Source organism: Streptomyces sp. NPDC096132 (genome assembly GCF_044763345.1).
Lineage (GTDB): Bacteria > Actinomycetota > Actinomycetes > Streptomycetales > Streptomycetaceae > Streptomyces.
Window position 1 is genome coordinate 1 of record NZ_JBIWGA010000013.1, and the last position, 57,452, is coordinate 57,452.

Genomic DNA, 57,452 nt, shown 5'->3' on the forward strand with positions numbered 1-57,452 from the left:
CAGGAACAAGATCAGCACGCACCCCGCCCACCCTGCCGACCAAGATCGTCGAGCACAAGACCGGCAGCTCAACTCATTCTGAAACGATCAGTAAGCCGACGACTCCAGGGGGAGTGGTGGGGAGAGACGGGGGAAGAGGGCGGATCATGTCGCGAGTGCCAGGGTGGCTCGGCCGGCTGGGTGCCGGTCTGACCGAGATGGGTGAGCGGCTCGACGAGCGCCGCGCCGAAGTGGACCGGGAGAGCGACACCGACACCGACGAGCCGGGGCCGGGGGCGCCCGAGGCCGCCGTAGCGCCCCCCGTGGACCCGTCACCCCCCGTCCCGCGCCCCGATCCCGCACAGGTCGTTCCGTGGGGTGTCCGGGTCGCCGCCGAGGCGGGCTGGCGGCTGCTGGTGCTCGCCGGGACCGTCTGGGTGCTGATGAAGGTCATCAGCGCCGTCCAACTCGTCGTCCTCGCCTTCGTGGTCGCCCTGTTGCTGACCGCTCTCCTCGAACCCACCGTGGCCCGGCTCAAGCGCATGGGGGTGCCCCGGGGGCCCGCGACCGCCCTCACGGCGATCCTCGGGTTCGTCGTCATCGGCCTGATGGGCTGGTTCGTGACCTGGCAGGTCATGGAGAACATCGACAACCTCTCCGACCAGGTCCAGGACGGCATCGAGGACCTGCGCCGCTGGCTGCTCAACAGCCCCTTCCACGTCACCGACAAGCAGATCAACGGCATCGCCAAGAACCTGCGCGAGGCGGTCGGCGCCAACACCGACTCCATCACCTCGGCCGGTCTGGAGGGCGTGACGGTCGTCGTCGAGGCGCTCACCGGGATCCTGCTGGCGTTCTTCTCGACGCTCTTCCTGCTCTACGACGGCAAGCGGATCTGGGAGTGGACGCTGAAGCTGGTTCCCGCCGCCGCCCGGCCGGGTGTGGCCGGCGCGGGACCGCGGGCCTGGGCGACGCTCACCGCGTATGTGCGCGGCACCGTGGTCGTGGCGCTGATCGACGCCATCTTCATCGGCCTGGGCATCTACTTCCTCGACGTGCCGATGGCCGTGCCGCTCGCCGTGTTCATCTTCCTGTTCTCGTTCATCCCGCTGGTCGGCGCGGTGGCCTCCGGCGCGCTGGCGGTGGTGGTGGCGCTGGTGACGCAGGGCGTGTTCACCGCGGTGATGACGCTGGCGGTCGTGCTGGCGGTGCAGCAGATCGAGGGACACATCCTGCAGCCGTTCATCCTCGGCCGCGCGGTCCGCGTCCACCCGCTCGCCGTGGTCCTGGCCGTCGCCTCCGGCGGCATGGTCGCGGGCATCGGCGGCGCGGTGGTCGCCGTACCGCTGGTGGCGGTGACGAACACGGTGGTGGGCTATCTGAAGGCCTACTCCCAGGAACCGGCCCTACGGACGTCACCGAGGCCGCGGGGGGCGACGGCGGTGGACGTGGCACCGGTGAGCGCCGGGGGCGATTCCAGCCCGTCCGCCGGTGGGGGTACCCCCTCTGGGGGAGTCTGAGGCTACTCGGCGAGGATCGCCTCCGCGTCCAGCGTCACACCGACCGCGTGGATCACCGAGGCGATCCTGAACGCCTCCTGGATCACCTCACGGCCGACGCCCGCCTTGCGCAGCGCCTGCTCGTGCGAGTCCAGGCACAGCCCGCACGCGTTGATCGCGGACACCGCGAACGACCACAGCTCGTAGTCGACCCTGTCGACCCCGGGGTCGCCGAGGAGGTTCATCCGCAGACCGGCCCGCAGACGCCCGTACTCGGGGTCGGACAGCAGATGCCGGGTGCGGTGGAAGACGTTGCTCATCGCCATCGTCGCGGCGGCGGACTTCGCCGCCGTGTACGCCTCCGGCGAGAGGTGCGCCTTCGCCTCCGGTGCCAGCTCGCGCAGCACGATCGGGGAGCGGGAGGCGATCGCGGTCGCCAGGACCGTGCCCCACAGCTGCTGCGCCGGCAGGTCGGAGTCGCCGACGACCGAGCCCAGGTTGTGTCTCAGGTCCTTGGCGTACTCCGGTACCGCGGACTTCAGCGCATCCAGTGACAACCTCAACCTCCAGGTTCACGAGGAGCAGACCACATGCGTTTCCATTCGGTCAAATGAACACCGAACACAGATATTTGAATTCCACGAGGGAACAAGTTCCGTCAGGTCGGGGCAGGTAGTAAATCCCCGACTGGAATATGCGCCGAGGCTGATAGACATTCCCCCCTGAGCGCTACGCGTCAGGCGTATGTGCGAAAGGGCAAGGGGAGTGATGTCGGGCTACGAGCTGCTGGCACGCGACCTTGCCGCGTGCGTGCGCGAGGGGTTCACGGGCGAGCTGCGGGTGGCGGGCGCACCCGGCGGCACCTTCCATCTGAGCGGCGGCCTGATCGCCGCGGTCGAGTCGCCGGGCGCACCCGGGGCGGAGGCGCTGCTGCTGCGCTCCGGGCGCATCGCCGGCGAGGAGTGGGCCGCGCTGGTGCGCGAGTCCGGGGGCGCGCGCTGGCCGGTCGCCGGGCTGATCGCCCACGGCTACGCGGGGGCCGCCCAGCTCCGGGTGGTCTGTGCGATGGCCCTTCAGGACGCCGCGTTCGCGGTCGTCGCGGGCAGCGTCGACGGCTGCGAACGCGGTCCGGCGACCGGGCCACCGCCCGCCCCGGTCACCATCGGCGAGACGCCCACCCGGCTGCTGCAGGAGGCGTCCCGCAAACTGTCCGCGCTGCTGGCCATGCCGTACCCGGTCCGCCCGGAGCGGGAGCGCCCCGTGCCCGGCTCCCTCTCCTGCGTCGCCGACCGCCTCGGCCCGCTCCAGCGGGAGGTGCTCACCCACGCCGACGGTCGGCGCACCGCCCGCGACCTGGCCTTCCGCACCGGGCGCGGGGTCTACACGGTCACCGTGGCGGTGGCCAGGATGCTGGGCGAGGGACTGCTGGAGTGCGCCGACGCGCCCGCGCCGATCCCGGTGCGGCTGCTGCCCGACGGCCATGGCGTACACCCCCGCGAGCCGGCCCCGCCCCCACCGCCCGTCCCGGTGCCGCCGGCCGAACCACCCCCCGAGCCCGCCACCCTGCCCCGCCGCCGCCCCGGTGCCAGCGGCATCAACGAGGCACTCGCGCCGGAACACCCCGAGGACAACGGCGGCGCCACCGGCTGGAAGGACTTCTTCCGCCTCCGCAATCCGACGGCGAAATAGGCGGACAGCTGGATTGTCGGCCCCGCCCGGAAAACCCCCACAGAAAAAAGACGGTCATATGCGATCAGGATCAGGGGAGTTGCACTCATGGACCACAAAGCCCTCGCACAGGAGATGCGGGGCCTGCGCGAGCAGGTGACCGGTATCACCGACACCGCGGTCGCCGCGGCCGACGGGCTGCTCATCGCCGCCGACACGGCCGACACGATCGACCCGGAGGGCCTCGCCGCCCTCGCCGCGGCCGGTCTCGGCCTCGCCCGCCGTACCTCCGAGGCGACCGCCCGGGGCGCCCTGCACCGCACGGTGACCTACGGCAGCCACGGCTGCGCCGCGTTCTACGCCGTCGGCGACACCGCGCTGATGGTCGTACTCGGAGACGAGGGGATGGATGTGGAGCGCCTGCACCGGGCGACCCAGCCGGCGCTGCGCCGCATCGATCTGATCCTCACCGAGAAAACCACCGAAGGAGTCTGAAGGGATGGCGACGAAGCGTATGACCCCCGGTTTCTCCGATCAGGTGATGGGCCTGGTCAAGTCACTGCGTACGGATGCCCCGGACTGCGTCGCCTCCGGCGTCGTCGACATGTCCACCGGCATGCTGCTGTCCTACGAGACGGTCGACAACCACCCGCCCGAGGTCCTCGACCTCCTGGCGGGCGCGACACTCGACCTCTTCCAGGGCCGCACGGTCGTGATGATCGAGGACGTCTTCAAGGAGCGGCGCGGCATCCAGACCGACAACCACTTCTTCCAGGAGATCCTCGTCAACAGCGACAACCTCACCCACCTGTTCGTGAGGATGAACGAGCAGCAGGACGTCGTCGCGGTGGTCGTCTGCCGCAAGTCCGTCAACGTGGGCATGCTGTTCGCGCAGGTGCGGAGGGTGGTGCGGGAGTACCAGCTGTGAACGGGCGAAGGGCCCCTCGAGAGCTGCCTCGAGGGGCCCTTCCACGGGGGCCGGGCTACTCCGTGCGCAGCCCCTCCGGCCGCATCAGCCGCACCAGCGGCGGCAGGCTCAGCAGCGTCACCACCAGGACGACGGCCGCGCCGATGCCGGTCATCGACAGCACGACCCCCCAGTTCACACCCACCGGCTGGTCGGTCATCCGCAGCAGCACCGCGCCCAGCGTCAGCCCCACCACCGAGGCCAGCACCAGGCCGAGCCCGATCGGGATCGCCGTCTGCCACAGCACCGACATGCTCAGCGTGCGGCGCCGGGTGCCGAAGGCGACCAGGGACGACAGCAGCTTCCTGCGCTCGCGCAGCTGCTCCAGCTGCGACACCAGCAGGCTCGCCCCGATCAGCGCCAGTACACAGATCGCGCCGACGAACAGCCCGGTGCGGATCGACTCGTACCTCCGGGACGTCTCGGTCCCCGACCAGATCATCGGACTCGCCAGCGGGTCCACGGCGGCGGCGGTGTTGAGGACGTACTCGTCGGCGTCGGGCACCGACCGGTCGACCGAGAGGTAGAGCTGCCCGGAGACCACGCCCGCGAAGTCCCGGGGCATCGCGCCCGGGGTCATCAGGAAGCCGCCGCGCAGACCGCCGGACGGGTCCTCCACCGCCGTCACCTGCCGGATACCGGCCGGCACCGTCCAGGTGACCACGCTGTCGCCGTCCTCGATGTACAGCTTCTTGCCGGGCTTGTTCAGCAGCGGTCCGTCGGTGGAGTAGTCGTCGCCGTCGCCCAGGAAGATGTCGCCGTCCTTGCAGGAGGGCAGCTTCGCCACCTCGCGCAGCGCCGCGCAGTCGCCGACGGCCAGCTCGGTGCCGTGGGTGGGGCCGTCGCCGGTCGTCGAGGGGGCGTCACCGAGATAACCCTCCGACAGCGCGATGACCCGCCGTACGCCCTTGGTGTCCTCGAACCGCCGGGCGGCGCCCGCCAGCGGCGTGCCCTTGGGCACGGTCACCTGCATCTGGGCCCGTGAGAGGTCCTCCTTGCTGGGCTTGGTGTACTGGTCGTCGACCCCGGCGAACAGCATCTGGAGCGCGATCGCCCCGGCCACCGCCACCGCGATGCCGTTGACCATGCGGGCCGCCGTGCCGCTGCTCAACTGCAGCCGACGTACGGCCAGTTGCCAGGCGACCCCGCCCGCGCCGAGCCGGGCCACGACGCGCTCCACCAGCCACGGCAGCAGCGCGGTCACACCGACCAGCAGCAGCAGGACACCACCGACCACCAGGTACTGGTTGAAGTCCCCTTCGGTCCTGCCCTGGCCCATCATCGGATAGAGCATCGCGAGACCGGCCAGCGGCAGCAGCAGCCGCCACCACAGCCGGCGCCGGGCGGGCTTCGCCGCGCGCACCACACCGAGCGGCTCGATCACCACGCCGCGCAGCGCGAGGAGGGTGACGAGTACGGCGGCGGCCGGCACCGCGACCGCGACCAGCGCGGCGAGGGCGGGCGAGGGGTTGAGGTAGCTGGGCCAGACGCTGATGCCCAGCACCTCGACGGACCCCACCACCTGCCGTCCGAGCAGGAAGAACGCCGTGCCGAGGACCAGCCCGAGCAGGGCGCCGGCCATCGCCTCGCCCGCCGCGACCCGCCGGGTCATCCCGCCGTCGGAGCCCACCAGCCGCAGCGCCGCGAGCCGCCGGTCGCGCCGCTCGCCGCCGAACCGCACGGCCGCCGCGATGAACACAGCGACCGGCATCAGCAGGACCGTGATCATCACGACGCTCAGCAGCACCAGCACGGGGTCGGCCTTCTCGCGGTCCGGGTTGATCATCCCGAACCTCGTCAGCCGGGCCACTCCGGGGTCATCGGTGTCGAGCCCGGTGGCGCCGGCGAAGTAGGCGAGTTCCTGCGAGCCGACCAGACCGGGCTCCGCGATGGTCCCGACGATCCGGTACGGCAGGCGCTCCCGCAGCAGCTTCGCGCCGTCCGAGGCGAGCAGCCGCTTCAGCGCGGGGGAGACGACCATCTCGCCCTTCGCCGGGAACGCGTCGACGCCGGGCGGCAGCGGGGCGCGCGGCCCCTCCGCCTCCAGCAGCCGGCCGCGCACGTCCTTCGAACGGAACGTCGTGTCGGTCTGCGCGATCAACAGGGAGTTGTCCGCGGGGCGCGGCTCCTCGGCCGTGAACGTGTAGTCGGCACGGGCCTGTTCACGCGCGTGCCGCTCGACGATCACCCCGGGCAGCGCGGCGGCCAGCAGCAGCAGCGCCACACCGAGCCCGACGCCGACCGCCGTCAGCGTGGCCCGGATCCACCCCTCCCGGCCGCCCGCGAAGGCGAACCGGACCCCCAGGGCGAGATCCCTGGTCCACTGGCGCGCGTTCATACGACCCGCTCCATGTCCCGCGACTTCCCGTCCCGTACGACGATCTCGCGGTCGGAGTAGGCGGCCACCCGCGCCTCGTGCGTCACCAGCACCACGGCCGCGTTGGCCGACCGGGCCGCCTCGGTGAGCAGCTCCATCACGCGCTCGCCGTTGAGCGAGTCCAGCGCGCCGGTCGGTTCGTCGGCGAAGACGACCCGCGGGCTGGTGACCAGCGAGCGCGCCACCGCGACCCGCTGCCCCTGCCCGCCGGAGACCTCCCCCGGCCGCTTCTTCGCGAGGTCGTCGACCTCGAGGCGTTCCATCCAGCCCAGCGCGGTGCGCTCGGCCTGCTTGCGCGCGGTGCCGTTCAGCCGCATCGGCAGGGCCACGTTCTCCACGCAGGTCAGCTCCGGCACGAGCTGCCCGAACTGGAACACGAACCCGAACTCCGAGCGCCGCAGCCGGCTGCGGCCCGCGTCGCTCATCGTCGCCAGGTCCTGCCCGTCGTACAGGATCGAACCCGAGTCGGGCGTCACGATGCCGGCGAGGCAGTGCAGCAGCGTCGACTTGCCGGACCCGGACGGGCCCATCACCGCGACGACCTCGCCGGGGTGGATGGAGAACTCGGCGCCGTCCAGCGCCATCGTCGGCCCGTACGCCTTCTTCAGGTTCTCGGCGGCGAGCAGGGATCCCCCCGGAGCGTTCATGCGGTCACCGTGGCCTTCAGCTTGTCGAGGCGCGCGGCGGCGAGCTCCAGCCAGCGCAGGTCGGCCTCGAGATGGAACAGGGCGTGGTCGCAGATCAGCTGGTCCGCCAGATCACCCTTGCGCTTGCGGTCGGTCAGGATGCGCATGCTGCGCAGGTGCTCCGCCCGCTGGGTGTCGAGGATGTCGGCCGCGTCGCGCTCGGTGAGCAGCGCCAGGACGACCTTCGTGTACAGCGTCGACTGCAGGTACGGCTCGGGCTTCTCGGGCGTGGCGAGCCAGCGCTCCACGTCGGTGATCCCGGCGTCGGTGATGGCGTACCGCTTGCGCTCGGGGCCACCGCCGGCCTCGATGCCGTCGACCTCGACGAGGCCGTTCTTCAGCAGCCGCGACATCGTCGAGTAGACCTGGCCGTAGTGCAGCGGCCGGTCGTGACCGAACTTCTCGTCAAAGGCCCGCTTCAGGTCGTAACCGTGTCGGGGCCCGGACTCCAGGAGTCCCAGGAGGGTGTGACCGATGGACATGGGGAGGACTGTACATGCGGTGTATACCCGGGGTGTATACGCGGAGTGTGTAGGTGATGGCGGGGAGTGGGAGTGTGCAGGTGGGCGCCCGTTGTCACCGTTCTGCAACAGCCGGCCGGCCCGTCTGGGGGCACCCGCTCTGGGGGAGCTTGAGGACGAGGCCGTTCAGGCCGACGGGGGTCTGGGGGCGGAGCCGCCGGGGGGTCGCCCACGGCGGGGGATGGGCCCGGCCTCGCCGGGCAGCCGCCCCGCCTCCTTCAAGGCTTTCCGCAGCAGGAACTCGATCTGCGCGTTCGCCGACCGCAGCTCGTCCGAGGCCCAGCGGGCCAGCGCGTCGTGCACCAGCGGGTCCAGCCGCAGCAGCACCTGCTTGCGCTGCTGCGGCCGGCGCCGAGGGGCCGAACCCTCTTCGGGTGAGGTCACTGGTAGAGCGTCCCCGTGTTCAGTACCGGCTGCGGCGCCCGGTCCCCGCAGAGCACCACCATCAGGTTGGACACCATCGCCGCCTTCCGCTCCTCGTCCAGCTCCACGATCTCCTGCTCGGCGATCCGGCTCAGCGCCGCCTCGACCATCCCGACCGCCCCGTCCACGATCTCCCGCCGCGCCGCGACCACCGCGCCCGCCTGCTGCCGCTGGAGCATCGCCGAGGCGATCTCCGGAGCGTAGGCGAGATGCGTGAACCGGGACTCGATGATCCGCACACCGGCCGCCTCCACGCGCGCGTGGAGCTCGGCGGCGAGCTTCTCGGTGATCTCCTCGGCGTTGCCGCGCAGCGAGAGGCCGTCCTCGTCGTGGGAGTCGTAGGGGTACTCGATGGCGATGTGCCGCACGGCCGCCTCGGTCTGGGTGGAGACGAACTCCAGGAAGTCGTCCACCTCGAAGGTGGCCTGCGCGGTGTCCTGCACCTTCCACACCACGACCGCGGCGAGCTCGATGGGGTTGCCGTAGGCGTCGTTGACCTTCAGGACGGCCGTCTCGTGGTTGCGGACGCGGGTGGAGATCTTCTCGCGGGAGGTGAAGGGGTTCACCCAGCGCAGCCCGTCCTCGCGGATGGTGCCCCGGTAGCGCCCGAACAGCTGCACCACGCGCGCCTCACCCGGCGCCACCGTGTTCAGCCCGCACATCGACAGGAACGCGGCGATGCCTATGACGATGCCGCCGACGATCAGCGCGGCCTTGCCGCCGGCCGCGGTCACCGTCGTGGCCAGGACGATCAGTCCGGCGCCGGCCAGCAGTCCGACGAGCCCGGAGAGCAGTGCGAGCCCGCCGCCCACGCTGTGCGCCGGGAACTCCTTCACGCGCGGCGCGGGCATCTCGGGCAGGTCGGCAGAGGAGTGGTCTGTGGAGTGGTCTGTGGACATCGAAAGGTCCCCCGTTTCGTACGGATATGAACAGCTTTGCGTGGTTCGAGCATAGCTTCGGTCTAGCTAAGTGATAACACTTTACCCGCGAATGGCAACCCTGAACCTCTATCGTTCGTCGGATCAGGTGGAGTGGTATGCCGGTGTCGCCGGACGGGGTGCTGATTCTCACCCCCTCCGAGGACCGGATCGAGAGCCCTTCGTCACAGCAGGCGGTGTTAGCTTTCTGAGCTGACCGGCCTCCGGGCACTGATGTGACTGCCGAGTAGGAAGCGGAGCGAGCGGACTCATGGGACGAGCGGACGAGAGACGAGCGCGACAGAGCGGTGGCCGTCGCGCGGCGCCCAAGAACCGCTCGGCACGCAGAGAGGCCCCCTCGTCGCGCAGCGAGACGCGATCGGCCGTCGAGGCCCCCGAGGCTCCCGAGACCCGCGAGACCGAGGGTCCGGTGCCCGGCGGCCGCGCGGCCGCACGCAGGGCCGCGGCCGGCAAGAAGGGCCGGGGAGCCAAGGGCGGCAAGGCCGGTAAGAAGGAGAAGAGCCTCATACGCCGGATCTTCACCTGGAAGAAGATCCTCGGCGCCTTCCTCCTCATGACCACGGCCGTCATCGGCGCCGTCGTCTGGCTGTACGTCAGTACGCCGATCCCCGAGGGCAACGCCGACGCCAAGCTCCAGAGCAACGTCTACGAGTACGCGGGCGGCGCGATCCTGACCCGCGACGGGACGGTCAACCGGGAGGTCGTCGATCTCGCCCAGGTCCCCAAGGAGGTCCAGCGCACCTTCGTCGCCGCCGAGAACAAGACCTTCTACAACGACGCCGGCGTCGACCTCAAGGGCACCACACGAGGCATCCTCAACACGCTCATGGGCAAGGGCGCGCAGGGTGGTTCGACGATCACCCAGCAGTACGTCAAGAACTACTACCTGAGCCAGGAACAGACCGTCACGCGCAAGCTGAGGGAACTGGTCATCTCGCTCAAGCTGGACCGGGAGAAGTCCAAGGACTACATCCTGGCCGGCTACATCAACACCAGCTACTACGGCCGCGGCTGCTACGGCATCCAGGCCGCCGCTCAGTGCTACTACCGCGTGGACGCCGACAAGCTCACCGTCGAGCAGGGCGCCTACCTCGCCGCCCTGCTCCAGGCCCCCAGCCAGTACGACTGGGCCGTCGCCACCGACACCGGCAAGCGGCTGGTCAAGGCCCGCTGGAACTACGTCCTCGACAACATGGTCGAGCAGGGCTGGCTCGACAAGAGCGAGCGCGAGGACATGACGTTCCCGGAGCCCAAGGAGCCCAAGGCCAACCCGAGCCAGGAGGGGCAGGTCGGCTACCTGGTCAACGCGGCCAACGCCGAACTGATGCGCCAGCTCGTCGCCACGGGCGTGGCCGACGACCTCAAGGCGGCCGAGGCCATGGTCACCCGCGGCGGCTGGAACATCGAGCTCAACATCGACAAGAAGAAGCAGAAGGCCCTGGAGGCCGCGGTCAAGGAACAGCTGACCAGCAAGCTGGACGCGAAGAAGCGCTCGGTCGACGGTGACGTCCAGGCCGGCGCGGTGTCGGTGAACCCCAAGACGGGCGCCGTCGTGGCGATGTACGGCGGCAAGGGCTACACCGAGCACTACGTCAACAACGCCACCCGCACCGACTACCAGCCCGCCTCCACCTTCAAGCCGGTGATCCTCGCCGCGGCCTTCGACGAGAACGCCCAGACGCAGGACGGCGACGAGATCAACGCCAACACGATCTACGACGGCACCAGCAAGCGCCCGGTCGTCGGCAGCGACATCGGCTTCGCCCCGGAGAACGAGGACGACCAGGACTACGGCGACGTCACCGTCCAGACGGCGCTGAACAAGTCCATCAACTCCGTCTTCGCGCAGATGGGTGTCGACGTCGGCATGGACAAGGTGCTGAAGGTCGCGAGCGACCTCGGCATGGACACCGAGGACCTGAAGGCCGTCCCGGCCCAGACCCTCGGCACCATGGGCGCGAGCCCCCTGCAGATGGCCGGTGTCTACGCCACCCTCGACAACCACGGCAAGAAGGTCACCCCGTCGCTCATCAAGTCGGCGAAGAACAGCGCCTACCCGTCGTTCAAGCTCACCGATCCCATCGGGGATCAGGTCATCGACCGGGAGGCCGCGGACTCGGTCACCTCCGTCCTCACCGGCGTGGTCGACGACGGTACGGCCAAGAAGTCCGTGCGGGACAACCCCCTGCGCAAGGGCCAGAAGGTGGCCGGCAAGACGGGTACATCCGACAACAACAAGTCGGCCTGGTTCACCGGCTACACCCCCGACCTGGTGACCTCGGTCGGCCTGTTCGGCGAGAAGGCCAAGACCGGAGCCCAGGTCTCGCTGACCGGCGCGACGACGGGCCTGACCACGGTCGCGGGCCGCATCAACGGTGGTGGCTTCCCGGCGCAGATCTGGGCGGCGTACACCTTCGGCGTCTCCACCAAGGTCACCAAGTTCGACCTGGAGACCGACCAGGGCGCGGCGGTCCAGACGTCCTCCCCGTCCCCGCCCTCGTCCCCGTCGTCGAGCCCCACCCCCTCCAACACGCCGACGACGGCCCCCCCGACGACGAACGCCCCGACGACGAACGCCCCGACGACGAACGCCCCCACGACGAACCCTCCGACGACGACGCCCCCGACAGGCGGCACCACGACGGAACCGTCCACGGAGGACCCGACGACGGAACCAGAGAACCCACTGGATCCACAGAGCGGCCAATAGGGAAATGAAGGAAGGGCGCCCGGTAATACCGGACGCCCTTCCTTACTTCAGGGGCGCGGGGCTGTATCGATTTGCGGCTCCGCCGCGTGGGCGCGACCAGCCACGGCGCACCCGCACCGCACCCGAATTACGACCGATTCAACTCGAACCACACAACCTTGCCGGTACTGAGCCGAGTAGCCCCCCACCGCCGGGCAAGCCGATTGACCAAATACAGCCCCCGCCCACCCTCATCGGTGGCCCGAGCCTGCCGCAGCCGAGGCAACTGGGGGACGTCGTCCCCCACCTCGCACCGCAGCACATCGGTCCGCAGCAACCGCAGAGTGACCGGCCGCGAGGCATACCGCACCGCGTTGGTCACCACTTCGCTCACCAGCAGCTCGACGGAGTCGGTCAGATCCTCCATCCCCCACCGGGACAACGCCCGCCGGGCCAGCCGCCGGGCACGGCCCGGTGCCGCGTCCTCCGGCTCCAGGAACCAGTACGCCACATCGCTCGGCGCGATCCCGTCGAAGCGGGCGGCGAGCAGCGCGATGTCGTCGTCCCGGTCGCCCGGACCGAGCATGTCGAGCACCTCGTCGCACAGCGCCTCCAGCGGCGGCGGGTGATCGGGCCCCGTGAGCTGAGCGGTCGCGGCCAGCTTCTCCCGCAGCTGCTCTATCCCGGTCGCCACGTCCCGCAGCCGGGACTCGACCAGGCCGTCGGTGTACAGCAGCAGCGTCGCCCCGGCCGGGGCGTCCAGCTCCACCGCCTCGAAGTCGACCCCGCCCACGCCGATCGGCGCCCCCGGAGGCACCCGCAGCACCTCGGCCCGGCCGCCCAGGTGCAGCAGCACCGGTGGGGGATGGCCCGCGTTGGCGATGGTGATGCGGTGCGATACGGGGTCGTAGACGGCGTAGAGGCAGGTCGCCATGCGGTCGGAGCCCAGCCGCTGGGCCTGCTCGTCGAGGTGGTGCAGCACCTCCTGCGGCGGCAGGTCGAGCCCGGCGAGGGTCTGGGCGGTCGTCCGCAACTGCCCCATGATCGCGGCCGACGTCATCGAATGCCCCATGACATCGCCCACGACGAGCGCCACCCGGCTGCCCGGCAGCGGGATCGCGTCGTACCAGTCGCCGCCCACCCGCGCGGTCTCGGCCGCCGGCAGATAGCGGGAGGCCAGCCGTACGCCCGTGGGGCGCGGCAGGTGCTCCGGGAGCATGGTGCGCTGGAGCTCGTCCGCGATGTACGCCTCACGGTCGTACAGGACCGCCTTGTCGATGCCGAGCGCGCTGTGCGTGGCGAGCTGGGCCGCCACGAGCAGGTCGTCGTTCTCGAACGGGAACCGCTCCGGGCGGCGCAGGAAGACCGCGGCGCCGATCACCCGGCGGCGGCCCCGCAGCGGGGCCAGGATGGCCCGCTGGCCGCCCGGGACGACCAAGGTGCTGTCCTCGCCCAGAAGTTCGGGCAGCGCGGCACGGGCGGCCGGGCTGTCGGCGAACACCGGACGCACCCCGCGCAGCACCTCCGCGAGGGCCCCGCCGGGCCGCACCTCGCACAGTTCCGCGATCGCGGAGGACAGCTCGGCGGTCAGCTCCGCCGGTTCCGGGGGCGGCAGGGCGAGCGCGGCGAAGCCGGTCTCGGTGTCGCGCTCCTCCGGGATGCGGTCGGTGCGCCGCAGCCGCAGCATGACGCGGTCGGCCACCGGCCGCTCGTCGCCGACGGGCAGCGGGTCGCGCAGATAGACGAGGATCGCGTCGGAGAAGGTCGGCACGGTGGCGCGGCACAGCCCCATCACGATCTCGTCGAGGTCCAGGCCGCGGGCGATCCGCCGGGTCGCGGCGCCCACGAAACGCAGCCGGTCCCCGTCGCGCCGCATCGGCGTGGGCCGCCCGGGCGTCACCCCTTGCCCCGTACGACGCTCGGAACGCACGTCACCGCCCGGCTGGGCCGGGATGGACTCGGGTGCCGGACGCGGCCGATGGCTGTCGGGTTCGGCGCCGGCCGCCGGCTGGGAGTGCTCGGCCTGTGGAACGGCCGGATCCTTTCCCTTGGCACTCTTGTTTCCCTTGCTGCCCTTCCCGCTGGTGGCCCTCGACGCGGTGGTGCCAGGGCCGTCCTCCGTGCGGCCCTGACCGGCGGCGGGAGGTAAGGCGCCCGATCCGTCCGGTGCCGGGGTATGCAGGAGCGCCCCGCGGGGGTCCGTGGGGTCGACGCCCTGGGGGCGTTCGTAGCTGGTGGGCTGCTCCGTCACGCGTGTCGAATCCGTCCGTCCGGGGCTGCGTGCCGCGCACGCAGTTGGTCCCGCAGGAAACCCGATACCCGGAATACCTGTCCCCGGAACGGAATTCCCGCGTGGTCAGAGGCTGTTCCTGTGTCACCGGAGGACCGGGCACGGCCCTGGCGGCCGACGCCGAAAGTCCTTCCGGCCTCGCCGGTGTTGCCCTCGTACCCCTCGCTCACGTCCTGCCGCCCCTCGGTGACGTTCGGTCAGACCCGGTGTCGGCCCCGGGAGTTGCTGTTCCATGGTCTTGCGGAGGACGATCCTACGTTTCCTGCCCGGGGGCACATCAAGGGTCTCATGTGGACATGTGCGCCGGGATGCGGTCCCAGTCCTCCGGAAGCAACGGTACGGCCCAGGAGGCGTCCGGGCGCCAGTGCTGCCAGCCCTCGTTGAACGGAGCCCCCCAGGCGCGGATCACCTCCACCGCCCCGCGGCCCGCCCGGCGCACCTGCTCGGCGACGGAGGCGTCCATCAGTCCGTCCTGCTGGGCCTGCGCGAACTCGTCCTCGTCCCGCCAGCCCCAACTGCGGTCGGGGTACACACAGATGTCCAGGAAGTGGTCCTCGGAGTCCACTCCGCCGTCCCAACGGGCCAGCGGCTCCTCCAGGTTGACGTACCAGTTCTTGAACTGCCAGCCCGGCTCCCAGAACAGCCACACCGACCAGGGCTCGCCGGGCCGGGCCAGCTTCAGCACGCCGGTGCCGAACCAGCGGTCGAGCTGGACGGTCCGGGGCTTGGTGTAGCGGGTCGGCAGCGGTTCCTGGTGCAGGGGGGTGCCGTCCGCGAGCACGGGCTTGACGACCTGGGTGCCGGGCGCCAGCCAGACCGCGAGCAGTTCCTCGTCGTCACGGACGACGGTGACCGGGCGGGCGATGTGGAAGCCCGCGCCGCCGTTCTCCCGGTAGCGCCACAGGATCTGGTCCCCGGGCGCCCAGAAGGCCGCCGCACCGCCCGTTCCCACGCGTCTCACCGCTCCAGCCTCTGCCATGCACAGATATTAGGTGCCATGGGCATACGACGCTGCGGCGCCCGTCACGGTTCTGCGCGCGGGCGCCAAAGGTTACGGACGCGTCATACGCAGGACATCCAGCGCCTCGTCGAGCTGCTCGACCGTCAGGTCACCGCGCTCCACATACCCGCTTTCGAGTACCACCTGACGGATGGTCCTCCGCTCCGCCAGCGCCTTCTTGGCGACCTTGGCGGCCTCCTCGTAGCCGATGTACTTGTTGAGCGGCGTGACGACCGACGGCGAGGACTCGGCGTACTCCCGGGCCCGCTCCCGGTCGGCCACGATCCCGTCCACGGTCCGGTCGGCGAGCAGCCGGGCCACGTTGGCGAGCAGCCGGATCGACTCCAGTACGTTCTTGGCGATGACCGGCAGCATCACGTTGAGCTCGAAGTTGCCGGCCGCTCCGGCGGTGGCGACGGTGGCGTCGTTCCCCACGACCTGCGCGGCGACCATCAGCACCGCCTCCGGGATCACCGGGTTGACCTTGCCGGGCATGATCGAGGAGCCGGGCTGGAGGTCGGGGAGCGAGATCTCGGCGAGACCGGTCCGCGGCCCCGAGGCCATCCACCGCAGATCATTGGCGATCTTCGTCAGCGACACGGCGACGGTCCGGAGCTGCCCGCTGGTCTCGACGATCCCGTCCCGGGCACCCTGCGCCTCGAAATGATCCCGTGCCTCCGTCAGCGGCAGCCCGGTGACCCGGGCGACCTCCTCGATGACGGCGGCGGAGAAGCCGGGCGGGGTGTTGATCCCGGTCCCCACGGCGGTCCCCCCGAGGGGCAGCTCGGCGAGCCGGGGGAGGGAGGCGCGCAGCCGCTCCACGCCGTACCGCACCTGGGCGGCGTACCCCCCGAACTCCTGTCCAAGGGTGACAGGCGTGGCGTCCATCAGATGGGTCCGCCCGGACTTCACGACGTCGGCGAACTCCTCGCTCTTGCGGCCGAGCGAGTCGGCGAGGTGCTCCAGGGCCGGGATCAGGTCCTGGGTGACGGCGGCGGTGGCGGCGATGTGGATCGACGACGGGAACACGTCGTTGGACGACTGGGAGGCGTTGACGTGGTCGTTGGGGTGGACGTCCCGCCCCAGCCGCTCACCGGCCAGCGTCGCGATGACCTCGTTGGTGTTCATGTTGGACGAGGTGCCGGAGCCGGTCTGGAACACGTCGACGGGGAAGTGCTCGTCCCACCGCCCCTCGGCCACCTCGGCGGCCGCGTCCTGGATCGCCTCGGCGATCTCCTTGTCGAGCACCCCGAGTTCGGCGTTCACCTTGGCGGCCGCGCCCTTGATCCGGGCGAGGGCCTCGATGTGCGCCCGCTCGATGCGCTGCCCCGAGACGGGGAAGTTCTCCACGGCCCGCTGCGTCTGCGCCCGCCACTTGGCATGCGCCGGGACACGCACCTCACCCATGGAGTCGTGCTCGATCCGGTAGCTGCCGTTGTCCTGCTCGTCGGTCATCGACGATCACCTCCACGGGGGACAGCATCGCGCACGTGCTCCCTGTTCCCCCGGAAGCGAGGCACGGGCGGGAGCGCCCCCGTCAGCACCGGCCCAGGTCCTCCAGCCCGTCCGGCGTTTGAGGACGAGACCCGTTCGGGGCCGAAGGGGGGTTTGGGGGCACAGGCCCCAGCGGGGTGCGGGGGCGGAGCCCTGGCGGGGTCCGGGGGGCGGAGCCCCTGGTGGGGTCGAAGGGGCGGAGCCCGTGGCGGGGTCCGGGGGGGCGGAGCCCGTGGTGGGGTCGAAGGGGCGGAGCCCCGCTGGGGTGCAGGGGCGGAGCCCGTGGCGGGGTCCGAGGGCGGAGCCCCGCTGGGGTGCGGGGGCGGAGCCCGTGGTGGGGTCCGGGGGCGGAGCCCCAGAGGGCGCGGGGGCGGAGCCCTGCCGGGGTGCAGGGGCGGAGCCCGTGGCGGGGTCCGAGGGCGGAGCCCCGCTGGGGTGCGGGGGCGGAGCCCGTGGTGGGGTCCGGGGGCGGAGCCCCAGAGGGCGCGGGGGCGGAGCCCTGCCGGGGTGCAGGGGCGGAGCCCGTGGCGGGGTCCGAGGGCGGAGCCCCGCTGGGGTGCAGGGGCGGAGCCCGTGGCGGGGTCTGGGGGCGGAGCCCCTGGTGGGGTCGAAGGGGCGGAGCCCCTGGGGGATGGGACGGGTAGGGGCGGCGGGGGCGAGACCCTCTCCCGCCTCCCGCCGCCCCGAGGCACTACGCCAGCCCAGGCCCCCGCACCGGGATCGAGGTGAACGTCGGCGCCGGGGCCGGGTCCTTGAAGAAGTCGTTGCCCTTGTCGTCGACGACGATGAAGGCCGGGAAGTCCTCGACCTCGATCTTCCAGACCGCCTCCATGCCGAGCTCCTCGTACTCGACGACCTCGACCTTCTTGATGCAGTCCTGGGCGAGGCGGGCGGCGGGCCCGCCGATGGAGCCGAGGTAGAAGCCGCCGTGGCTGCCGCAGGCGTCGGTGACCTGCTGCGAGCGGTTGCCCTTGGCCAGCATCACCTTGGAGCCGCCCGCCGCCTGGAACTGCTCGACGTAGGAGTCCATCCGGCCGGCCGTGGTCGGGCCGAAGGAGCCGGACGCGTAACCCTCGGGGGTCTTGGCCGGGCCCGCGTAGTACACCGGGTGGTCCTTCAGGTACTGCGGCATCTCCTCGCCCGCGTCCAGCCGCTCCTTGATCTTGGCGTGCGCGATGTCACGGGCCACGACCAGGGGACCGGAGAGCGAGAGGCGGGTCTTCACCGGGTACTTCGTCAGCTCGGCGAGGATGTCGTCCATCGGCTGGTTGAGGTCGATGCGGACCACGTCCTCGTCGGAGGAGTCGAGGCCCGCGGCGGAGCCGCTGTTGAGCTCAGCGTCCGTGGTGTCCGGCAGGAACCGCGCCGGGTCCGTCTCCAGCTGCTCCAGGAAGACGCCCTCGGCGGTGATCTTCGCGACGGCCTGGCGGTCGGCGGAGCAGGAGACGGCGATGGCGACCGGGCAGGAGGCGCCGTGCCGGGGGAGCCGGACCACGCGTACGTCGTGGCAGAAGTACTTGCCGCCGAACTGCGCCCCGATCCCGATCTTCTGCGTCAGCTCGAAGACCTTCTCCTCCAGCTCCTTGTCCCGGAAGCCGTGCCCGAGCGCCGAGCCCTCGGCCGGGATCTCGTCCAGGTAGTGCGCGGAGGCGTACTTCGCCGTCTTCAGCGCGTACTCGGCGGACGTACCGCCGACGACGATCGCCAGGTGGTACGGCGGACAGGCGGCCGTACCCAGCGAGCGGATCTTCTCCTCCAGGAACTTCATCATGGAGGCCTCGTTCAGGACGGCCTTCGTCTCCTGGTAGAGGAACGACTTGTTGGCCGAGCCGCCGCCCTTCGCCATGAACAGGAACTTGTACGCGCCGCCGTCCGTGGCGTACAGCTCGATCTGCGCCGGCAGGTTCGACCCGGTGTTCTTCTCCTCCCACATGGTGAGCGGAGCCATCTGCGAGTACCGCAGGTTCAGCTTGGTGTAGGCGTCGTAGATGCCGCGGCTGAGGGCCTCCTCGTCGCCGCCCTGGGTGAGGACGTTCTGGCCCCGCTTGCCCATCACGATCGCCGTGCCGGTGTCCTGGCACATGGGCAGCACGCCCGCCGCCGCGATGTTCGCGTTCTTCAGCAGGTCCAGCGCGACGAACTTGTCGTTGCCCGACGCCTCGGGGTCGTCGATGATCCGGCGCAGCTGGGCGAGGTGGGCCGGGCGCAGGTAGTGCTGGATGTCGTGGATGGCCTCCGCGGCGAGCTTGCGCAGCGCCTCCGGCTCCACCTTGAGGAACGTCCGTCCGTCGGCCTCGAAGGTGGAGACACCCTCGGAGGTCACCAGCCGGTAGGGGGTGGTGTCCTCTCCCATGGGGAGCAGATCGGTGTACTCGAACTCAGGCATCTTCGCCCATTCCTCACTCGACAGACGGCGGCCCGCCGAAGAGACGGGCAGGCTCCACCAGCGTAGAACCTGCCTCTGACAGCGAGCTTGTGAGGTAAGGCTCAGTTCGAGGCAGGGTCACCCCTCCGGGGACTATCGCGATCTATCGTGTTTGGGTACGCTGGCCCCGTGGACCTTCAGAAGCAGACCGCTGCCGCCCCCACACCGACCGCCGAGCTGCGCGCCTCGGACGCCGACCGCGACCGCATCGCCGACATCCTGCGCGAGGCCCTGGCGGAGGGCAGGCTCACCGCCGACGAACATGCCGAGCGCGTCGAGGGCGTGCTGGCCGCCAAGACGGTGGGAGAGCTGGAGGTCTTCATACGGGACCTGCCCGCCGCCCACCAGCGCCGCACCGCCCCCGTCGGCGCCCCGCACCACCCGGCCGCCGGTGCGATCCCCGCCGACGCCGACGACCACGTGGTCGCGGTCTTCAGCAGCGCCAGCCGCCGGGGCCGCTGGCGCGCGGGCCGCCGCGTCCACGCGTACGCGGTCTTCGGCAGCGTCGAGATCGACCTGAGCGAGGCGCTGTTCGAGTACCAGCAGGTCATGATCAAGGCGTGGGCCGTCTTCGGCAACGTCGAGATCCGCGTCCCGGAGAACGTGTCGCTGCGCGGCACCGGCGGCGGCGTCCTCGGCAGCTTCGAGGTGGACGCGCTCGACTCCCCGGAGCCGGACGCCCCCGTGGTCTACGTCGACGGCTGGGCCGTCCTGGGCAACATCGAGGGCAGGCCGAAGCGGGGCAGGCTCGTCGCGGACATTCTCGATCGCGTTCAGCGCAAGGTCGACAAGGGTTTGCGCAAACACCTGGACCGTTGACGGTCGTGAATCCGGCCGCGCCCCGGGCGACCCCCGCGTCCCACCGGACCGCGCAGGACTCCCCGGAATCCAGCGGATCGGAACCGAGTGCATAGGCGCGCGCACAGCGGGTAGGCCTTGCTGCATCGTCTCTCGCTCGCGAAGCCGTCGTCAGGAGTAGACCCGTGCTGCAACCGCCGCATTCGTCCCTGCAGGTCGCCGCCGTTCCGGCCCAGCGGGTGCCAGCGCGCGACCAAGACGCTCCCTGGCACACCGAGGCGGTGTGCCGGCGCGACGAGGCAGGCCTTTTCTTCGCCCCCTCCAAGGAACCCACGGCCGCCCGCCTTTCCCGCGAGGAGGCCGCGAAGCGGGTCTGCGCCCGCTGTCCCGTCATGGTCGAATGCCGCGAGCACGCCCTGCTCCAGCCGGAGCCCTACGGCGTCTGGGGCGGCCTCACCGCCGCCGAACGCCGCGTCGTCCTGGCCCGACGCCGCCGCCGCGACATGGAACTGAAGAAGGCGGCCAGGACGGCGGGCCGCATAGCGCAGGCGGGCTGACGGTCTTTGCGTGCGAGCGGGGCGCCCCCTCCGCACCGGGGGCGCCCCGCCTACTTGCTTTTAGGGGCGCGGGGCGCCATCGATTAGCGGCTCCGCCGCGGGGGCGCGACCAGCCACATCGCACCCGCAGTCGCACAGGGCCCGCAGCCCCCCACCCGTAGGCGCTACTTCGCGCGATCGAAGTCAATCGCGCTGTAAGCCCGCAGCTTGCTCAGCCGATGCACGGAATCGATCCTCCGCACGGTCCCCGACTTCGACCGCATCACGATCGAGTCGGTCGTCGCGGTCTCCGACCGGTACCGCACCCCGCGCAGCAGCTCACCGTCGGTGATCCCGGTCGCGACGAAGAACACGTTCTCGCCCTTGACCAGGTCCTCGGTGGTCAGCACCCGGTCGAGATCGTGCCCCGCGTCGATCGCGCGCTGCCGCTCCTCGTCGTCCTTGGGCCACAGCTTGCCCTGGATGGTGCCGCCCAGGCACTTCACGGCGCAGGCCGAGATGATCCCCTCGGGCGTGCCGCCGATGCCGAGCAGCAGGTCGATACCGGTGCCCTCGCGCAGCGCCAGGATCGAGCCGGCCACATCGCCGTCGGAGATCAGCTTGATGCGCGCGCCGGTGTCCCGGATCTCCTTGATCATGCCCTCGTGCCGGGGCCGGTCGAGGATGACGACGGTGACGTCCTCGGGGGTGGCCCGCTTGGCCTTGGCGACCCGGCGGATGTTGACCTCGATGGGCGCGTTGATGTCGACGAACTCGGCGGCCTCCGGGCCGGTGACCAGCTTGTCCATGTAGAACACCGCGGACGGGTCGAACATCGCGCCCCGCTCGGTGGCGGCGAGGACGGCGATCGCGTTCGGCATGCCCTTGGCCGTCAGCGTGGTCCCGTCGATCGGGTCGACGGCGATGTCGACCTCGGGCCCGGTCCCGTCGCCGACGCGCTCGCCGTTGAAGAGCATCGGCGCCTCGTCCTTCTCGCCCTCCCCGATGACGACGACGCCGTTCATCGAGACGGTGGAGACGAGGGTCCGCATCGCGCGCACCGCGGCACCGTCGGCGCCGTTCTTGTCACCGCGCCCCACCCAGCGGCCCGCGGCCATCGCGGCGGCTTCGGTCACCCGGACCAGTTCCAGGGCGAGGTTGCGGTCGGGGGCCTCGGAGGGGACATCGAGCTCGGACGGCAGATGATGGTTCTCGGTCATCGGAGCGCACCTTTCTGATACGACGACGGCCGGATGAGGGTTCGACCTCGACTCTATCGTCAGTCCGACAAAATGAGCAGGGGACCCCACGGATGAGCGGGCCGGGCACCTGCGACGATAGGGGGCGTGGCAGGTTCGAACGGCAAGCAGAAGACGGCCCGGGACATGATTCTTTCCCTGGGCCTCATCGTGATCGCGGCGTGGGTCATCTACCTCTTCGTCCCGCACGACGATCACGCTCCCGACATCAAGCGGGTCGACTACCGCGTCGAACTCCTGACCGCGCGCCGAGCGGCGTCGTACCCGGTGGCCGCGCCCGAGGGCCTGTCCGGGAACTGGAAGGCGACCTCCGTACGCTTCCAGGGCGCCGACTTCGACTCCTGGCATCTCGGCTTCCAGACTCCCGACGGTCAGTACGTCGCCGTCGAGCAGTCCACTCAGAAGCGCTCGCAGTTCATCGACGAGGCCAGCCAGGGCGGGCAGGCGACCAAGGTGACCGAGGAGATCGGCGGCCGCACCTGGACCCGCTACACCGGCGGCCGCTACGACGCGCTGGTCCTGCAGGGCACCGAAGGCTCGACGACGGTGGTGGCGGGCACGGCGTCCTTCGAACGCCTGACGGAGATGGTGAAGGCGCTGGAGCTCGCGTGATCGCTTCGCGTACGTGAGGAGGCCCCCGGCTGCGCAGCCGGGGGCCTCCTCACGTGTGTCGCATGGCTCAGACGGTGGTCACGACTTCGTCGTACGCCCGCCGCGGGGAGCGCGGGTAGGACGCGTCCGTGCCCGGCTTGCCGATGTTGATCACCATCAGCGGGGTGTGGTCGTCGTCGAGGAACTCCTTGCGGACACCCTCGAAGTCCAGACCGGTCATCGGGCCGGCGGCCAGGCCGGCCGCGCGGATGCCGATGATGAAGTAGGCGGCCTGCAGGGCGGCGTTCATCCCGGCGGCGCCCTCGCGGGCCGCGCGCTCGGCGAAGAACAGGTCCTTGGCCTGCGGGAAGGCCGGGAAGAGGGTCGGCAGCTCCTCGTGGAACTCGTTGTCCGCGGAGAGGATCGCGACCAGCGGGGCGGTGGACGTCTTGGCCTTGTTGCCGTCGGCCATGTGCTGGACCAGCCGCTCACGGGCCTCGGTCGAGCGGACCAGGGTGATGCGCAGCGGGGTCTGGTTGAACGCGGTGGGGCCGAACTTGACCAGGTCGTAGATCGCCTGGACCTGCTCGTCGGTCACCGGCTCGTCGGTGAAGGTGTTCGCGGTGTGGGCCTCGCGGAACAGCAGGTCCTGGGCGGCGGGGTCAAGAACGAGAGACATGCCTGAACTTCCTCTGTGCGCGTCCGGATCCGGGGCGCCGGACCGGCTGACAGACACGAAGGTACGCCAGGGAAGTTCAAGGTTCAACAAAACTCCGATCATGGTGACCGGCCTCACAGGCGCCACCCGGCGCGCCTACTTGTCCCCCTCGTCCTCCTCCTCGGCCAGCGCCGCGTCCAGCCGCGCCCGCGCGCCCTCCAGCCAGCGCCGGCACACCTTGGCCAGCTCCTCCCCGCGCTCCCACAGAGCCAGGGACTCCTCCAGCGTCGTACCCCCCGCCTCCAGGCGCCGTACGACCTCGATCAGCTCGTCGCGCGCCTGCTCGTACCCGAGGGTTTCCTCAGCCTTGCTCGTCATGCACCCCGTCCTGGTTGTCGACTCGAACAGTGAACTCGCCCGCGGCGACCCGCGCCCGCAGTGCCTCCTCGGGCGCCACCTCGCCCGGATCCCGCACCACATGCCCATCGGCCTTCTGCAGCACCGCGTACCCCCGCTTCAGCGTCGCGGCCGGCGAGAGGGCCACCACGCGTGCGTGCGTATGCGTCAGCTCGGAGTCGGCGCGGTCGAGCAGATGCCCCAGGCACCGCCGGGAACGGTCGGTGAGCGAGGCGACATGATCGGCCCGCTCGTCGATCATCCGGTGCGGATCCTGCAGCGCGGGCCGCGCGAGCGCGTGCGCGAGCCCGCGCTCCTCGCGCTCCATGAGCGCCTCCACACACCGCCGCGCCCGGCCGCGCAGCATCCGCACCCGCTCCAGCTCCTCCCCGACGTCCGGCACGACCTTCTTGGCGGCGTCGGTGGGCGTGGAGGCACGCAGGTCGGCGACGTGGTCGAGGAGCGGGTTGTCCGGCTCGTGCCCGATGGCCGAGACCACGGGCGTACGACACGCGGCCACCGCCCGCACCAGCTGCTCGTCGGAGAACGGCAGCAGATCCTCCACGCTGCCACCCCCACGGGCGACGATGATCACGTCGACGTCCTCGATCGCGTCCAGCTCCTTCACGGCCTGGACGACCTGCGACACCGCGTGCACCCCCTGCACCGCGACATTGCGCACCTCGAAGCGGACCGCGGGCCACCGGTGCCGGGCGTTCTCCAGCACATCCCGCTCCGCGGCGGACGCCCGCCCGCACACCAGCCCGATGAGCTGCGGCAGAAAGGGCAGCGGCTTCTTCCGCTCGGCCGCGAACAGTCCCTCCGCCGCCAGCGACTTCTTCAGCTGCTCCAGCCGCGCCAGCAGCTCTCCGACCCCCACGGGCCGTATCTCCACGGCCCGCAGCGACAGCTGCCCCCGCGGCGCGTACCACTCCGGCTTCGCGTGGACGACGACCCGGGCGCCCTCCCCGACGACGTCCGCGACGGCGTCGAACACCTGCCGGTAGCAGGTCACGCTCACCGAGATGTCGTGCGACGGATCCCGCAGCGTCAGGAACACGACGCCCGCACCCGGGCGCCGCGACAACTGGGTGATCTGCCCCTCGACCCACACCGCGCCGAGCCGCTCGATCCATCCCCCGATGAGCCGCGACACCTCACCGACGGGCAGCGGGGCGTCCGCGGACGTGTTCACAGCCATGCGCCCGAGAGTAACGGCCAGGACTGACAACGCAGGGTCAGAAGATCAGCCTGTCCGGCGATTGAGGACGAGGCCCGTTCAGGGCCGAAGCGGGGGTCTGGGGGCGGCAGCCCCCACGTCGCCAACGGTGGCCGTACCCGGCCTTACGATGGGACACATGACTGCTTCGCCAGCCCGCCGCCGTGTCCTGCTCGCCGCTCCCCGGGGCTACTGCGCGGGTGTGGACCGCGCCGTCATCGCCGTCGAGAAGGCCCTGGAGCAGTACGGGGCCCCGGTCTACGTCCGGCACGAGATCGTCCACAACAAGTACGTCGTGCAGACCCTGGAGAAGAAGGGCGCCATCTTCGTCGAACGGACGGAGGAGGTCCCGCCGGGCAACATCGTGATGTTCTCGGCGCACGGCGTCGCGCCGGTGGTGCACGAGGAGGCCGCGCGCGGGCAGCTCGCCACGATCGACGCGACCTGCCCCCTGGTCACCAAGGTCCACAAGGAAGCGGTCCGTTTCGCGGGCGAGGACTACGACATCCTGCTGATCGGACACGAGGGTCACGAGGAGGTCATCGGCACCTCCGGCGAGGCCCCCGACCACATCCAGCTCGTCGACGGCCCCGGCGACGTCGCCAAGGTCGAGGTCCGCGACCCGTCCAAGGTCGTCTGGCTCTCCCAGACCACCCTCTCCGTCGACGAGACGATGGAGACGGTCGACGCGCTGAAGGAGAAGTTCCCGCAGCTCATCTCCCCGCCCAGCGACGACATCTGCTACGCCACGCAGAACCGTCAGCTCGCGGTGAAGCAGATGGGCGCCGAGGCCGAGCTGGTGATCGTCGTCGGTTCGCGCAACTCCTCCAACTCCAAGCGGCTCGTCGAGGTCGCCAAGCTCGCCGGTGCGCGTGAGTCGTACCTGGTGGACTTCGCGAGCGAGATCGACGAGGCCTGGCTGGAGGGCGTGAGCACGGTCGGCGTCACCTCCGGCGCCTCCGTCCCCGAGGTCCTCGTCGAGGAGGTCCTCGCCTGGCTCGCCGAGCGCGACTACGAGGACGTCGAGCTGGTCAAGGCCGCCGACGAGCACATCACCTTCTCGCTGCCCAAGGAACTCCGCCGGGACCTGCGCGAGGAGGCGGCGGCGCTGGTCGCGTCGCGCGGTGGAAGCGGGGCCGCGGGCGCCTCGGGTGAGTGACTGTCAGTCGTCCGACGTAACGTAGGGCCATGCAGATCTTCGGCGTGGACATCGGTGGATCCGGGATCAAGGGCGCCCCTGTGGACCTGGACAAGGGCGACCTGGCTCAGGAGCGCCTGAAAGTGCTCACCCCGCATCCGGCGACGCCTGATGCGGTGGCCGACGGCGTGAAGGAGGTCGTCGAGCACTTCGGCTGGACCGGGCCGGTCGGCCTCACCTTCCCCGGCGTGGTCACCGGCGGGTCCACCATCCGCACGGCGGCCAACGTCGACAAGGGCTGGATCGACACGGACGCGCGCGCGTTGTTCAGTGAGCGGCTGGGCGGGCTGCCGGTGACGGTGGTCAACGACGCGGACGCGGCGGGCGTCGCCGAGGCGGCCTTCGGCGCCGGGCGCGGCCGCAAGGGCACGGTCATCCTGCTGACCTTCGGCACGGGCATCGGCAGCGCCGTCTTCGTCGACGGCGTCCTCGTCCCCAACACCGAGCTCGGCCACCTCGAGCTGAACGGCCACGACGCCGAGAAGCGCGCCTCCAGCAAGGCGAAGGAGGACCACGAGCTGACCTGGGAGCACTGGGCACGCCGCGTCACGAAGTACCTCGCGCACGTGGAGATGCTGTTCTCGCCCGAGCTGTTCATCATCGGCGGCGGGGTCAGCCGTAAGTCCGAGAAGTTCCTGCACCTCATCGAGGGCATCAAGGCGGAGATCGTCCCGGCGCAGCTCCAGAACAACGCGGGGATCGTGGGGGCGGCGATGCGGGCGACCGAACGGGGCTGAGCGGGCTGGGAGCGCGGTGCGCCCCTGGGATCCCGCCGGGGGCGATGAGGTCCCTGAGGTTCCCTAGGGGCGCGGGCCGCCCCGGCTCGCTGTCCGGCGGCGGGCGGCCGCGGCCCGCCGTACCCCGCGCACGAGGATGGTCACGGCCGCGACGAGCGTCCCGCCGTACAGCCAGTCGGCCTGCGTGGCCAGCGCCGTGACCAGCTCCATCAGCTGTGCCCCCGTCCCACCCGCGCCGCCGGTCAGGGGCAGGAGGCCCAGGGCGTAGGCGATCGGCACGACCACGGGCGCCGACACCAGATCGCCCTGGCGCACCCACAGGGCGGTCAGTACACACACCGGCACGAACAACACGCCGTACACCGTCAGCGAGCCCCCGAACAGCAACTCGTCCACACCCCCGAGCGCGAACATCACCACCGCACTGAACAGCCCGCTCCCGAGCCCCGTCAGCCGAGGATTCGGCATCCGCCGGACAGCCTGCGCAGCGGGCTTCGAGGACCGGGGCGGCTCCGCGGAGCGGGACGCCCCCGAGCGCAGTGGTGATCGGGTCGGACGAGGCGGCTCCGAAGGGCGGGGAGGCACCGATGGCCGGCGTCCCCGGACGTCCCGGACCTGCTTCCTCTTCCCGCCCGGTTCCCGGGACCGGGCCGGCTGGATGCCCGCTGCGGGGGTGTTGCCTCGGGTGGGCTGGGGTGGGAGGGGTGGTGGTGAAGGTGGGTCCCGGTGCTTGGAGTGCTGTGGGGGTCGCGTCCTGTCTTGCTCCACCGCACCAACCTAGGTCGGTTCATGTGGCGAATCGGGTGTCGGACACGCCGAAGGACGGGCCTTGTCCCTGCGTCGTCCCCGCGTTCGACAGGCCCGCCGGGCCGGTGCCGGGCACGCCGTAAACTGGTGGATCGGTCGGCCCTCTGGCCCCCAGGCCCACTCACCGCGGGAACCGGCCCCCTGGCCCTCTGACTACGGGAAGTCGCAACGTGTCGCTCACGATCGGAATCGTCGGTCTGCCGAATGTCGGCAAGTCGACCCTGTTCAACGCCCTGACCAAGAACGACGTGCTGGCGGCCAACTACCCGTTCGCCACGATCGAGCCGAACGTCGGTGTCGTCGGTGTCCCGGACGCGCGCCTGACCAAGCTGGCCGAGATCTTCGGCTCCCAGCGCATCCTCCCCGCGACCGTCGACTTCGTCGACATCGCCGGTATCGTGCGCGGCGCCTCCGAGGGCGAGGGCCTGGGCAACAAGTTCCTGGCGAACATCCGTGAGTCCGACGCGATCTGCCAGGTCATCCGCGCCTTCAAGGACGAGAACGTCGTCCACGTCGACGGCAAGGTCTCGCCCAAGGACGACATCGAGACGATCAACACCGAGCTGATCCTCGCGGACCTCCAGACGATCGAGAAGGTCCTGCCCCGCCTCCAGAAGGAGTCGCGGATCAAGAAGGACGTCGCGCCGAAGGTCAAGTCCGTCGAGGAGGCCAAGGAGATCCTGGAGAAGGGCGACACCCTCTTCTCGCAGGGCATCGTCCAGGGCAGCGAGCGCGCCGAGCTCCTGCACGACCTGCACCTCCTCACCACCAAGCCCTTCCTCTACGTCTTCAACGTCGACGAGGACGAGCTGATGGACGACTCCTTCAAGGACGAGCAGCGCGCCCTGGTCGCCCCGGCCGAGGCGATCTTCCTCAACGCCAAGCTGGAGGCGGACCTCGCCGAGCTCGACGAGGAGGACGCGATGGAGCTGCTGGAGTCGGTGGGCGCCGAGGAGCCCGGCCTCGCCACCCTGGCCCGCGTCGGCTTCGACACCCTCGGCCTGCAGACCTACCTCACGGCCGGCCCCAAGGAATCCCGCGCCTGGACGATCAAGAAGGGCGCCACCGCTCCCGAGGCCGCCGGCGTCATCCACACCGACTTCCAGAAGGGCTTCATCAAGGCGGAGGTCATCTCCTTCGCCGACCTGGTGGAGACCGGCTCGGTCGCCGAGGCCCGCGCGAAGGGCAAGGCCCGTATGGAGGGCAAGGAGTACGTCATGCAGGACGGCGACGTCGTGGAGTTCCGCTTCAACGTCTGATCGGATGTGGACAAACGGCCTGACCTGCGAGAAAGCAGGTCAGGCCGTTGTACGGTCCGCAGCTGTCCGCAGAACCTGGCGCGGCTACGTGTCGTAGACCGTGGAGCGGTGTCCGACGTGTACGACCCACACCACCAGCTCCCCGTTGTCGATCGTGTAGACGACACGGTAGTCGCCGACCCGAAGGCGGCGGCGCTCAGGCTGGGATACGAGTGCGGTGGTGTTGAAGCCGAAGGGGTCGCTCTCCAGCTCTGTAAGTTTGGCCAGGATGCGAAGCGCGATGTCCCGCGGGATTTTGGGCAGCTCGGCCTGGGCCTCGGGCCGGAACACCGTGCGGTAGTCACTCACTGCGTGCCAGCGTCTCCCTCATCACGTCCTCGATCGGGACGCCGACGGCCGGGTTCGCCATGCGCTCGTCGATGATGCGGTTGATCTCGCGCTCCTCCCACTCCTGGTACTTGCGCAGCACGTCGATCGAGACCACGGCGGCGACCTGCTTGCCGCGACGGGTGATGACAGTGGGCACGTCGTCACGGTCGGCACGTTCGACGACTTCGGCCAAGTGAGCGCGTACGTCGCGGATGGACTCTATGGGCAGCGACTGAGTCACCGCGCTGGACAATCTCCTCGGTCCGCGGCCCTGGACCCCACGGAGCTCATGGTGGCTGATCGCCGCGGGCTGGCTGGCGCTGTTCAGCGCCCCCGGCCGCGTCGTGATCGGGGCGGCCGTCGGCCGATTGCTCACCGCCGGGTTCCGACCCGGTAGGCACCCCCGTGGCGGCTCGGTGCACCTGCGGCTGTGGGCGGCTGAACGCATGGGGACCGTACTCGGTATGGCCTCACTGCTCGGCAATCACTGGGCTGCCCGCTACGCCAAGGCGTTGGGCTGCGCGGTGGGGCAGAGCGTGGATCTGCACGCCATGCCGCCGGTGACCGGGATGGCCCGTTTCGGCTCCGGATGTGTTCTGGAGCCCGAGGCGGACGCGGCCGGCTGGTGGCTGGACGGCGATGTGCTCCAGCTGGGCCGGGTCGAGATCGGGGACGGCGCCCGAGTGGGTGCCCGCAGCATGCTGATGCCCGGTGCCAAGGTGGGCAGCGGAGCGGATGTCGCACCCGGCAGCTGTGTGGAGGGCGAAGTGCCCGCGGACGAGCGGTGGTACGGCTCACCGGCACGGCGGATGTCCGGTGCCCCGCGCGCGGGCCACGACTGGCCGCGGCCGGTCCGGCGACGCTCGCGGCGCTGGGAACTGGCCTACAGCGCGGCCTTGTCGGCCCTGGGGCTGCTGCCACTGGCGGCCTCCCTGCCGGCGCTGCTGGTCCTGAACCGTTTCGTGGGCGACGAACATGGCCTCGGCGCCGTCATGCTCGACCTGCTGTTGCTGACCCCGCTGCTCGTCCCGCTGGCGGTGGGCTGCTATGCGACGCTGACCGTGGTGCTGGTGCGGCTCGCGGGCCGAGCTCTGACTCCCGGGTTCCATCCCACGTGTGGCAGGGTCACCTGGTGCGCCTGGCTGGTCTCACGGCTCATGGGTCTGGCCCGGACCACGCTCTTCCCTTTCTACGCGGGCCTGCTGACGCCGTTGTGGCTGCGACTGCTCGGGGCCGGCGTCGGGCGGCGGGCGGAGGTCTCCACCGTGCTGGGGCTGCCGGCACTGATGCGGGTGGGCGACCAGGCGTTCCTCGCCGATGACACCCTGGTGGCGCCGTTCGAGCTGCGGGGCGGCTGGCTCCGGCTGGACTCTTCCTGCGTCGGGCGGCGTGCTTTCGTCGGCAACTCCGGGATCGTGAGACCGGGCCGGGAGCTTCCCCAAGGCGCCCTGGTCGGGGTGCTCTCAGATGTCCCCGCGCATGCCGAACCCGGATCGTCCTGGCTGGGCAGACCAGGCTTCTCGGTGCCCCGGGTACGGGAGAAGGGGGATCCTGGACGGACCTGGGCGCCGCCGCGGAGACTGGTGCTCGCCCGGGCAGCCGTGGAGGCGTGCCGGCTTGTACCGGTCATGGGTACGGCCTTCATCGGCAGCCTGGCCGCATTAGCACTCCAGGTGCTCGCCGTACGCTACGGGCTGCTGGTGGCCGCGGCCCTGGCGGGAGTGGTGCTGCTGTGCGCGGGCATACTCGCCTGTCTGGCCACCACCGCGGCGAAATGGCTTGTGGTGGGGCGGTTCAGGCCAGGCCGCCACCCACTGTGGAGTTCCTTCGTCTGGCGGAACGAGCTCTATGACGCCTTTGTCGAGGAACTGGCCATACCCTGGCTCGGCCGACTGCTGCTCGGTACGCCGTTCCTCAACCTGTGGCTGCGCTCGCTCGGCGCCCGGATCGGCCGCGGCGTGTGGTGCGAGACCCACTGGCTGCCCGAGGCCGACCTGGTCCGTATCGGGGATGGAGCCTCGGTCAACCGCGGTTGCGTGGTGCAGACGCACGTCTTCCACGACCGGGTGTTGCAGCTGGACCAGATCCGACTGGACGCGGGAGCCACGCTGGGGCCGCACTCCATCGCGTTGCCCGGTGCCTCACTGGCGGCCGGCACGGTGGTGGGGCCCGCGTCCCTGGTGATGCGCGGGGAGCGAGTACCGGCCAGGACCCGGTGGTCGGGGAACCCGATCGCTCCGAGCACGACGGCGAGTTCTTGACCGAGATCCACGAGATCTACGCGACGTTCCACGACGGGGCCGGGCTCTCGAGAGTCCGGCCTTCGTCAGTGGCGTCAGTCCAGGATGTGGCGCAGGTAGGACAGGGGGTCGTCGAGGTAGCGGCGCCAGTGGTCGACCAGGGCGAGGTCGGACCAGGCCGTCCGGCGCATGCCGTGGTCGCCGACCTCGATGATGTCCGCGCCGGGCAGGGCGGTCAGCAGCGGTGAGTGGGTGGCGCAGACGACCTGGCCGCCGCGTCGGGTCAACTGGTCGATGTGGCCGAGCAGTTCCAGGCAGGAGGTGAAGGACAGCGCTGCCTCGGGCTCGTCCATCACGTACAGGCCGGGCTGGAGGAACTTCCCCCGGAACGCGGCGAGGAAGCCTTCGCCGTGACTGGCCGACTCCGGTGCGAAGCCTTCTCGGTCCAGCGCGTCGAGTGCCGTCTCCGCCCGCAGGAAGAAGCCCTTGCGGGCGGCCCAGTTGCCCAGCATCGACCGTCCGCGCGGCGCCGCGTCGAAGCGGATCCGCTGGCCCAGGACCGACTTGGGCCGGTGACTGGCGTAGCGCCAGTCGTGCGAGCCGCCCCAGGAGTCCAGCCCGAACCCCTCGGCGAGCGCCTCGACCAGCGTCGACTTGCCCGAGCCGTTCTCCCCGACCACATAGGTCACCGGTGCGGTGAACCGCAGTCCGTCCGCCACGAGCTCGCGCACACAGGGCACGGACCAGGGCCACTCACCCGCGTCGAGCTCGCCGTGCGGGGCGACATGGGCGTACGCGCGTTCGATGATCACGTACTGAGCCTCCCATGCCGGACGCCGACCGTCCGTCCACCTCCCGCCGTGTCACACCGTTGACGGTGGTGGGTGGGAGCATGGAGCGCGAGGGGTGAGCCGGGAGCCCGGTGCAGCGGGGGGAGGCGTCATGGGGCGGGTCGACGAGGCGGAAGTCGTCGGCAGCCATGCCCCGCCGCCGTACGAGGCCGCCCCCGCCGTCGGCCGGCGGGCGCGCGAGCTGTACGGGGCCGGGGCGCGGCTTTACGACGCCGCCCGCACCCTGCGTGCCGACCACACCCGCGCCCTGGAGGCGGTGCGAGTCGCGCACGCGCCGCTGCGGGACGCCCTCGTCGCCGAGGAGCTCCGCTCCCTCCCCCTGGCCCGGCTGAAGGACGTCACCGAGGGCCGGCTGCGGCTCGCGGCGGTCGAGGCGGCCGGGTTCGACTCGGTGGGCGCGGTGCACGAGGCGAGCCGGCACGCGCTCCGGCAGATCCCCGGCGTCGGGCAGCAGACCGCCGACCAGGCCCTGGCCGCCGCCGGGCAACTCGCCCGCGCGGTCGGGGAGACCGTTTCCGTACGGATCGACGTCGACGCCCCCGAGCCCCGCACCACCGCCCTGGTCACCGCGCTGTACCGGCTCGTCGAGGCCGGCCCCGACCTGCCCCGCGCCGTCGCCGCCGCCGAGCGGTACGAGACCCGGCTCGCCGAGCTGCTGCCCGCGCTGCGCCCGGCGACCAGCCGGCTGCGGCTGGCGCTGGCGGGCAAGAGCCGCCGGGAGGCCGCCCGCGCGGCCGCCACGGAGCTGCGCGAGCTGACCGCCGAGGCGACGGCGACGGACGCCGCCCTGCGGCTGGCGCAGGCCACCGCGGACCTGCTCCGCGAACCGGCCTCCGAGGTCGAGCCCTGGGTCGACTTCGAGGTGCGCTCCGCCGAGTACTACAGCCTGCTCGCGGAGATCTGCGCGCTCCCCGCGGACGTGGCGGCTTCCGAGGGGTTCGTACCGTCGGAGGTCGCCGAGCGGGTGCGCGCACAGCCGCTGGACGACACCCATCGCCGGGTCTCCCTGCGCGGCTACCAGGCGTTCGGCGCCCGGTTCGCGCTCGCCCAGCGGCGGGTGGTGATCGGTGACGAGATGGGGCTCGGCAAGACCGTCCAGGCCATCGCCGTGCTCGCCCATCTCGCGGCGGAGGGGCACGCCCACTTCCTGGTGGTCTGCCCGGCCGGCGTCCTCATCAACTGGACCCGGGAGATCCGCGCCCGCAGCGCGCTCAGGGCGATTCCGGTGCACGGCCCGGACCGGCGGGACGCCCACGCGGAGTGGCGTGAGCGCGGCGGCGTCGCCGTCACCACGTTCGACGTGCTGCACACCCTGCCCGCACCGCAACCGGCCACGGCCCCGGGGCTGTTGGTCGTCGACGAGGCCCACTACGTCAAGAACCCCGCCACCCGCCGCGCCCGCTCGGTCGCCGCGTGGACCGGCGCCTGCGACCGCGTCCTCTTCCTCACCGGTACGCCGATGGAGAACCGCGTCGAGGAGTTCCGCACCCTCGTCCGCCACCTCCGGCCCGAGCTGCTCCCGGAGATACGCGACAGCGACGCGGCCGCCGGACCGCACGTCTTCCGCAAGGCCGTCGCCCCCGCCTACCTGCGGCGCAACCAGCAGGACGTCCTCAGCGAACTGCCCGCGCTGATCCAGGTCGACGAATGGGAGGAGTTCAGCGTCGCCGACCAGGACGCCTACCGGGCGGCCGTCGCCGGGGGGAACTTCATGGCGATGCGCCGGGCCGCCTACGCCGATCCGGAGAAGTCCGCGAAGCTCCAGCGGCTGCGCGAGCTGGTCGCGGAGGCGGCGGCGAACGGCCTGAAGGTGGTGGTGTTCTCCTTCTTCCGCAGCGTTCTGGAGACCGTCCGACAGGCGCTCGGGGACGGCGTGTTCGGCCCGATCTCGGGTTCCGTGCCCGCGGCCCGCCGACAGCGGCTCGTCGACGACTTCACGGCCGCCGACGGGCACGCGGTGCTGCTCTGCCAGATCGAGGCGGGCGGCGTCGGGCTCAACCTCCAGGCAGCCTCCGTGGTCGTCCTGTGCGAGCCGCAGATCAAGCCGACCCTGGAGCACCAGGCGGTGGCGCGCGCGCACCGTATGGGCCAGGTCCGCGCGGTCCAGGTGCACCGCCTGCTGGTCACCGACAGCGTGGACGACCGGCTGCTGCGCATCCTCGAGAACAAACAGCGTCTGTTCGACGCCTACGCCCGCCGCAGCGACACCGCCGAGGCCACCCCCGACGCGGTCGACGTCTCCGACGACGGCCTGGCCCGCCGCATCGTGGAGGAGGAACAGCGCAGACTGAGGGGCGAGGCGTCCCCCTCCGGTTCCGTGTAGGCCTCCTCGCGCCGCAACCCCCGTGCGGCGTCGGCGGCTTCCCCCCGCGGACACCCCGAGCTCCTCACACGCTTACGATGCGCCCAGTCACGTCAGTCGCATGCCAGTTCTGTGCCACTGTCACACCCCCCTGCCACACTGCCCGCACCCCGCCTGACCCGTCCGAACCAGGAGCACGGTACTCGTGTCCATACCCCCGCCCCCAGGGCCCCAGCAGCCCCAGGACCCGTACCAGCCTCCACAGCCGCAGGGCCCGTATCCGCACCCCCAGGGACCGCAAGGGCCGCAAGGGCCGCAAGGGCCGTACCCCCACGGCCCTTACGGTGCCGCCCCCTACCAGGTCTGGGGCCAGGGCTACACCCCCTTGGCCCGCCCGGCCCCGGTCAACGGCGTCGCCATCGCCGCCCTCGTGCTGGGCCTGCTGTGCTTCCTGCCGGCCGTGGGGCTGGTCCTCGGGATCATCGCGCTGGTGCAGATCAAGAAGCGGGGCGAGCGCGGCAAGGGCATGGCGATCGCGGGCGCGGTCGTGTCGTCCCTCGGACTCGCCCTGTGGGCGGTCTCGCTGTCCACGAGCGTCGCCTCCGACGTCTGGGAGGGCGTCAAGGAGGGCGCCAGGGGCAACAGCTACTCCCTCGCCAAGGGCGACTGCTTCGACGTCCCGGGCACGGGCTTCGACCAGAACGTCTACGACGTCGACATGGTGTCCTGCGCCGACGCGCACGAGGGCGAGGTCTTCGGCACCATCCCGCTGTCCGGCGGCGACTACCCGGGCGACGACTACGTCACCGACAAGGCCGAGGACGAGTGCTGGACGCTCCAGGACGCCTACGCGATGGACCCCTGGGCGCTGACCGACGAGGTCGAGGTCTACTACCTCACGCCCACCTCGGAGAGCTGGGCCTGGGGCGACCGCAGGATCACCTGCGTCTTCGCCCACACCGACGCGTCCGGCGTCCTGACCGGCTCCCTGCGCACCGACGAGTCGACGCTCGACGCCGACCAGTTGGCGTTCCTGAAGGCGATGGACGCCGTCGACGAGGTCCTCTACGAGGAGCCCGAGGAATACGCCGAGGAGGACCTGGACGCCAACAAGGACTGGGCGGCGCACGTCCGGGACGTGCTCGGCGAGCAGGCGGACGCGCTGCGCGGCCACACCTGGTCGGGCGACGCGGAGAAGTCCGTCGACGCCCTGGTGAAGGACATGCGGGACGCCCGCGCGGACTGGGCGAAGGCGGCCACGGCGGGTGACGTCGACACGTATTACCTGCACTACGACGACGGCTACGAGTACGTCGACGGCGACACCACCGTCGCGGCCCGCGAGGCTCTGGACCTGGCCACCACCCCGCCCTCGTACGACGAGGACGACTACGACACCGGGAGTGGCGGCGGGAGCGGGAGCGAAGATGTGTGATCACCCCCATAGCGGGGAGAAACTCCCTGCGTAAAGCCCTTCCGGGGCACATGTCATCACATCGAGTGATTCTCTGGCCTTTGCTTGCATGGTCGAACCCACGGTTGCGACGCTGTTGCTGTCTGTACAAGCTGATGGGAGCGGCCAGTGACATTCGGTGAGCAGCCGGCGTACCTCCGTGTCGCGGGTGATCTCCGCAAGAAGATCGTCGACGGCTCGCTGCCACCGCACACCCGCCTCCCCTCCCAGGCCAGAATCCGCGAGGAGTACGGGGTCTCCGACACCGTCGCCCTGGAGGCCCGCAAGGTGCTGATGGCCGAGGGGCTGGTCGAGGGCCGCTCCGGTTCGGGCACATATGTGCGGGAGCGGCCGGTGCCGCGCCGCATCGCCCGCTCCGGCTACCGGCCCGCGAGCGGAGCCACGCCGTTCCGGCAGGAGCAGGCCGAGGCGCACGCGCGCGGGACCTGGGAGTCCAGCAGCGAGCAGGCCGAGGCCGGCGGCGCCGTCGCCGAGCGGCTGGGCATCAAGGCCGGCGACCGCGTGATGTGCACCAAGTACGTGTTCCGGGAGGCCGGCGAGGCGATGATGCTCTCCACCTCCTGGGAGCCCCTCGCCGTCACCGGCCGTACGCCCGTCATGCTGCCCGAGGAGGGCCCGCTCGGCGGGATGGGCGTGGTCGAGCGGATGCGCGCCATCGACGTCATCGTGGACAACGTGACGGAGGAGGTCGGCGCCCGCCCCGGCCTCGCCGAGGAGTTGCTCACGCTCGGTGGAGTCCCCGGGCATGTCGTCATGGTCGTGCAGCGCACGTACTACGCCTCGGGCCGCCCCGTCGAAACGGCCGACGTGGTCATCCCGGCCGACCGCTACCGGGTGGCGTACCACCTACCGGTCAGATAGCCGCGTACCGCCCGCCGTCGGACGGCCGCGCGCCACCCGCCGACGCCCCGCGCGGCGAATGGTTGGCGGCCGTGCTGCGGCCGGTCGCCGTCCTTGCGGTAGCGCATCGAGGCGGGCGGCGCACACCCTTCCGGCAGTTGCCCCCGGAAACCGCCCGTCGGGAGCCGGTCCGCGCGCCGTCGGAATCCGGCCGTTTCCGGCCGTTCTCGCAGGTCGCCCCATATATGCCCGACACCCCGCCGACCGGACGCGTCAGCGCCCGCGTCCGGCGCGTTCGACCCCGTGCGCCCCCTGCGTCTTGGCTGGTTGCGTACCTCTTTGTGCAAAGCCGTGTTCGCTGTGTAAAGGTTAGGCGTACGCTCGGGCATATGCGGATTGCGGTTTCCTTAGAGGGTGGGGCGCGGGGCGGGCCGCGCCGGGGAAGCGGAGGGGCGCGATGAACGAGGGCACCATCTCTCTGCCCTGGCTCGTCATACGGCAGGACGACAACGGCAATCGCTACCGCGTGGGCCGGTACGCCACCCGGGCGGAGGCCCAGAAGATCGCGGACAGCCTCGACAGCCGTGGCCACAAGCAGCTCTACTGGGTCGAGCGCATCGGCCAGAACCAGGGCCAGGCCCAGAGCGGAGAAGGCACCCGGAACTGACGCCCACCGACGTCCCGTAGGCTCCGGCGCATGACCGAACGGATCGTGGTGGTCGGAGCCGCGCTTCTCGACGACGGCCGACTGCTCGCCGCGCGTCGCAGCGCACCTCCCGAGCACGCCGGCCGCTGGGAGCTGCCCGGCGGCAAGGTCGAGCCCGGCGAGCGGCCCGAGGCGGCCCTCGTCCGTGAACTGCGCGAGGAACTCGGCGTGGAGGCCGAGGTCGTCGAGCGCGTCCCGGGGGAGTGGCCCCTGAGGCCGCCCTACGTCCTCCAGGTGTGGACCGCCCGGCTGCGCCCCGGCTCGGCGGCCCCCGTCCCCCTGGAGGACCACGACGAGCTGCGCTGGCTCACCGCCGGTGAGATCTGGGACGTGAACTGGCTCGACCAGGACGTCCCCGCCGTACGCGAAACGCTCACCCGGCTCGGCACCGGGGCGCGCTGACACGAGCCTTCCGCACGCCTCCGCGCGGTACTGGCTCCCGGATATCGGGTATGGGCCCATTAACCCCACGAAACCGGACATGGGTGTACTCGCTGGTCTGGGAAGTGATCGGTGTGATCGACACCGAAGGCGACTGTGCCGAGTGGACGTTCCCGGCGGACCCCGGTGCGGTGCGGACCGCGCGTCGCGTCGTCCGGAGCCAACTGCGCGGCTGGGGCCTCGACAGTCTGGGGGACATCGCCGCTCTCCTCGTCAGCGAGCTGGTGACCAACGCGCTGCGGCACGCCACCGGCCCGATCGGGGTCCGGCTGGTGCGCCCGGCCGGTCTGGAGGGCGTCCTGCTGGTCGAGGTCTCCGACCCGCTGCCGGACCCGCCCCGCGAGCGGTCCGCCCGGCCCGAGGACGAGAGCGGCCGCGGACTGCAGCTCGTGGCGTCGTCCTCCCGCCGCTGGGGCACCCGGCCGGACGAGAGCGGCAAGACGGTCTGGTTCGAACTCGCGGTACCCGGTTGACCCGGTGTACAGCGGGCGTTCCGCCGTCACCCGTCCGGTGCCGGTCGGCGACCGGTCCCGGAAGGTGTGGTTCGACCGTGTGCTCGCTGGTTAGAAGACTGGAAGTGTTGTCGCGGAACGGTCCAAAAAACGCCTGGACCGTGCTGTGATCGTGAACACCGTGTCGTGCGGCGCCGTAGTGCTGGATACTGCGGGCAGCCGCCGCCGGTGACCGGTGCCGGGCGCGGTGAGCTGGAGGGGACGGTTCGCGTGAGCGAGATACCAGCGAAGGCCACGGAGTCCGAGGACCCGTCGGGCGGCGCGAGGGCCAGGATCGCGGGTGCGCTCGCGTCGGACGCGGCGAAGGCCCGGGGCACCGCGCACGACGGTCTCGCGGACGGCGAGGGGACAGCCGAGGACGCCATGTGGCAGAGCAGTCCGCCCGGCTCCATCTACGACTACATCAAGGTCGCCTCGTTCTCGATCGGCCCCGACGGGCTCGTCGACCAGTGGAGTCTGCGCGCCGAGCAGATTTTCGGCATCCCCGCAGACCGGGCGGTCGGCATGGACCCCATCGAGGCGTTCATCGACCCGGACCTGCGCGAGCGCGGCCAGCGCAAGATGGCCGAGATCCTCGACGGGCGGGAGTGGACCGGCGTGGTCCCCTTCCGGATGCCGGACCCGGTGCCCGGCGGCGGGCGCGGCGAGAGGGGCCTCGCCGAGGTGTACGTCATGCCGACGCGCAGCCTCGAGGGCGAGAACGCGGCCGTGTGCATCGTCGTCGACGTCCGCACCCTGCGCAGCATCGAGACCGACCTCGCCGCCTCGCAGGCGATTTTCGGTCAATCGCCGTTCGGCTTCCTGCTGATCGACCCCGACCTGCGGGTCCGCCGCGCCAACGAGCGGTTCGCCTCCGTCTTCGGCGGCACCCCCGACGACCACCGCGGCAAGGGCGTCCACGACTACCTGCCCCGGCCCGAGGCCGACCGGGTCAGCGCTACCCTGCGCCGGGTCCTGGAGACCGGCGACTCCATCACGGACATGCACGTCACCGGCTTCGTACCGGGCTCCGACGAACGCCGGCACTGGTCCATCAACCTCTACCGCGTGCACAGCGGCACCGGCCGCCCCATCGGCATCGCCTGGCTCGGCACCGACATCACCGCCCGTCGCGCCGCCGCCCGCGAGGCCGCCGCCGCACGGCGCAATCTCGCCCTGCTGAACGAGGCGGGCGCCCGCATAGGGAACTCCCTCGACCTGGAGACGACCGCGCGCGAACTCCTCGACGTCGTCGTGCCCGGCTTCTGCGACCTCGCCACCGTCGACCTCTACCAGGGGCTCCTCGCGGGCGACGAGACCCCGCCCGGCCTGGCCGACGGCAGCGCCGAACTGCGCAGGGTCGCCTTCTCCTCCGCCGTCTCCGACGCCCCCTACTCGGCCACCGGTGCCCCCGTCGCGGTCGGCGCCGTCCACCACTTCCCGTTCAACTCGCCCTGCGCGGATGCCCTGCGCACGGCCCGCCCCCAGTCCATCCCCGGCGAGGAGGGCGGCCTCGTGCAGTCCACGCTCGCCATCCCGATGGTCGCCCACGACACCGTCGTGGGCCTCGCGCAGTTCTCGCGTACGAAGGGCAGCGAGCCGTTCGGGGACCGGGACCGGGATCTGGCGGTCGAGTTGGCGGCCCGGGCGGCCGTCTGTATCGACAACGCGCGGCTGTACCGGCGGGAGCACGAGCGGGCGTTGATACTGCAACGGTCCCTGCTGCCGCCCGGCGACCCGGTCGCCTCCGGCCTGGACATCGCGTGCCGCTACCTGCCCGGCAACGCCTCCACCGACCGCCCCAGCGAGGTCGGCGGCGACTGGTTCGACGTCATCGAACTGCCCGGCCACCGCACCGCGTTGGTGGTGGGCGACGTGATGGGCCGAGGACTGCGCGCCGCGGTGGCGATGGGCGAACTCCGCACGGCTGTCCGCACCCTGGCCCTGCTCGACCTCGAACCGGCCGAAGTCCTCTCCGCGTTGGACGAGATCGCGCGCGGACTCGGCACCCCCGGCGGCGTCCAGCAGGCCACGCGCGCCGCCCGCCGCCCCCGCGAGGCCGACCTCTCCGAGGTGTACCTGGCGACCTGCGTCTACGCGGTCTACGACTCCGTCACCCGGCGGTGCACCTTCGCCAACGCGGGCCATCTGCCTCCCGTGCTGGTCGAACCCGGCGAACCGGCACTGATGCTCGACGTCCCCCCGGGCATGCCGCTCGGCGTGGGCGGGGAGCCCTTCGAGGAGGTGGAGGTCGACCTCCCCGAGGGCGCGCTGCTCGCGCTCTACACGGACGGTCTGGTCGAGTCCCGCGACCATCCCCTGGACGAGGGCCTCCAGGCCTTCGTAGGGGCGCTGACGGACCCCTCCAGCCCCCTGGAGGACGTCTGCGACCACGTCCTCAACACCCTCGACACGCATCACGGCGAGGACGACATCGCCCTGCTGATGGCACGTGTACAGGGACTGCCCGCCGACTCCGTCGGCGACTGGACCCTGCCGCGCGAGCCGCGCAGCGTGGGCCGGGCCCGGGAGTACGCGCGCGGCCGGCTTCTCTCCTGGGACCTGGAACCCCTCGTCGACACCACGGAGTTGCTGGTCAGCGAGCTGGTCACGAACGCCCTGCGGTACGGCGAGGGCGAGATCAGGCTCCGTCTGCTCCTCGATCGCACCCTGGTCTGCGAGGTCTGGGACGCCGGCCTGGTCCAGCCACGCCGCCGCCGCGCCCGCGACACCGACGAGGGCGGACGGGGTCTGCAACTGGTGGGGCTGCTCAGCGCCGCCTGGGGCTCCCGCCGTACGCCGCGCGGCAAGACGGTGTGGTTCGAACTCCCGCTGCCGGACGGCGAGACGGGGCTGACGGATCCGGCGGAGGCGTTGCTGAGCCTGTTCTGACGGTCAGGTCGGGCTCAGGTGGGGAACTCCCCGCACCAGTTGCGTCCGATGAGAACGCTGGGAAGGTACTCGGACTCGACCTCGATGGGGATGCCAATGTCGTGGGCGATGCAGGCAAGGGCGAGGGGAGCGAGGGCCACGAGACCCGAGGACTGCAAGGACCGGCTCTCCTCGCTCCAATACTCCTTGTGCCATTGGACGGCGTTGGCGAGCGCGCGGTTGAAGGCGGCCTCGTCCTCGCGGATCAGGCGGTGGAGCACCTCCATCGGCGGGTACAGCAGCTTGCCCACCGTCTCCGGGTCGGAGACGATCTCCGGGTCGGTGGCATCGACCGCGGCCACCAGCTTCGAGACGAGGTCGGGGCTGCCGAGCCAGTAGGCCTGGAGGGCTTCGACCCAGGCGTAGTGGTACGGCTCGAAATGCGAACCGTTCTCCCGCAGGAGGGAGAGGGGCACCTGGCACAGGGCGGTGATCCTGTCCCGCTCGCGGCACACCACGGCCAGATAGAAGGCACTGAGCCAGCTGCCCGGGGTCACGTACCACTGGGGGCCCGTGGCCTGCAGCGTGCGGTCCTTGTGCGCGATACGGCACTGCACATGGTCCTCGGTCGTGGTCGCGGCGGCGAACACGGCCGAGCCGACCTGCATGGCGTTCACCCACGCGTCCCAGGTGGGGAAGATCGATGCCCTGGGGTCCAGCAGCAAGCGCGACTCGGCCAGGATGAGCGAGGTGCTCAGGGCGTCACCCAGATCGGTCGAGTCCGCCTCCAGATCGTCGATCAGTTCCTGCGCGTTCTCCTGGAGCACGGCGAGGCCTTCTTCCGCGTTCTCCGTGGGATAGGGGCTGCGGGGAATGATCGAGACCAACGCGTTTCTCCTTAGAAAAGCTTGAAATGCTTGAGCTCGGCTCCAGCATACTTACCGGTGTTCTCGGTGGCCTGGACCAGGACGTACTGCAGCGTCTGGTTCTTGATGGCCTTGCGGATCTCCCTGGCGTACTTGGCGTCGTTGGGTGAGAAGGCGCCCCGAGCCTGCATGTCGGCCAGGATGGTGCGGACGTATTCGATGGTTCCCTGTTTCACCATGGTGCCGCTGTCCTGCGCACCATTGCCCTGGCGCCAGTCGAGCCGTGCGTTGGGCCCCTTCGCCTCGACGATGATCAGGTTGCCGTCCTTGTCACGCCACAGCTGATCGAACCTCTTGGAGCCGTTGGGCGTCTCGGGGAGGTCGGTGATCTCGTGGGATCCCTTGAACTCCTCCTGCAGCAGCATGTGTCGGCGTGCGGCCTCCTCGCCGAGGGCCTCGCCGAGCTTGCTGTTGTTGGAGACGCCCTCGCCGACCGTCTGGTTGAAGTGGTCCTGCGCGTCGGCGAGCGCCTTCGCGGTCTCGTCGGTCGGATTGGCCTCGTAGGCCCGCTCGGCGTTGGTCAGTTCCATGCCTGCCAGGCGCTTGGCCGAAACGTCGTCGAGGTGACCCAGATGCTCCGGGGGGACCGTGGCGCGACCCCTGTCCAGGGGAGTGGAGTGGAACCTCTCCGGGTTCGCGTACGGCAGGTCGTCGGCAGCCATCCAACCGCCGCCCGGCTTCTCGACCAGCTTCGGCAGGAGTTGCCCGTCGACCATCGCATTGGCGTCGTTGCGGTAGCCGGGGCCCCACTTGTCGTAGTGCTCCGCGCGCCACACCGGATCCTCGTTGGCCAGCCGGACGTGCTCGCGGGTGATGGCGGCCCGCTCCGCCGGTGTCCTCTCGTCGGCCGGCTTCTCGCGGGCGGCCTCGTACTCCTCGCGGTGCCGTGCTGCCTCGTCCGCGTGATGGCCCGCGTCGTCCGCGCTCCGGGCGGCGTCGTCGGCGCCGGAGGCCGCGTCGTCGCCGAGTCCGCCCAGATCGTCCAGGCCGCCTCCGGGAGGCGTCTCGGGGCCGTGGCCGGGGAGGTCGTGGCCGCCGCTGCCCGGGAGGTCGTGGCCGGCGTGTCCCGGTGTGCCGGTGTCGGTGGCGTGACCACCGGGCGCGTGGCCGCCCGTCGACGTGCCCGGCACCGCGTTGTCCCCGGTGCCTACCGGGGTGTGCGTGTCGACGCTGTTCCGCGGCAGGTTGTCGCCGACTCCGCCGCCGGGGAGGTGGTCCGCGGTGCCGCCGGGGAGGTGGTCGCCGGCGTGGACCACCGGGGTGGTGGTCGCGTTGTCGGTTGCGCGGCCGACGTCGCCGAGGTCGGTGTCGAGGCTGTTGCCCAGGTTGATGTGCTGGGCGGCGTTGTCAGCGGTGTGGGTGCCCGCGCCGACCAGGGCCGGTTCCTTGACCTGGGAGTCGACGCGAGGGGTGTCCGCGCCGGAGGCGGGGGTGTGGGGGGCGGGCTGGTCGACGATGTCGCCGGGGCCGTCCGCGGCCTCCTTGATGACGGAGCCGTTCTCGTCGAGGAGGTTGCCCTGCGGGTCGTAGTAGCGCGCCGGGGCGCCCGCGTCCGTGGGCAGCTTGACCGAGCCCTCCGGCAGGGCGGGAGTGTGGTCGGGCAGCTTGAAGTTTCCGTCGGGGAGCTTGGTCGCGCCCTCCGGGATCGCCGCGCCCTCGGGCAGGTGGAACGTGCCGTCCGGGAGCTTGACCGAGCCCTCCGGGAGTTCGATCACGTTCTCCGGGAGTTTCGGGATCTCGATGTTCCCGACGCCCTTGAGGGCCTTGGTGATGTCGCCGATCTTCGACAGGCCGGCGCCCGCGCCCTTGGCGATGTAGGTCATCGGGTCGATGACCTTGCCCGCCTTGCCGGCCACCGACAGCACCTTCGCCACCGCGCCCGCCTTGCCGGCCCCCGCCGCCGCGCCGCCCGCGCCGCCGGTGAAGACGGTGGTCAGGACGTTGAAGGTGACCGCTCCGGCCGCGCGGCCGGGGTTCTTGCCCCACTCGTCCCACGCCACCAGCGCCTTGCCGGTCTCCTTCATCGCCGTGCGCGAATCGCGGATCCAGGAGGGCAGCTTGTCGTCGGGCAGGAGCCAGAACGCCGTGCCCACGCCCGGAATCGAGGAGATGACCAGACCGGTCGCGAGCTGCGCCAGGCCCTTCCATGCCTGGCCCATCGCGTCCCAGCCGCCGAAGCCGACCAGCGTGCCCAGGCCCTTGATGGTGCCCCAGATGCCGTCCACGATCAGGCCGTCCCAGACGAAGGACTTCACCCAGTGGCCGACCTCGTACCAGTGGTGCTTCTCCTCCACCGGGTCACCCCAGGGGAGTTTCGCGTTCTTCATGTCCTCGGCGTTGAAGCCGTACTGGTCCGTGCGCTCGGAGCCGTCCCCGGCCACCATCTGGGTTCCGCCCCAGATCCCGGTGATCTTGTTGTGGCAGGTCCGCTCGGCCGCCCAGAACGCCGCGACGGTGGCGGTGATGTCGTCCCGGATCCGGTTGTGCTCGTCGACCTTGTCCTCGTCGTACTCCCACTCGTCGTCGTCCTTGACCGAGGCCACGAACGTCGTCGCCTTCGTCTTCAGCTCCAGCAGCTTCGACACGAGGGGACGGATCTCGGTGGCGTACGAGGACAGCGCCGAGGACACCGTCTCCAGGTCCGTCGCGAAATCGTCCGCGCGGTCCTGCACCGGCTTCGTCGTCGCGAACAGCTGCTCCGCCTCCGGCGCGTGGTAGAACGCCGACAGGCCCTGGAACTGGGAGTGCACATCACTGCCGGTGGTCCGGACGTTCCCCGCGTCCTTCTTCAACGCGGCGTGATCCAGCTCCAGTTGGAACAGATTCCCGGTGAACTGAGGAATTTCCTCCGGCTTGATCATGCCCGCACACCCCCGTGTGTCCGTCTCGTCCCGCCGGAATTACTCACGACAAGATCGGATCATCATACAAAAGGGTATTGACGGAGCCTTGGAATCGTCACCGATCCGCCACAACTGGGATCGATTTCAGCCCACTTGGACTCAGGAGTCGCTGAATCCCCCGGGCGGGGGCCCGCCGTCGGAGGCGTCGCCCGGGAGGATCCCCCCGATGACCGCACCGACGGTCCCGTCCGCGTCGGCGGTCGCGGGCCGGGGCCCCACCGGGTTCCCGTGCAGTCGTACGTCCTGCTCGGCCAGTTGCCGTGCCTCCAGGGCGAGTTCGTCGGCGTGTTCGGTGTCGGCCGAGGTCCCGGTCGCGAGGAGCCGTTGCGCCTCCGCGAGCCGGGTGCGGGCCGTGGCGCCCACCGCGCCCCGGTGCGTCGTGACGAAGTCGTCCGCGGACGCCGTCGCGGCGCGGGCGACGGACAGCGCGGCGACCGGCAGCACTCCGGCCCGCCCCGAGGCGAGAGGCGCGGTCGCCCGCACGATCCGGCGCAGGACGCCCAGCGGGTCGTACGGCTGCTTCGACGTCAACTCCTGGCGTACGGAGGCCAGGACGGCGTCGGCGTTGAGGAGCCGGGGGTGCGGCTCGTCCCGCCGGAACGTGTGCCGCCGTATCGTCGCAAGTTCCGCCTCGGCGCCCGTGAGCGCGGCCGGCACCGTCTCCTCGGCGTCCCGCAGTTCGGCGGCCACGCGGCCGACGCCCTCGACGAAGACGGACGCCTGGGCCACGGCGGCCTCGGCGGCGCGCAGCTGCCGGGCCGCGTTCTCGGGTTGGCCGGAATCGATCGCCTGGCGGGCCAGGTTGAGCCGGGCGGTGGCGAACAGCAGCCGGTCCTTGGCCTGTTCGACGTTGCCGGCGACGGAGGTGGTCGCGGTGGGCGCGTAGCGCCGTGCGAGGTCGGCGAGGAGGGCCTGAGCCACGCCGGTACGGCCCGCCAGCTCCCGGAAGCGCGCCTCCGCGAAGGGCAGGGTCCCCACCGGGTCCCGCAGTTCCGCGAAGTCGGCGGCCACGGAGTCCAGCCGTCGCCCGGCCTCCTCGCAGCGCCCGACCATCCCCGCGAGCGCGTGCCGCCGGGCCGCTTCCTCCTCCGGTACGCCCTCGTCGTACCGCTGCCGCATCCGGAAGGCGGCGGCCAGTTCGCCCTCCGCGTCGCGCAGCGCCCGCTCGAACGGGACGACGGCCTGCGGCCCGAGGAGTCCCCGCGCGAAGCCCAGTTCGGCGCGGGCCGCGCGGAGCCGGTCGTCGGCGTGGACGAGCGCCTCGCAGGCCGCCGCGTCCGGTCCGGCGAGGGGCGGCGCCGCACTCGCGGCCGGAGGGCCGCTCACCCCTCCGGGCGTCGTCCGCTCGCGGGCCCGCCGCACCCGGCGTATGTACCCGTACCCGGCGACCGCGCCCACCGCGCCGACCGCCACCAGCGGCAGCACCAGGTCCGCCGCGGAGGTCCCGTCCTCCTGGGCCACGGCGGCGCTCGCGGCGGGCGCGGGCGCCGTGATCGCAACCGGCGCGTCGCTCACGGACGTCATCGCAGGCAACACCAGCCACACCACCCCGGCCGCACCACCCACCAGGGCATGCGTCACCCGCACGGATATGTGCGACCTGGCACGCCGCGGCCGGCCCCGATACATGGATGACGTCACATTTCGGAGCGTATGGCCGCGAATGCGGCGACGCGAGCGGGATGCGTCCGAGGCGGGGGTGCTGGGGCAGGGCATCACTGAAGGGGGAACGGGGATGGAGAACGGCAAGATCGCGGACGTGGACGCGGGGGCGGAGCCGGATCCCGAGGCTGAGCAGGGAGCCCAGCAGGGAGCCCAGCAGGGAACACGGCGAGAAGGCGAGCCGGGAGCCGACGCTCCGGCTCAGCGGGATCCGCGGCCCGCTCGGCCCCGCCGCCGACGATGGCGCCGTCTCGCCCTCGCCCTCGTCCTTCTCCTCCTCACCCCGATCCTCGCCTCCCAGATCGCCCTCGGCGTCAACTACCTGGGCGACCCCGCCGACGGCACCCGTACCCGGAACAGGGACGCCATCTGGCTGGGCCACGCCTGGGTCGACGGGCGGAAGGACGACGCCGACGTCAAGGCGCTCGCCGACCGGCTGCGGGACACCGGGATGCGCGATCTGTACGTCCACGCAGGTCCTCTCGAACACGACGGGACGCTGCCCGCGTCGGCCTACCCGCGGGCGAAATGGTTCATCGCCGCCGTGCACCGGGAGGCACCCGGCATCCGGGTCCAGGCCTGGCTGGGGGACAGGCTCGCCAGTGAGAGCCCGAACGGGATGCGGCTGGAGCGGGCGGCGACCCGTGCCGCCGTCGTGCGGTCGACCCGCGAGATCCTCGCCGTCGGCTTCGAGGGCGCCCACTTCGACCTGGAGCCCCTCCACTCCGGCGACCGGAACTACCTCGCCCTGCTCGACACCCTGCACGAGGTCACCCGCTCGCGCGGCGCCCGACTCTCCGTCGCCGCCCACCAGATCGACCCCGTTCCCGGCTTCCACTCCTTCTGGGGCACGACCACCGGCCACCCCAAGTGGTGGTCGCAGCGGTTCTTCGGCCAGGTGGCCCGTCGCGTCGACCAGATCGCCGTGATGTCGTACGACACCATGCAGCCGCTGGAGAGCACCTACGGCGGCTATGTCGCCCAGCAGACCTCCCTCGCCCTGGAGGTCACCCCGCCCGGCACCGACCTGCTGATGGGGCTGCCGTTCTACAAGGAGAACCGTTTCGGGCACTGGGCGCACGCCGAGACGGTCGCCGCCGCCGTACGGGGCGTACGGCTCGGGCTGTCCCGCACCGACGCCGACCGCGAGAACTTCGGTGTCGCGGCGTACGTGGACTTCACGGCGACGGAGACCGACTGGGCGTCGTACGAAAAGGGGTGGGTCCGGTGAGATCGTCCCGGTCACCTTTCCCAAGGCCTGGTCCGATGCGGGGCATCGCCGAGTCAAATCTCTTGCGGGTGCCGGAGATCTTGGGACCATGAGCGCCATGCACTGGATAGCGGTGAGTATCGCCGTGGCCGTCACCACGGCCGTGGCGGCGGCGGGCGTCGTGGCCGTCACGACAGGCTGGACGCTGCCTCTCGGGCGGGAGCGGATCCTGCGGCCGAAGCTGTGGGGCGCGGGCCTGCTGCTGATCGCCTTCGGTACGGCCTTCTTCCTGTTCCTCGGCCCGCTGGGCGGCGTGCCGACCCGGCATCCCTACCTTCCGTTCCTCGGCATTGCCGTGAACTTCGGGGGGCTCGCCCTCCAACTGCTCGCCCAGCGCCACGGCCGCACGCCCGTTCCGCCTACGAACTCCGCCTCCTGATCCTCGACCCCAGCCACACCAGCGGGTCGTACTTGCGGTCGACCGCCCGCTCCTTCAGCGGGATCAGCGCGTTGTCCGTGATCCTGATGCCCTCGGGGCAGACCTCCGTGCAGCACTTGGTGATGTTGCAGTAGCCGAGGCCGTGGTCGTCCTGGGCCGTGCGCCCCCGGTCCAGGCCGGACTCCTCGGCCGCGTCCAGCGGATGCATGTCCAGCTCGGCCACCCGCATCAGGAACCGCGGACCGGCGAACGCCGTCTTGTTCTCCTCGTGGTCGCGCACCACATGACAGGTGTCCTGGCACAGGAAGCACTCGATGCACTTGCGGAACTCCTGCGGACGGTCCACGTCCTCCTGGAACATCCGGTACTCGCCCGGACCGACGCCCTCGGGCGGCACGAACGCCGGAACCTCCCTGGCCTTCTGGTAGTTGAAGCCGACGTCCGTGACCAGGTCCCGTACGACCGGGAAGGCACGCAACGGCGTCACGGTGATCGTCTCGGTCCGGTCGAACACGGACATCCGCGTCATGCACAGCAGCCGCGGCCGCCCGTTGATCTCCGCCGAGCAGGAACCGCACTTGCCCGCCTTGCAGTTCCAGCGGACGGCCAGATCGGGCGCCTGGGTGGCCTGGAGGCGGTGGATGATGTCGAGGACGACCTCGCCGTCGTTCACCTCGACCGCGAAGTCCTCCAGCCCGCCGCCCTGCGTGTCGCCCCGCCACACCTTGAAGCGGGCCTCGTAGCTGCTCACTCGTACAGCTCCTCTTCGGCGAGGTACTTGACCAGCTCCTCCTTCTCGAAGAGGGCGAGCAGGTCCGGGCGGATGGGGTCGGTGTTCTCCCGTACGAGGTGGATCTGGCCGCGCTCGGGGTCGGTGGCCGCGAGTCCGCCCGTCGGGTCGGCGAGCCGGCAGAGCAGGTTGGCGTTGCGCCACTTCCGCTCCATCGTCGGGTGGTCCTCGCGGGTGTGGCCGCCGCGCGACTCGGTGCGCTCCAGCGCGGCCCGCGCCACGCACTCGCTGACCAGCAGCATGTTCCGCAGATCGAGAGCCAGGTGCCAGCCGGGGTTGAACTGCCGGTGGCCCTCGACGCCGGCCCGCCGGGCCCGTACCCGAAGCTCGGCCAGCTTGCGCAGGGCCTGCTCCATCTCGCCCTCGCGGCGGATGATGCCGACCAGGTCGTTCATGGTCTGCTGGAGCTCCTGGTGGAGGGTGTACGGGTTCTCCGCGGGGCCGGCCGGCTCCGCGTCCCCGGTCTCCGCCTCGGCCGAGAAGGGGCGCAGGGCCTCCGCCGCCGCCGCGTCCACCTGTACGTCGTCCACGGGCGGTCGCCCGAACGCCAGGCCCGCCGCGTACTCGGCCGCGTGCAGCCCGGCCCGGCGACCGAAGACCAGCAGGTCGGACAGCGAGTTCCCGCCGAGGCGGTTCGAGCCGTGCATACCGCCCGCCACCTCACCGGCCGCGAACAGTCCCGGCACCCCGCGCGCCGCCGCCGTGTCGGAGTCGACCGCGATGCCGCCCATCACGTAGTGGCAGGTGGGCCCGACCTCCATCGCCTCCGCCGTGATGTCGACGTCGGCCAGCTCCTTGAACTGGTGGTACATGGACGGCAGCCGACGCTTGATGACCTCGGCGGGCATCCGCGTCGACACGTCCAGGAAGACCCCGCCGTGCGGGGAGCCCCGGCCCGCCTTCACCTCGGAGTTGATCGCGCGGGCCACCTCGTCGCGCGGGAGCAGCTCAGGGGGCCGCCGGTTGTTGTCCGGGTCCTCGTACCAGCGGTCGCCCTCCTCCTCCGACTCGGCGTACTTCTCCTTGAAGACGTCGGGGACGTAGTCGAACATGAAGCGTTTGCCGTCGGAGTTGCGCAGCACCCCGCCGTCACCGCGCACGGACTCGGTGACCAGGATCCCCTTCACCGACGGCGGCCAGACCATGCCCGTCGGGTGGAACTGCACGAACTCCATGTTGAGCAGGGGCGCGCCCGCGAGCAGCGCCAGCGCGTGGCCGTCGCCCGTGTACTCCCACGAGTTCGACGTGACCTTGAAGGACTTGCCGATACCGCCGGTCGCGATCACCACGGCGGGGGCTTCCAGGACGAAGAAGCGGCCGGTCTCGCGTTCGTAGGCGAAGACACCACTCACGCGTGAACCGTCCTTCAGGACGCGCGTGACCGTGCACTCCTGGAAGACCTTCAGCCGGGACTCGTAGTCGCCCGTCTCGCGGTGGTCCTCCTGCTGGAGCGCGACGATCTTCTGCTGGAGCGTGCGGATCAGCTCCAGGCCGGTGCGGTCGCCGACGTGCGCCAGGCGCGGGTACTCGTGGCCGCCGAAGTTGCGCTGGGAGATCCGGCCGTCCTTCGTACGGTCGAACAGCGCGCCCCAGGTCTCCAGCTCCCACACCCGGTCCGGGGCCTCCTGCGCGTGCAGCTCGGCCATCCGCCACTGGTTGAGGAACTTGCCGCCGCGCATGGTGTCGCGGAAGTGGACCTGCCAGTTGTCGTGCTCGTTGACGTTGGCCATCGCCGCCGCGATGCCGCCCTCGGCCATCACGGTGTGCGCCTTGCCGAACAGCGACTTGCAGATCACGGCCGTGCGGGCGCCGCGCTCCCGGGCCTCGATGGCCGCGCGCAGACCGGCGCCCCCGGCACCGACCACGACGACGTCCCATTCCTGCCGCTCCACCACGGACATCAGAAAAACCTCGGATCGTCGAAAGCACCGGAAGCGACCAGGTACACGTAGAAGTCGGCGAGCGCCACGCTCACGAGCGACGCCCAGGCGAGCAGCATGTGCCGGGCGTTGAGCCTGCCGACGAACTGCCATGCCCTGTAGCGCACGGGATGCCGGGAGAAGTGCTTCAGCTTGCCGCCGACGATGTGCCGGCAGGAGTGGCAGGAGAGCGTGTACGCCCAGATGAGCGTGATGTTGACCAGGAACACCAGGGTGCCCAGGCCCATGTGGCCCCAGGCGTAGTGCTCGTCGCGGAAGGCGAGCACGGTGTCGTAGGTCAGGATCCCGGCGACGACGATCGCGGCGTAGAAGAAGTACCGGTGGATGTTCTGCAGGATCAGCGGGAAGCGGGTCTCACCGGTGTACTTCTTGTGCGGCTCGGCCACCGCGCAGGCCGGGGGCGAGGCCCAGAAGCCCCGGTAGTAGGCCTTGCGGTAGTAGTAGCAGGTCAGGCGGAAGCCGAGCGGGAAGATCAGGATGATGATCGCGGGGGAGATGCCCCACCAGCCGCCGAAGATCTCCGCGTTGGGGCCGGCGTGCATGGGCCGGCAGTTCTCCGCCAGGCAGGGCGAGTAGAACGGCGAGACGTACGGCGCCGCGTAGTAGTCGGCGTTCGCGAAGGCCCGCCAGGTCGAGTAGGCGATGAACGCCAGCAGACCGGCGGCGGTGACGGCGGGGGCCAGCCACCAGCGGTCGGTCCGCAGATGAGGGGCGGCGATCGCGGCGCGGCCCGCGCCGCGTACGCCGCCCGGGGGATGGGATTCGGTTGATGGGGGTTCCGTACCAGTGGCCAATGCAGGACTCCGGTCGGTGTGGGTTCCGGGTTCTCGGGTTCTCAGGGGGCGTGTCGGTCCCGGGCGCCGAGTCCCTCGTCGTCCGTGTCGATCCACAGGGAATCGTCGTACGGCGTGTCGGGGATCGTGACGAGCTGGGGCTTCTTGGGCGCCGTCGGACCCGAGGCGGCCTCGCGCAGCAGCGCGACGCTCTCCCTCAGGTGATCGGCGTCGGTGCGGACGCGGCGCATCTCCAGGCCGCCGCTGCCGAGCTGCTGCTCCAGACGACCGACGGACCGTGAGAGGTCGTCGAGGCAGCGCTGGACCGTAGTCAGGTCGTCGTGCACGGACATGACGTGACCTCGCTTCCGTGGGCTGTGCCCTGGACGGCAACGTTCATGCGCCTGCGAGTGTTGCGCGTCACACCGGTCGGTGTGAAGGCGTGTGCAGCGATTGGCGGACACGGAGGGGGCGCGTTGCTCCCTCCGGGTGGGGTTGGGCGCCCCGGCCGCCGTGTCGCCCTCGGCAGGCGAACCCTTTCCTCTTCAGTGGCTTCAGTGGGCTGTAGATCTGATCAAAGTCCAAAATACCCCCAAATATGATCAGAGGTGCCAAAGATGTCGATGCCCTACGACGGCGTCGGGCTGCGCTCGGTCATGCGCTCGGTCGCCTTTCTCGCCGCGGGCGCCCTCACGGTGACCCTGTTGAGCGGCTGCGGCTCCGACGACGAGGCGGGCAAGCCGCTGGCCCACCAGGACATCGCCCCGGCCGCCCGCGCCCTGGTCGCCGACGGGGGCACGCTCCACTGGGCGGTGGACGCGGTGCCGGAGACCTTCAACACCTTCCAGTCGGACGCCGACGCCGCGACCACCCGGGTCGCCCAGGCCGTCCTGCCGTCGATGTACCGGCTCGACGTCAACGGGCGGGCCCGGCGCAACGCCGACTATCTGGAGTCCGCGAAGGTCGTCGACACCGAGCCCAAGCAGGTCGTGCTGTACAAGCTGAACCAGCAGGCGGTGTGGAGCGACGGCCGGGAGATCGGCGCCGCCGACTTCGCCGCGCAGTGGCGCGCCCTGTCCGGCAAGGACAGCGCCTACTGGACCGCGCGCAACGCGGGCTACGACCGCATCGAGAAGATCGAGCGCGGCGACAACGACCTGGAGGTCCGGGTCACCTTCGAGCGGCCCTACTCCGACTGGCAGTCGCTGTTCTCGCCGCTGTACCCCAAGGAGGTCATGGGCACGCCCACCTCGTTCAACGACGGGGCGCGGCGCACGCTGAAGGTGACCGCCGGTCCGTTCCTGGTGAAGGAGGTCGACCGCAAGAACGGGCAGGTACGGCTCGCCCGCAACCCGCGCTGGTGGGGGGAGCCGGCGAAGCTCTCCGAGCTCGTGCTGCAGGCCGTGCCCCGCGAGGACCGGGCCGCCGCGCTGGCCGCCGGGAAGATCGAACTGGCCGAGATCGACCCCACCGACGCGCAGCGCATCGACGGCGCCGCGAACGGATCGGCGGCCGGACCGCTGTCCGGACCCGGCGCCGGACGCACCGCCGCGAAGGCCCTGCGCTCCTGGGCCCTCGCGCACGGCTCCGACCAGGAGACGGCACGGCACGAGACCCGCGCCCGCAAGAAGCTGCGCAAGGCGATCGCCAGGTGGGAGAAGCAGCAGAAGGCACTGCGCGACTTCGAGGTACGGCGCTCCCTGGAACCGGCGTACACCCAGCTGGCGCTCAACGGCGCGGACGGACCGCTGGCCGACGAGCGGGTACGGCGGGCCGTGGCCCGGGCCCTGGACCGCAAGGAACTGGCCGAGCTGGTGCTCAAGCCGCTGGGCCTGCCCGCGGTACCGGTCGGCAGCCACCTCGCCCTGTCCGGCCAGGAGGCGTACGCCGACAACAGCGGCGCCCTCGGCGGCCAGGACACGGCCGAGGCACAGGCGCTGCTCGCGGACGCCGGGTGGGTGGCCGGAGGGCCCGTCGAGGAGAAGAAGGGCGAGAAGGCGGCCGGATCGAAGGGACGGAAGTCCGAGGCCGAGGGAGAGAAGAACGCGGACGGCGAGACGGAGTCGGAAGGCGGCTCCGACGGCGCGTACATCGTGGGGGAGGGGGAGGACGACAAGGCGCGGGCGGGGGCGGGAGAGAAGACGGCGAGGGGGGCGGACGGGAAGACGGCGAGGGAGTCGGAAGAGAAGACGGCGAGGGGGGCGGACGGGAAGCGGGCGGAGTCGGACGGGCGGACGGCGGCGGGGTCGGACGGGCGGACAGCGGCGGGGTCGGACGGGAAGAGGCGGGCGGAGTCGGACGGGCGGACGGCGGCGGGGTCGGACGGGAAGAGGCGGGCGGGGTCGGACGGGCGGACGGCGGCGGGGTCGGACGGGCGGACGGCGGCGGGGTCGGACGGGAAGAGGCGGGCGGAGTCGGACGGGCGGACGGCGGCGGAGTCGGACGGGAAGAAGGGCGAGGACTCGGGGCGGCAGCTCGCGCAGGAGGGTACGCAGTACCGGCACCGGCGCCAGGGCGGTGCCCCCGGCGCCTACGCCCCCAAGGGCACCAGGGCTCCGGCCGGTGCCGCCGCCGGGGCGCTGGCCAAGGACGGCAAGGCGTTGTCGCTGCGGTTCGTGCTGCCGTCCGGGCCGGGCTCGGAGCCGCTGCGCACGGTCGCCGCACGGATCACACGCATGCTGCAGAAGGTCGGCATCAGCACGGAGACCGTCAAGGTCACGGACGAGAGCTACTTCAAGGACCACATCGCCTCCGGCCAGTACGACCTCGCCCTCTACTCCTGGCCCGCGACCGCGTTCCCGGCCACCGACGCCCGCCCGATCTACGCCAAGCCGGTACCGGCCGCCGACGGCTCGCTCAGCGTCGAGCAGAACTACACCCGCGTCGGCACCGACCAGGTCGACCAGCTCTTCGACCAGGCCATCACCACCCTGGACGCCGACGAGGAGCGCTCACTGATCCGCAAGGCCGACTCCCGCATCTGGGCGGCGGCCGCCTCGATCCCCCTCTATCAGCGCCCCCAGCTCACGGCCGTCAGGAAGAACGTCGTCAACGCCGGCTCCTTCGGCTTCCAGACCCCCGTCTACGAGGACATGGGCTTTCTGAAGAAGGGCAGCCAGCTGCCCCCGAGCCCGTCGTCGAGCGAGTGAAACAAGCTGGTCACAGCATGATCGGATGATCGCTCCGACGCTTGCCGCGGCCGCCTCCGTGACCGCACGATGAGGCGGCAGGCACACGACGGGGGAGCGGTACATGAGGGGAATCACGGGGCGGTCCTGGGCCGCGGGGGTGGCCGCGGTGGCGCTGGCGGCGGGCCTGACGGCCTGCACCGGGGGACCGGACGACGACGGCGGGGGCAAGGCGACCTCCGGCGCCAAGGTGGCGTCGGCGAGCCCGGCGACCGGGAAGCGGGCGTGCACGAACGGCACGTACACCTGGACCGGCATCGGACAGACGAAGCGGCTCACGGGGATCACCGAGCCGGAGCGGCTCGGCAAGGGCGGCGGCAGGCTGACGTACCGGCTGACCCGGGTGTACACCCCGCACCAGTCGGTCGAGGCCTCGGGCCCGGCCCTGTCCTTTGCCGAGGTGCTGTTCTCGTTGGGCAAGAAGACCGGTCTGATCCAGTCCGACGCCGCCACGGCCGCCGAGGACGACTCGAAGGACGCCTTCGCCGACGTGAACCGGAAGGCGCCCGACCTCAACCCGGGCGGCACGAACGCGGTCGACGGCGCCGGCCGCTTCGTCCAGTACGCCTACACGGTCGAGGTGGCGGGTGACTTCCGCTACTCCTGCGCGGACGGCACGGACGTGCTCGGCCACGCGGTGGGCTGGAAGATCGACGGCTCCGGGATCATCGACTGCGACCACTCCATCGACGGCGACCCTGGTGACACGGCCCTCGCCCGGTCCGCCGCCCTGCTGGTCTGCGACCCGGGTTCGGCCGCCACGAAGGGTGCCTGAGCCGCGTGGGGGACCCGGCCGAGCGGGGTGCGTCGGCGCCCTGCGGGGGCCGCTCCCCGCTCGGCCACGTACCATGGGGTGAGGCCGTGGCGTGTCAAGCCCGGCAGGGCCCGCGTAACACAGACGTACGCAGCAGGGCCGGTCCTCACACTCCGGGAGAACGCCGCTTTATGGCCACGCGCCACGACATTCGCAACGTAGCCATCGTCGCCCACGTCGACCACGGCAAGACGACCATCGTCGACGGCATGCTGAAGCAGGCCGGCGCCTTCGCCGCCCACCAGCTCGACTCCGTCGACGACCGCATGATGGACTCGAACGACCTGGAGCGTGAGAAGGGCATCACGATCCTCGCCAAGAACACGGCGGTGAAGTACCACCCCAAGGACGGCGGGGACCCGATCACGATCAACATCATCGACACCCCCGGCCACGCCGACTTCGGCGGCGAGGTCGAGCGCGGTCTGTCGATGGTCGACGGTGTCGTGCTGCTGGTGGACGCCTCCGAGGGCCCGCTCCCGCAGACCCGCTTCGTGCTGCGCAAGGCCCTCCAGGCCCGGCTGCCGATCATCCTCTGCATCAACAAGACGGACCGGCCCGACGCCCGGATCGACGAGGTCGTCAACGAGACCTACGACCTCTTCCTCGACCTGGACGCCGACGAGGAGCAGATCGAGTTCCCGATCGTCTACGCCTGCGGCCGCGACGGCATCGCCTCGCTGACCAAGCCGGCCGACGGGACCGTGCCGGAGGACTCCACCAGCCTGGAGCCCTTCTTCTCCACGATCCTGCAGCACATCCCGGCCCCGACCTACGACGCGGAAGCCCCGCTCCAGGCGCACGTCACCAACCTGGACGCCGACAACTTCCTCGGCCGTATCGCGCTGCTCCGCGTCCACCAGGGCGAGCTGAAGAAGGGGCAGACCGTCGCCTGGATGAAGCGCGACGGCTCCGTCACCAACGTGCGCATCTCCGAGCTGATGATGACCGAGGCGCTCACCCGCAGGCCCGCCGAGAAGGCCGGCCCGGGTGACATCTGCGCCGTCGCCGGTATCCCGGACATCATGATCGGCGAGACCCTCGCCGACACCGAGAACCCGGTCCCGCTGCCGCTCATCACGGTCGACGAGCCCGCGATCTCCATGGTCATCGGCACCAACACCTCCCCGCTGGTCGGCCGCGGCGGCACCGGCAAGGGCGCCGACAACAAGGCGGCCGTCAAGGACCGCAAGGTCACCGCCCGTCAGGTGAAGGACCGTCTGGACCGCGAGCTGGTCGGTAACGTCAGCCTCCGCGTCCTGGACACCGAGCGCCCCGACGCCTGGGAGGTGCAGGGCCGCGGTGAGCTGGCGCTGGCCATCCTGGTCGAGCAGATGCGCCGTGAGGGCTTCGAGCTCACCATCGGCAAGCCCCAGGTCGTCACCAAGGACGTCGACGGCAAGGTCTACGAGCCGGTCGAGCGCATGACGATCGACGTGCCCGAGGAGCACATGGGCGCCGTCACCCAGCTGATGGGTGTCCGCAAGGGCCGGATGGACAACATGTCCAACCACGGCTCCGGCTGGGTGCGCATGGAGTTCGTGGTGCCCTCGCGCGGTCTCATCGGCTTCCGGACCGAGTTCCTGACCCAGACCCGCGGCACGGGCATCGGGCACTCCATCCACGAGGGCCACGAGCCCTGGTTCGGCGCCCTGCAGACCCGCAACAACGGCTCCCTGGTCGCCGACCGCGCCGGTGCCGTCACCGCCTTCGCGATGACGAACCTCCAGGAGCGCGGTGTGCTGTTCACCGAGCCCGGCACCGAGGTGTACGAGGGCATGATCGTCGGCGAGAACTCCCGCTCCGAC

49 protein-coding genes (1 of these 49 running past the window's edge) are annotated in these 57,452 nt (G+C 71.1%); 24 read left to right on the forward strand and 25 right to left on the reverse strand.

What is annotated here, in order from left to right; genetic code table 11:
- The first annotated feature begins 146 nt into the window (after nt 1-146).
- Entirely contained in the window at nt 147-1,499 is a 1,353-nt protein-coding gene (locus tag ACIRF9_RS28390; protein WP_403827776.1) for an AI-2E family transporter, read from the forward strand.
- Between the two features lie 2 nt (nt 1,500-1,501).
- On the opposite strand, the gene ACIRF9_RS28395 is transcribed toward ACIRF9_RS28390, so the two are convergent.
- Nucleotides 1,502-2,035: an alkyl hydroperoxide reductase gene (locus tag ACIRF9_RS28395; RefSeq protein WP_403827778.1), complete on the reverse strand. Its 534-nt coding sequence runs from the start codon at nt 2,033-2,035 to the stop codon at nt 1,502-1,504.
- 211 nt (nt 2,036-2,246) lie between these two features.
- On the opposite strand from ACIRF9_RS28395, the gene ACIRF9_RS28400 reads away from it, so the two are divergent.
- The 3 genes from ACIRF9_RS28400 to ACIRF9_RS28410 all read left to right on the forward strand — a co-directional run bounded on the left by ACIRF9_RS28400 (nt 2,247) and on the right by ACIRF9_RS28410 (nt 4,074).
- Nucleotides 2,247-3,167 (forward strand): MarR family transcriptional regulator, encoded by a 921-nt coding sequence (locus tag ACIRF9_RS28400; protein WP_403827780.1) that lies wholly within the window; start codon nt 2,247-2,249, stop codon nt 3,165-3,167.
- Nucleotides 3,168-3,254: 87 nt separating this feature from the next.
- Nucleotides 3,255-3,641, forward strand: coding sequence for a roadblock/LC7 domain-containing protein (locus tag ACIRF9_RS28405; RefSeq protein ID WP_403827782.1), 387 nt, complete (start codon nt 3,255-3,257; stop codon nt 3,639-3,641).
- Nucleotides 3,642-3,645: 4 nt separating this feature from the next.
- Nucleotides 3,646-4,074 (forward strand): hypothetical protein, encoded by a 429-nt coding sequence (locus tag ACIRF9_RS28410; protein WP_403827784.1) that lies wholly within the window; start codon nt 3,646-3,648, stop codon nt 4,072-4,074.
- 55 nt (nt 4,075-4,129) lie between these two features.
- Here the strand turns inward: ACIRF9_RS28410 and ACIRF9_RS28415 are convergent, their stop codons facing one another.
- The 5 genes from ACIRF9_RS28415 to ACIRF9_RS28435 all read right to left on the reverse strand — a co-directional run bounded on the left by ACIRF9_RS28415 (nt 4,130) and on the right by ACIRF9_RS28435 (nt 9,019).
- Nucleotides 4,130-6,451, reverse strand: coding sequence for an ABC transporter permease (locus tag ACIRF9_RS28415; protein ID WP_403827786.1), 2,322 nt, complete (start codon nt 6,449-6,451; stop codon nt 4,130-4,132).
- On the reverse strand, nt 6,448-7,137 hold the full coding sequence (locus ACIRF9_RS28420) for an ABC transporter ATP-binding protein (protein WP_403827788.1): 690 nt from the start codon (nt 7,135-7,137) through the stop codon (nt 6,448-6,450). The genes ACIRF9_RS28415 and ACIRF9_RS28420 overlap by 4 nt, the downstream gene beginning before the upstream one ends.
- Complete coding sequence (locus tag ACIRF9_RS28425) at nt 7,134-7,658, reverse strand: PadR family transcriptional regulator (RefSeq protein WP_133912636.1); 525 nt, start codon at nt 7,656-7,658, stop codon at nt 7,134-7,136. The genes ACIRF9_RS28420 and ACIRF9_RS28425 overlap by 4 nt, the downstream gene beginning before the upstream one ends.
- A 165-nt stretch (nt 7,659-7,823) precedes the next feature.
- Nucleotides 7,824-8,081 (reverse strand): hypothetical protein, encoded by a 258-nt coding sequence (locus ACIRF9_RS28430; RefSeq protein ID WP_403827790.1) that lies wholly within the window; start codon nt 8,079-8,081, stop codon nt 7,824-7,826.
- Nucleotides 8,078-9,019: an SPFH domain-containing protein gene (locus ACIRF9_RS28435; RefSeq protein WP_403827792.1), complete on the reverse strand. Its 942-nt coding sequence runs from the start codon at nt 9,017-9,019 to the stop codon at nt 8,078-8,080. Before ACIRF9_RS28435 ends, ACIRF9_RS28430 begins: the two co-directional genes overlap by 4 nt.
- 289 nt (nt 9,020-9,308) lie before the next feature.
- On the opposite strand from ACIRF9_RS28435, the gene ACIRF9_RS28440 reads away from it, so the two are divergent.
- On the forward strand, nt 9,309-11,768 hold the full coding sequence (locus tag ACIRF9_RS28440; RefSeq protein WP_403827794.1) for a transglycosylase domain-containing protein: 2,460 nt from the start codon (nt 9,309-9,311) through the stop codon (nt 11,766-11,768).
- Between the two features lie 127 nt (nt 11,769-11,895).
- Here the strand turns inward: ACIRF9_RS28440 and ACIRF9_RS28445 are convergent, their stop codons facing one another.
- From ACIRF9_RS28445 to ACIRF9_RS28460, 4 genes are all read right to left on the reverse strand, one after another.
- On the reverse strand, nt 11,896-13,998 hold the full coding sequence (locus ACIRF9_RS28445; protein ID WP_403827796.1) for a SpoIIE family protein phosphatase: 2,103 nt from the start codon (nt 13,996-13,998) through the stop codon (nt 11,896-11,898).
- Nucleotides 13,999-14,323: 325 nt separating this feature from the next.
- Nucleotides 14,324-15,016 (reverse strand): DUF402 domain-containing protein, encoded by a 693-nt coding sequence (locus ACIRF9_RS28450; RefSeq protein WP_403827798.1) that lies wholly within the window; start codon nt 15,014-15,016, stop codon nt 14,324-14,326.
- A 72-nt stretch (nt 15,017-15,088) separates the two neighbouring features.
- On the reverse strand, nt 15,089-16,492 hold the full coding sequence (locus ACIRF9_RS28455) for a class II fumarate hydratase (RefSeq protein WP_403827799.1): 1,404 nt from the start codon (nt 16,490-16,492) through the stop codon (nt 15,089-15,091).
- A 730-nt stretch (nt 16,493-17,222) separates the two neighbouring features.
- Entirely contained in the window at nt 17,223-18,917 is a 1,695-nt protein-coding gene (locus tag ACIRF9_RS28460) for a fumarate hydratase (protein ID WP_403827801.1), read from the reverse strand.
- A gap of 168 nt (nt 18,918-19,085) precedes the next feature.
- Here ACIRF9_RS28460 and ACIRF9_RS28465 point away from each other — a divergent pair, with 168 nt between their 5' ends.
- On the forward strand, nt 19,086-19,775 hold the full coding sequence (locus tag ACIRF9_RS28465; RefSeq protein WP_403827803.1) for a DUF1707 domain-containing protein: 690 nt from the start codon (nt 19,086-19,088) through the stop codon (nt 19,773-19,775).
- A 164-nt stretch (nt 19,776-19,939) separates the two neighbouring features.
- Complete coding sequence (locus ACIRF9_RS28470) at nt 19,940-20,311, forward strand: WhiB family transcriptional regulator (RefSeq protein ID WP_079078867.1); 372 nt, start codon at nt 19,940-19,942, stop codon at nt 20,309-20,311.
- Between the two features lie 164 nt (nt 20,312-20,475).
- On the opposite strand, the gene glpX is transcribed toward ACIRF9_RS28470, so the two are convergent.
- On the reverse strand, nt 20,476-21,510 hold the full coding sequence (glpX, locus tag ACIRF9_RS28475) for a class II fructose-bisphosphatase (protein ID WP_403827805.1): 1,035 nt from the start codon (nt 21,508-21,510) through the stop codon (nt 20,476-20,478).
- A 126-nt stretch (nt 21,511-21,636) separates the two neighbouring features.
- Here glpX and ACIRF9_RS28480 point away from each other — a divergent pair, with 126 nt between their 5' ends.
- A complete protein-coding gene (locus tag ACIRF9_RS28480; protein ID WP_403827807.1) occupies nt 21,637-22,161 on the forward strand; it encodes a DUF4245 domain-containing protein in 525 nt (174 codons plus the stop codon).
- Between the two features lie 67 nt (nt 22,162-22,228).
- On the opposite strand, the gene ACIRF9_RS28485 is transcribed toward ACIRF9_RS28480, so the two are convergent.
- From ACIRF9_RS28485 to xseA, 3 genes are all read right to left on the reverse strand, one after another.
- Entirely contained in the window at nt 22,229-22,819 is a 591-nt protein-coding gene (locus tag ACIRF9_RS28485) for a malonic semialdehyde reductase (protein ID WP_403827809.1), read from the reverse strand.
- 135 nt (nt 22,820-22,954) lie between these two features.
- Complete coding sequence (locus tag ACIRF9_RS28490; protein ID WP_403827811.1) at nt 22,955-23,176, reverse strand: exodeoxyribonuclease VII small subunit; 222 nt, start codon at nt 23,174-23,176, stop codon at nt 22,955-22,957.
- Nucleotides 23,160-24,395, reverse strand: coding sequence for an exodeoxyribonuclease VII large subunit (xseA, locus tag ACIRF9_RS28495; protein WP_403827813.1), 1,236 nt, complete (start codon nt 24,393-24,395; stop codon nt 23,160-23,162). The genes ACIRF9_RS28490 and xseA overlap by 17 nt, the downstream gene beginning before the upstream one ends.
- 148 nt (nt 24,396-24,543) lie before the next feature.
- On the opposite strand from xseA, the gene ACIRF9_RS28500 reads away from it, so the two are divergent.
- Nucleotides 24,544-25,572, forward strand: a complete 1,029-nt coding sequence (locus ACIRF9_RS28500; protein WP_403827815.1) for a 4-hydroxy-3-methylbut-2-enyl diphosphate reductase — start codon at nt 24,544-24,546, stop codon at nt 25,570-25,572.
- A 29-nt stretch (nt 25,573-25,601) separates the two neighbouring features.
- A complete protein-coding gene (gene ppgK, locus ACIRF9_RS28505; protein WP_403827817.1) occupies nt 25,602-26,348 on the forward strand; it encodes a polyphosphate--glucose phosphotransferase in 747 nt (248 codons plus the stop codon).
- A 63-nt stretch (nt 26,349-26,411) separates the two neighbouring features.
- Here ppgK and ACIRF9_RS28510 read toward each other — a convergent pair whose 3' ends face one another.
- Nucleotides 26,412-26,816, reverse strand: a complete 405-nt coding sequence (locus ACIRF9_RS28510; RefSeq protein WP_403827819.1) for a DUF6542 domain-containing protein — start codon at nt 26,814-26,816, stop codon at nt 26,412-26,414.
- Between the two features lie 509 nt (nt 26,817-27,325).
- On the opposite strand from ACIRF9_RS28510, the gene ychF reads away from it, so the two are divergent.
- Nucleotides 27,326-28,414, forward strand: coding sequence for a redox-regulated ATPase YchF (ychF, locus tag ACIRF9_RS28515; protein ID WP_403827821.1), 1,089 nt, complete (start codon nt 27,326-27,328; stop codon nt 28,412-28,414).
- An 84-nt stretch (nt 28,415-28,498) separates the two neighbouring features.
- Here the strand turns inward: ychF and ACIRF9_RS28520 are convergent, their stop codons facing one another.
- Nucleotides 28,499-28,762 carry a type II toxin-antitoxin system RelE/ParE family toxin gene (locus tag ACIRF9_RS28520; RefSeq protein WP_403827823.1) on the reverse strand — a complete coding sequence of 88 codons (264 nt, stop codon included), beginning with the start codon at nt 28,760-28,762 and terminating at the stop codon, nt 28,499-28,501.
- Nucleotides 28,755-29,024, reverse strand: a complete 270-nt coding sequence (locus ACIRF9_RS28525; RefSeq protein WP_403827825.1) for a type II toxin-antitoxin system Phd/YefM family antitoxin — start codon at nt 29,022-29,024, stop codon at nt 28,755-28,757. Before ACIRF9_RS28525 ends, ACIRF9_RS28520 begins: the two co-directional genes overlap by 8 nt.
- Before the next feature lie 4 nt (nt 29,025-29,028).
- Here ACIRF9_RS28525 and ACIRF9_RS28530 point away from each other — a divergent pair, with 4 nt between their 5' ends.
- Nucleotides 29,029-31,044, forward strand: a complete 2,016-nt coding sequence (locus tag ACIRF9_RS28530) for a Pls/PosA family non-ribosomal peptide synthetase (protein WP_403828237.1) — start codon at nt 29,029-29,031, stop codon at nt 31,042-31,044.
- Between the two features lie 74 nt (nt 31,045-31,118).
- Here ACIRF9_RS28530 and ACIRF9_RS28535 read toward each other — a convergent pair whose 3' ends face one another.
- Nucleotides 31,119-31,835 (reverse strand): AAA family ATPase, encoded by a 717-nt coding sequence (locus ACIRF9_RS28535; RefSeq protein WP_403827827.1) that lies wholly within the window; start codon nt 31,833-31,835, stop codon nt 31,119-31,121.
- 130 nt (nt 31,836-31,965) lie between these two features.
- On the opposite strand from ACIRF9_RS28535, the gene ACIRF9_RS28540 reads away from it, so the two are divergent.
- The 7 genes from ACIRF9_RS28540 to ACIRF9_RS28570 all read left to right on the forward strand — a co-directional run bounded on the left by ACIRF9_RS28540 (nt 31,966) and on the right by ACIRF9_RS28570 (nt 41,020).
- The gene (locus ACIRF9_RS28540; RefSeq protein WP_403827829.1) at nt 31,966-34,197 is read left to right on the forward strand and encodes a DEAD/DEAH box helicase; all 2,232 of its coding nucleotides are present in this window, start codon (nt 31,966-31,968) and stop codon (nt 34,195-34,197) included.
- Between the two features lie 184 nt (nt 34,198-34,381).
- Nucleotides 34,382-35,611, forward strand: a complete 1,230-nt coding sequence (locus ACIRF9_RS28545; protein WP_403827831.1) for a DUF4190 domain-containing protein — start codon at nt 34,382-34,384, stop codon at nt 35,609-35,611.
- Between the two features lie 147 nt (nt 35,612-35,758).
- Nucleotides 35,759-36,511, forward strand: coding sequence for a GntR family transcriptional regulator (locus tag ACIRF9_RS28550; protein WP_403827833.1), 753 nt, complete (start codon nt 35,759-35,761; stop codon nt 36,509-36,511).
- A gap of 436 nt (nt 36,512-36,947) precedes the next feature.
- Nucleotides 36,948-37,157 carry an SPOR domain-containing protein gene (locus tag ACIRF9_RS28555; RefSeq protein ID WP_403827835.1) on the forward strand — a complete coding sequence of 70 codons (210 nt, stop codon included), beginning with the start codon at nt 36,948-36,950 and terminating at the stop codon, nt 37,155-37,157.
- Nucleotides 37,158-37,187: 30 nt separating this feature from the next.
- On the forward strand, nt 37,188-37,598 hold the full coding sequence (locus ACIRF9_RS28560) for a (deoxy)nucleoside triphosphate pyrophosphohydrolase (RefSeq protein WP_403827837.1): 411 nt from the start codon (nt 37,188-37,190) through the stop codon (nt 37,596-37,598).
- 83 nt (nt 37,599-37,681) lie between these two features.
- Complete coding sequence (locus ACIRF9_RS28565; protein ID WP_403827839.1) at nt 37,682-38,110, forward strand: ATP-binding protein; 429 nt, start codon at nt 37,682-37,684, stop codon at nt 38,108-38,110.
- 249 nt (nt 38,111-38,359) lie between these two features.
- A complete protein-coding gene (locus ACIRF9_RS28570) occupies nt 38,360-41,020 on the forward strand; it encodes a SpoIIE family protein phosphatase (RefSeq protein ID WP_403827841.1) in 2,661 nt (886 codons plus the stop codon).
- A 14-nt stretch (nt 41,021-41,034) separates the two neighbouring features.
- Here ACIRF9_RS28570 and ACIRF9_RS28575 read toward each other — a convergent pair whose 3' ends face one another.
- The 3 genes from ACIRF9_RS28575 to ACIRF9_RS28585 all read right to left on the reverse strand — a co-directional run bounded on the left by ACIRF9_RS28575 (nt 41,035) and on the right by ACIRF9_RS28585 (nt 46,352).
- On the reverse strand, nt 41,035-41,886 hold the full coding sequence (locus ACIRF9_RS28575) for an immunity 49 family protein (protein WP_403827843.1): 852 nt from the start codon (nt 41,884-41,886) through the stop codon (nt 41,035-41,037).
- Between the two features lie 11 nt (nt 41,887-41,897).
- Nucleotides 41,898-44,786 (reverse strand): hypothetical protein, encoded by a 2,889-nt coding sequence (locus tag ACIRF9_RS28580; RefSeq protein WP_403827845.1) that lies wholly within the window; start codon nt 44,784-44,786, stop codon nt 41,898-41,900.
- A 141-nt stretch (nt 44,787-44,927) separates the two neighbouring features.
- The gene (locus ACIRF9_RS28585) at nt 44,928-46,352 is read right to left on the reverse strand and encodes a hypothetical protein (protein WP_403828239.1); all 1,425 of its coding nucleotides are present in this window, start codon (nt 46,350-46,352) and stop codon (nt 44,928-44,930) included.
- A gap of 211 nt (nt 46,353-46,563) precedes the next feature.
- On the opposite strand from ACIRF9_RS28585, the gene ACIRF9_RS28590 reads away from it, so the two are divergent.
- Entirely contained in the window at nt 46,564-47,721 is a 1,158-nt protein-coding gene (locus ACIRF9_RS28590; protein ID WP_403827847.1) for a hypothetical protein, read from the forward strand.
- An 88-nt stretch (nt 47,722-47,809) separates the two neighbouring features.
- Complete coding sequence (locus ACIRF9_RS28595) at nt 47,810-48,139, forward strand: hypothetical protein (RefSeq protein ID WP_403827849.1); 330 nt, start codon at nt 47,810-47,812, stop codon at nt 48,137-48,139.
- Here ACIRF9_RS28595 and ACIRF9_RS28600 read toward each other — a convergent pair.
- From ACIRF9_RS28600 to ACIRF9_RS28615, 4 genes are read right to left on the reverse strand one after another with little or no spacing between them, the layout of a single operon-like run.
- Nucleotides 48,120-48,890 carry a succinate dehydrogenase/fumarate reductase iron-sulfur subunit gene (locus ACIRF9_RS28600; RefSeq protein ID WP_403827851.1) on the reverse strand — a complete coding sequence of 257 codons (771 nt, stop codon included), beginning with the start codon at nt 48,888-48,890 and terminating at the stop codon, nt 48,120-48,122. The two genes, ACIRF9_RS28595 and ACIRF9_RS28600, sit on opposite strands and share 20 nt — an antisense overlap.
- The gene (locus tag ACIRF9_RS28605) at nt 48,887-50,830 is read right to left on the reverse strand and encodes a fumarate reductase/succinate dehydrogenase flavoprotein subunit (RefSeq protein WP_403827853.1); all 1,944 of its coding nucleotides are present in this window, start codon (nt 50,828-50,830) and stop codon (nt 48,887-48,889) included. Before ACIRF9_RS28605 ends, ACIRF9_RS28600 begins: the two co-directional genes overlap by 4 nt.
- On the reverse strand, nt 50,830-51,663 hold the full coding sequence (locus ACIRF9_RS28610) for a hypothetical protein (RefSeq protein ID WP_403827855.1): 834 nt from the start codon (nt 51,661-51,663) through the stop codon (nt 50,830-50,832). The genes ACIRF9_RS28605 and ACIRF9_RS28610 overlap by 1 nt, the downstream gene beginning before the upstream one ends.
- A 41-nt stretch (nt 51,664-51,704) precedes the next feature.
- Complete coding sequence (locus tag ACIRF9_RS28615) at nt 51,705-51,995, reverse strand: hypothetical protein (protein WP_403827857.1); 291 nt, start codon at nt 51,993-51,995, stop codon at nt 51,705-51,707.
- Between the two features lie 270 nt (nt 51,996-52,265).
- Here ACIRF9_RS28615 and ACIRF9_RS28620 point away from each other — a divergent pair, with 270 nt between their 5' ends.
- The 3 genes from ACIRF9_RS28620 to typA all read left to right on the forward strand — a co-directional run.
- Entirely contained in the window at nt 52,266-54,791 is a 2,526-nt protein-coding gene (locus ACIRF9_RS28620; protein WP_403828241.1) for an ABC transporter substrate-binding protein, read from the forward strand.
- A 103-nt stretch (nt 54,792-54,894) separates the two neighbouring features.
- Entirely contained in the window at nt 54,895-55,605 is a 711-nt protein-coding gene (locus ACIRF9_RS28625; RefSeq protein ID WP_403827859.1) for a hypothetical protein, read from the forward strand.
- Nucleotides 55,606-55,775: 170 nt separating this feature from the next.
- Nucleotides 55,776-57,452: the 5' portion of a translational GTPase TypA gene (gene typA / locus ACIRF9_RS28630; RefSeq protein ID WP_403827861.1), read on the forward strand. Its footprint extends 231 nt past the window's final position; the window shows 1,677 of its 1,908 coding nt (coding positions 1-1,677); it begins with the start codon at nt 55,776-55,778; its stop codon lies beyond the right edge, outside the window.

Bases quoted from the DNA above. Each gene is read 5' to 3' on its own strand.
- ACIRF9_RS28595 (WP_403827849.1), top strand. From the start codon at position 47,810: ATGAGCGCCATGCACTGGATAGCGGTGAGTATCGCCGTGGCCGTCACC.
- ACIRF9_RS28400 (WP_403827780.1), top strand. From the start codon at position 2,247: ATGTCGGGCTACGAGCTGCTGGCACGCGACCTTGCCGCGTGCGTGCGC.
- ACIRF9_RS28620 (WP_403828241.1), top strand. From the start codon at position 52,266: ATGCCCTACGACGGCGTCGGGCTGCGCTCGGTCATGCGCTCGGTCGCC.
- ACIRF9_RS28485 (WP_403827809.1), bottom strand. From the start codon at position 22,819: ATGTCTCTCGTTCTTGACCCCGCCGCCCAGGACCTGCTGTTCCGCGAG.
- ACIRF9_RS28510 (WP_403827819.1), bottom strand. From the start codon at position 26,816: ATGCCGAATCCTCGGCTGACGGGGCTCGGGAGCGGGCTGTTCAGTGCG.
- ppgK (WP_403827817.1), top strand. From the start codon at position 25,602: ATGCAGATCTTCGGCGTGGACATCGGTGGATCCGGGATCAAGGGCGCC.
- ACIRF9_RS28500 (WP_403827815.1), top strand. From the start codon at position 24,544: ATGGGACACATGACTGCTTCGCCAGCCCGCCGCCGTGTCCTGCTCGCC.
- ACIRF9_RS28435 (WP_403827792.1), bottom strand. From the start codon at position 9,019: ATGTCCACAGACCACTCCACAGACCACTCCTCTGCCGACCTGCCCGAG.
- ACIRF9_RS28590 (WP_403827847.1), top strand. From the start codon at position 46,564: ATGGAGAACGGCAAGATCGCGGACGTGGACGCGGGGGCGGAGCCGGAT.
- ACIRF9_RS28625 (WP_403827859.1), top strand. From the start codon at position 54,895: ATGAGGGGAATCACGGGGCGGTCCTGGGCCGCGGGGGTGGCCGCGGTG.
- ACIRF9_RS28410 (WP_403827784.1), top strand. From the start codon at position 3,646: ATGGCGACGAAGCGTATGACCCCCGGTTTCTCCGATCAGGTGATGGGC.
- ACIRF9_RS28605 (WP_403827853.1), bottom strand. From the start codon at position 50,830: ATGTCCGTGGTGGAGCGGCAGGAATGGGACGTCGTCGTGGTCGGTGCC.
- ACIRF9_RS28540 (WP_403827829.1), top strand. From the start codon at position 31,966: ATGGGGCGGGTCGACGAGGCGGAAGTCGTCGGCAGCCATGCCCCGCCG.
- ACIRF9_RS28455 (WP_403827799.1), bottom strand. From the start codon at position 16,492: ATGACCGACGAGCAGGACAACGGCAGCTACCGGATCGAGCACGACTCC.
- ACIRF9_RS28585 (WP_403828239.1), bottom strand. From the start codon at position 46,352: ATGACGTCCGTGAGCGACGCGCCGGTTGCGATCACGGCGCCCGCGCCC.
- xseA (WP_403827813.1), bottom strand. From the start codon at position 24,395: ATGGCTGTGAACACGTCCGCGGACGCCCCGCTGCCCGTCGGTGAGGTG.
- glpX (WP_403827805.1), bottom strand. From the start codon at position 21,510: ATGACCGAGAACCATCATCTGCCGTCCGAGCTCGATGTCCCCTCCGAG.
- ACIRF9_RS28460 (WP_403827801.1), bottom strand. From the start codon at position 18,917: ATGCCTGAGTTCGAGTACACCGATCTGCTCCCCATGGGAGAGGACACC.
- ACIRF9_RS28580 (WP_403827845.1), bottom strand. From the start codon at position 44,786: ATGATCAAGCCGGAGGAAATTCCTCAGTTCACCGGGAATCTGTTCCAA.
- ACIRF9_RS28615 (WP_403827857.1), bottom strand. From the start codon at position 51,995: ATGTCCGTGCACGACGACCTGACTACGGTCCAGCGCTGCCTCGACGAC.
- ACIRF9_RS28555 (WP_403827835.1), top strand. From the start codon at position 36,948: ATGAACGAGGGCACCATCTCTCTGCCCTGGCTCGTCATACGGCAGGAC.
- ACIRF9_RS28560 (WP_403827837.1), top strand. From the start codon at position 37,188: ATGACCGAACGGATCGTGGTGGTCGGAGCCGCGCTTCTCGACGACGGC.
- ACIRF9_RS28415 (WP_403827786.1), bottom strand. From the start codon at position 6,451: ATGAACGCGCGCCAGTGGACCAGGGATCTCGCCCTGGGGGTCCGGTTC.
- ACIRF9_RS28405 (WP_403827782.1), top strand. From the start codon at position 3,255: ATGGACCACAAAGCCCTCGCACAGGAGATGCGGGGCCTGCGCGAGCAG.
- ACIRF9_RS28425 (WP_133912636.1), bottom strand. From the start codon at position 7,658: ATGTCCATCGGTCACACCCTCCTGGGACTCCTGGAGTCCGGGCCCCGA.
- ACIRF9_RS28440 (WP_403827794.1), top strand. From the start codon at position 9,309: ATGGGACGAGCGGACGAGAGACGAGCGCGACAGAGCGGTGGCCGTCGC.
- ACIRF9_RS28490 (WP_403827811.1), bottom strand. From the start codon at position 23,176: ATGACGAGCAAGGCTGAGGAAACCCTCGGGTACGAGCAGGCGCGCGAC.
- ACIRF9_RS28450 (WP_403827798.1), bottom strand. From the start codon at position 15,016: ATGGCAGAGGCTGGAGCGGTGAGACGCGTGGGAACGGGCGGTGCGGCG.
- ACIRF9_RS28420 (WP_403827788.1), bottom strand. From the start codon at position 7,137: ATGAACGCTCCGGGGGGATCCCTGCTCGCCGCCGAGAACCTGAAGAAG.
- ACIRF9_RS28390 (WP_403827776.1), top strand. From the start codon at position 147: ATGTCGCGAGTGCCAGGGTGGCTCGGCCGGCTGGGTGCCGGTCTGACC.